This window comes from Ruegeria sp. YTSC002 (assembly GCF_059609845.1).
Genome location: NZ_JBXWML010000004.1, coordinates 168,935 through 225,270, shown reverse-complemented (window position 1 = coordinate 225,270; position 56,336 = coordinate 168,935). Strand labels below are relative to the sequence as shown.

General features: G+C 58.2%; 51 protein-coding genes and 1 pseudogene (2 of these 52 running past the window's edge). 27 read left to right on the top strand and 25 right to left on the bottom strand.

All coding sequences use genetic code 11. From position 1 onward, the window contains the following. The 3 genes from rpoH to AC2FFD_RS10645 all read left to right on the top strand — a co-directional run. A protein-coding gene (gene rpoH / locus AC2FFD_RS10655) for an RNA polymerase sigma factor RpoH (protein ID WP_170346637.1) crosses the window boundary here: on the top strand, nucleotides 1-768 show its 3' portion. It extends 129 nt beyond the left edge of the window; the window shows 768 of its 897 coding nt (coding positions 130-897); its start codon lies off the left edge, out of view; the stop codon is at nucleotides 766-768. 243 nt (nucleotides 769-1,011) lie between these two features. Next, nucleotides 1,012-1,986 carry a Gfo/Idh/MocA family protein gene (locus AC2FFD_RS10650; protein WP_496873042.1) on the top strand — a complete coding sequence of 325 codons (975 nt, stop codon included), beginning with the start codon at nucleotides 1,012-1,014 and terminating at the stop codon, nucleotides 1,984-1,986. A gap of 58 nt (nucleotides 1,987-2,044) precedes the next feature. Next, nucleotides 2,045-2,314, top strand: a complete 270-nt coding sequence (locus AC2FFD_RS10645; protein WP_170346639.1) for a DksA/TraR family C4-type zinc finger protein — start codon at nucleotides 2,045-2,047, stop codon at nucleotides 2,312-2,314. A gap of 90 nt (nucleotides 2,315-2,404) precedes the next feature. Here the strand turns inward: AC2FFD_RS10645 and AC2FFD_RS10640 are convergent, their stop codons facing one another. Further along, nucleotides 2,405-3,340 (bottom strand): LysR family transcriptional regulator, encoded by a 936-nt coding sequence (locus tag AC2FFD_RS10640; protein ID WP_496873041.1) that lies wholly within the window; start codon nucleotides 3,338-3,340, stop codon nucleotides 2,405-2,407. A 109-nt stretch (nucleotides 3,341-3,449) separates the two neighbouring features. Here AC2FFD_RS10640 and AC2FFD_RS10635 point away from each other — a divergent pair, with 109 nt between their 5' ends. Further along, nucleotides 3,450-5,876 (top strand): FAD-dependent oxidoreductase, encoded by a 2,427-nt coding sequence (locus tag AC2FFD_RS10635; RefSeq protein WP_496873040.1) that lies wholly within the window; start codon nucleotides 3,450-3,452, stop codon nucleotides 5,874-5,876. Between the two features lie 231 nt (nucleotides 5,877-6,107). Here AC2FFD_RS10635 and AC2FFD_RS10630 read toward each other — a convergent pair whose 3' ends face one another. Then, the gene (locus tag AC2FFD_RS10630) at nucleotides 6,108-6,740 is read right to left on the bottom strand and encodes a tyrosine-type recombinase/integrase (RefSeq protein ID WP_496873039.1); all 633 of its coding nucleotides are present in this window, start codon (nucleotides 6,738-6,740) and stop codon (nucleotides 6,108-6,110) included. A 321-nt stretch (nucleotides 6,741-7,061) separates the two neighbouring features. Here AC2FFD_RS10630 and AC2FFD_RS10625 point away from each other — a divergent pair, with 321 nt between their 5' ends. Further along, on the top strand, nucleotides 7,062-8,624 hold the full coding sequence (locus AC2FFD_RS10625; protein ID WP_496873038.1) for an arylsulfatase: 1,563 nt from the start codon (nucleotides 7,062-7,064) through the stop codon (nucleotides 8,622-8,624). Nucleotides 8,625-8,910: 286 nt separating this feature from the next. On the opposite strand, the gene AC2FFD_RS10620 is transcribed toward AC2FFD_RS10625, so the two are convergent. The 12 genes and pseudogenes from AC2FFD_RS10620 to AC2FFD_RS10565 all read right to left on the bottom strand — a co-directional run bounded on the left by AC2FFD_RS10620 (nucleotide 8,911) and on the right by AC2FFD_RS10565 (nucleotide 23,183). Then, nucleotides 8,911-9,822: a homocysteine S-methyltransferase family protein gene (locus tag AC2FFD_RS10620; protein ID WP_496873037.1), complete on the bottom strand. Its 912-nt coding sequence runs from the start codon at nucleotides 9,820-9,822 to the stop codon at nucleotides 8,911-8,913. A 384-nt stretch (nucleotides 9,823-10,206) separates the two neighbouring features. After that, a pseudogene (locus AC2FFD_RS10615) lies at nucleotides 10,207-10,891 on the bottom strand (SDR family oxidoreductase). A 19-nt stretch (nucleotides 10,892-10,910) separates the two neighbouring features. Then, a complete protein-coding gene (locus tag AC2FFD_RS10610) occupies nucleotides 10,911-11,750 on the bottom strand; it encodes an NAD-dependent epimerase/dehydratase family protein (RefSeq protein WP_496873036.1) in 840 nt (279 codons plus the stop codon). Then, nucleotides 11,747-12,961: a pyridoxal phosphate-dependent aminotransferase gene (locus AC2FFD_RS10605; RefSeq protein WP_496873035.1), complete on the bottom strand. Its 1,215-nt coding sequence runs from the start codon at nucleotides 12,959-12,961 to the stop codon at nucleotides 11,747-11,749. The genes AC2FFD_RS10610 and AC2FFD_RS10605 overlap by 4 nt, the downstream gene beginning before the upstream one ends. Next, complete coding sequence (locus tag AC2FFD_RS10600; protein WP_496873034.1) at nucleotides 12,958-13,731, bottom strand: HpcH/HpaI aldolase family protein; 774 nt, start codon at nucleotides 13,729-13,731, stop codon at nucleotides 12,958-12,960. Before AC2FFD_RS10600 ends, AC2FFD_RS10605 begins: the two co-directional genes overlap by 4 nt. Continuing rightward, a complete protein-coding gene (locus tag AC2FFD_RS10595) occupies nucleotides 13,731-14,942 on the bottom strand; it encodes an NAD(P)/FAD-dependent oxidoreductase (protein WP_496873033.1) in 1,212 nt (403 codons plus the stop codon). Before AC2FFD_RS10595 ends, AC2FFD_RS10600 begins: the two co-directional genes overlap by 1 nt. Beyond that, nucleotides 14,939-16,648 (bottom strand): hydantoinase B/oxoprolinase family protein, encoded by a 1,710-nt coding sequence (locus AC2FFD_RS10590; protein ID WP_480684552.1) that lies wholly within the window; start codon nucleotides 16,646-16,648, stop codon nucleotides 14,939-14,941. Before AC2FFD_RS10590 ends, AC2FFD_RS10595 begins: the two co-directional genes overlap by 4 nt. After that, the gene (locus AC2FFD_RS10585) at nucleotides 16,645-18,759 is read right to left on the bottom strand and encodes a hydantoinase/oxoprolinase family protein (protein WP_496873032.1); all 2,115 of its coding nucleotides are present in this window, start codon (nucleotides 18,757-18,759) and stop codon (nucleotides 16,645-16,647) included. Before AC2FFD_RS10585 ends, AC2FFD_RS10590 begins: the two co-directional genes overlap by 4 nt. Before the next feature lie 84 nt (nucleotides 18,760-18,843). Continuing rightward, nucleotides 18,844-19,764: a LysR family transcriptional regulator gene (locus tag AC2FFD_RS10580; protein ID WP_496873031.1), complete on the bottom strand. Its 921-nt coding sequence runs from the start codon at nucleotides 19,762-19,764 to the stop codon at nucleotides 18,844-18,846. Nucleotides 19,765-20,012: 248 nt separating this feature from the next. Then, nucleotides 20,013-21,833, bottom strand: coding sequence for a M3 family oligoendopeptidase (locus AC2FFD_RS10575; protein WP_496873030.1), 1,821 nt, complete (start codon nucleotides 21,831-21,833; stop codon nucleotides 20,013-20,015). Between the two features lie 85 nt (nucleotides 21,834-21,918). Next, nucleotides 21,919-22,893 carry an alpha/beta fold hydrolase gene (locus tag AC2FFD_RS10570; RefSeq protein WP_480487273.1) on the bottom strand — a complete coding sequence of 325 codons (975 nt, stop codon included), beginning with the start codon at nucleotides 22,891-22,893 and terminating at the stop codon, nucleotides 21,919-21,921. After that, nucleotides 22,893-23,183: an SCP2 sterol-binding domain-containing protein gene (locus tag AC2FFD_RS10565; RefSeq protein ID WP_170344693.1), complete on the bottom strand. Its 291-nt coding sequence runs from the start codon at nucleotides 23,181-23,183 to the stop codon at nucleotides 22,893-22,895. Before AC2FFD_RS10565 ends, AC2FFD_RS10570 begins: the two co-directional genes overlap by 1 nt. A gap of 30 nt (nucleotides 23,184-23,213) precedes the next feature. Here AC2FFD_RS10565 and AC2FFD_RS10560 point away from each other — a divergent pair, with 30 nt between their 5' ends. From AC2FFD_RS10560 to AC2FFD_RS10535, 6 genes are all read left to right on the top strand, one after another. Next, the gene (locus tag AC2FFD_RS10560; RefSeq protein WP_496873029.1) at nucleotides 23,214-23,822 is read left to right on the top strand and encodes a tetratricopeptide repeat protein; all 609 of its coding nucleotides are present in this window, start codon (nucleotides 23,214-23,216) and stop codon (nucleotides 23,820-23,822) included. Nucleotides 23,823-23,843: 21 nt separating this feature from the next. After that, a complete protein-coding gene (locus tag AC2FFD_RS10555; protein WP_496873028.1) occupies nucleotides 23,844-26,669 on the top strand; it encodes a helicase-related protein in 2,826 nt (941 codons plus the stop codon). A 6-nt stretch (nucleotides 26,670-26,675) separates the two neighbouring features. Beyond that, nucleotides 26,676-27,041 carry an RNA-binding S4 domain-containing protein gene (locus AC2FFD_RS10550; protein WP_496873027.1) on the top strand — a complete coding sequence of 122 codons (366 nt, stop codon included), beginning with the start codon at nucleotides 26,676-26,678 and terminating at the stop codon, nucleotides 27,039-27,041. Nucleotides 27,042-27,107: 66 nt separating this feature from the next. Further along, nucleotides 27,108-27,446 carry a ferredoxin FdxA gene (gene fdxA, locus AC2FFD_RS10545; RefSeq protein ID WP_152457680.1) on the top strand — a complete coding sequence of 113 codons (339 nt, stop codon included), beginning with the start codon at nucleotides 27,108-27,110 and terminating at the stop codon, nucleotides 27,444-27,446. A gap of 282 nt (nucleotides 27,447-27,728) precedes the next feature. After that, nucleotides 27,729-28,238 carry a CarD family transcriptional regulator gene (locus AC2FFD_RS10540; RefSeq protein WP_152457681.1) on the top strand — a complete coding sequence of 170 codons (510 nt, stop codon included), beginning with the start codon at nucleotides 27,729-27,731 and terminating at the stop codon, nucleotides 28,236-28,238. A gap of 118 nt (nucleotides 28,239-28,356) precedes the next feature. Continuing rightward, nucleotides 28,357-29,118: an ion channel gene (locus AC2FFD_RS10535; protein ID WP_496873026.1), complete on the top strand. Its 762-nt coding sequence runs from the start codon at nucleotides 28,357-28,359 to the stop codon at nucleotides 29,116-29,118. Here the strand turns inward: AC2FFD_RS10535 and cobS are convergent. After that, a complete protein-coding gene (gene cobS, locus AC2FFD_RS10530; protein ID WP_496873025.1) occupies nucleotides 29,115-29,879 on the bottom strand; it encodes an adenosylcobinamide-GDP ribazoletransferase in 765 nt (254 codons plus the stop codon). The genes AC2FFD_RS10535 and cobS overlap by 4 nt on opposite strands. A 78-nt stretch (nucleotides 29,880-29,957) precedes the next feature. On the opposite strand from cobS, the gene cobT reads away from it, so the two are divergent. Beyond that, nucleotides 29,958-30,968: a nicotinate-nucleotide--dimethylbenzimidazole phosphoribosyltransferase gene (gene cobT, locus AC2FFD_RS10525; RefSeq protein ID WP_496873024.1), complete on the top strand. Its 1,011-nt coding sequence runs from the start codon at nucleotides 29,958-29,960 to the stop codon at nucleotides 30,966-30,968. A 30-nt stretch (nucleotides 30,969-30,998) separates the two neighbouring features. Here cobT and AC2FFD_RS10520 read toward each other — a convergent pair whose 3' ends face one another. Beyond that, a complete protein-coding gene (locus tag AC2FFD_RS10520) occupies nucleotides 30,999-32,879 on the bottom strand; it encodes a monovalent cation:proton antiporter-2 (CPA2) family protein (protein WP_170344686.1) in 1,881 nt (626 codons plus the stop codon). A 20-nt stretch (nucleotides 32,880-32,899) separates the two neighbouring features. After that, a complete protein-coding gene (locus tag AC2FFD_RS10515) occupies nucleotides 32,900-33,355 on the bottom strand; it encodes an Lrp/AsnC family transcriptional regulator (protein ID WP_171633115.1) in 456 nt (151 codons plus the stop codon). Nucleotides 33,356-33,502: 147 nt separating this feature from the next. Here AC2FFD_RS10515 and hppD point away from each other — a divergent pair, with 147 nt between their 5' ends. Continuing rightward, nucleotides 33,503-34,600, top strand: a complete 1,098-nt coding sequence (gene hppD / locus AC2FFD_RS10510) for a 4-hydroxyphenylpyruvate dioxygenase (protein WP_480444841.1) — start codon at nucleotides 33,503-33,505, stop codon at nucleotides 34,598-34,600. A gap of 88 nt (nucleotides 34,601-34,688) precedes the next feature. Here hppD and AC2FFD_RS10505 read toward each other — a convergent pair whose 3' ends face one another. Beyond that, nucleotides 34,689-36,638, bottom strand: a complete 1,950-nt coding sequence (locus AC2FFD_RS10505) for a hypothetical protein (protein WP_496873023.1) — start codon at nucleotides 36,636-36,638, stop codon at nucleotides 34,689-34,691. 164 nt (nucleotides 36,639-36,802) lie between these two features. Here AC2FFD_RS10505 and AC2FFD_RS10500 point away from each other — a divergent pair, with 164 nt between their 5' ends. Next, nucleotides 36,803-37,498 (top strand): SIMPL domain-containing protein, encoded by a 696-nt coding sequence (locus AC2FFD_RS10500; RefSeq protein ID WP_170344682.1) that lies wholly within the window; start codon nucleotides 36,803-36,805, stop codon nucleotides 37,496-37,498. Nucleotides 37,499-37,500: 2 nt separating this feature from the next. Here AC2FFD_RS10500 and AC2FFD_RS10495 read toward each other — a convergent pair whose 3' ends face one another. The 3 genes from AC2FFD_RS10495 to AC2FFD_RS10485 form a co-directional block, all read right to left on the bottom strand. Further along, nucleotides 37,501-38,211: a GNAT family N-acetyltransferase gene (locus tag AC2FFD_RS10495; protein ID WP_496873022.1), complete on the bottom strand. Its 711-nt coding sequence runs from the start codon at nucleotides 38,209-38,211 to the stop codon at nucleotides 37,501-37,503. 2 nt (nucleotides 38,212-38,213) lie between these two features. Continuing rightward, nucleotides 38,214-39,506 carry an O-acetylhomoserine aminocarboxypropyltransferase/cysteine synthase family protein gene (locus AC2FFD_RS10490; protein ID WP_496873021.1) on the bottom strand — a complete coding sequence of 431 codons (1,293 nt, stop codon included), beginning with the start codon at nucleotides 39,504-39,506 and terminating at the stop codon, nucleotides 38,214-38,216. Between the two features lie 72 nt (nucleotides 39,507-39,578). Beyond that, complete coding sequence (locus AC2FFD_RS10485) at nucleotides 39,579-40,574, bottom strand: GT-B fold glycosyltransferase domain-containing protein (protein ID WP_425078093.1); 996 nt, start codon at nucleotides 40,572-40,574, stop codon at nucleotides 39,579-39,581. Between the two features lie 442 nt (nucleotides 40,575-41,016). Here AC2FFD_RS10485 and AC2FFD_RS10480 point away from each other — a divergent pair, with 442 nt between their 5' ends. The 3 genes from AC2FFD_RS10480 to preA are packed head-to-tail and all read left to right on the top strand — an operon-like array spanning nucleotide 41,017 to nucleotide 44,557. After that, the gene (locus tag AC2FFD_RS10480) at nucleotides 41,017-42,351 is read left to right on the top strand and encodes an NAD(P)-dependent oxidoreductase (RefSeq protein ID WP_496873020.1); all 1,335 of its coding nucleotides are present in this window, start codon (nucleotides 41,017-41,019) and stop codon (nucleotides 42,349-42,351) included. A 46-nt stretch (nucleotides 42,352-42,397) separates the two neighbouring features. Continuing rightward, entirely contained in the window at nucleotides 42,398-43,234 is an 837-nt protein-coding gene (locus AC2FFD_RS10475; RefSeq protein ID WP_496873019.1) for a methyltransferase domain-containing protein, read from the top strand. Between the two features lie 18 nt (nucleotides 43,235-43,252). Continuing rightward, nucleotides 43,253-44,557: an NAD-dependent dihydropyrimidine dehydrogenase subunit PreA gene (gene preA, locus AC2FFD_RS10470; protein ID WP_496873018.1), complete on the top strand. Its 1,305-nt coding sequence runs from the start codon at nucleotides 43,253-43,255 to the stop codon at nucleotides 44,555-44,557. A gap of 47 nt (nucleotides 44,558-44,604) precedes the next feature. On the opposite strand, the gene AC2FFD_RS10465 is transcribed toward preA, so the two are convergent. Beyond that, a complete protein-coding gene (locus AC2FFD_RS10465) occupies nucleotides 44,605-45,213 on the bottom strand; it encodes a TetR family transcriptional regulator C-terminal domain-containing protein (RefSeq protein WP_496873017.1) in 609 nt (202 codons plus the stop codon). 172 nt (nucleotides 45,214-45,385) lie between these two features. Between AC2FFD_RS10465 and AC2FFD_RS10460 the strand changes: the two genes are divergently transcribed. The 10 genes from AC2FFD_RS10460 to AC2FFD_RS10415 all read left to right on the top strand — a co-directional run bounded on the left by AC2FFD_RS10460 (nucleotide 45,386) and on the right by AC2FFD_RS10415 (nucleotide 54,711). Next, on the top strand, nucleotides 45,386-46,636 hold the full coding sequence (locus AC2FFD_RS10460) for a Zn-dependent hydrolase (protein WP_170344675.1): 1,251 nt from the start codon (nucleotides 45,386-45,388) through the stop codon (nucleotides 46,634-46,636). A gap of 92 nt (nucleotides 46,637-46,728) precedes the next feature. Beyond that, complete coding sequence (gene hydA / locus AC2FFD_RS10455; protein ID WP_496873016.1) at nucleotides 46,729-48,183, top strand: dihydropyrimidinase; 1,455 nt, start codon at nucleotides 46,729-46,731, stop codon at nucleotides 48,181-48,183. Between the two features lie 55 nt (nucleotides 48,184-48,238). After that, nucleotides 48,239-49,036, top strand: a complete 798-nt coding sequence (locus AC2FFD_RS10450; protein WP_496873015.1) for an ABC transporter ATP-binding protein — start codon at nucleotides 48,239-48,241, stop codon at nucleotides 49,034-49,036. Continuing rightward, on the top strand, nucleotides 49,026-49,469 hold the full coding sequence (locus AC2FFD_RS10445; RefSeq protein WP_496873014.1) for a GNAT family N-acetyltransferase: 444 nt from the start codon (nucleotides 49,026-49,028) through the stop codon (nucleotides 49,467-49,469). The genes AC2FFD_RS10450 and AC2FFD_RS10445 overlap by 11 nt, the downstream gene beginning before the upstream one ends. Next, nucleotides 49,466-50,383 (top strand): ABC transporter permease, encoded by a 918-nt coding sequence (locus tag AC2FFD_RS10440; protein ID WP_425078099.1) that lies wholly within the window; start codon nucleotides 49,466-49,468, stop codon nucleotides 50,381-50,383. The genes AC2FFD_RS10445 and AC2FFD_RS10440 overlap by 4 nt, the downstream gene beginning before the upstream one ends. After that, a complete protein-coding gene (locus AC2FFD_RS10435) occupies nucleotides 50,380-51,225 on the top strand; it encodes an ABC transporter permease (RefSeq protein ID WP_171168553.1) in 846 nt (281 codons plus the stop codon). The genes AC2FFD_RS10440 and AC2FFD_RS10435 overlap by 4 nt, the downstream gene beginning before the upstream one ends. 59 nt (nucleotides 51,226-51,284) lie before the next feature. After that, complete coding sequence (locus AC2FFD_RS10430) at nucleotides 51,285-52,274, top strand: ABC transporter substrate-binding protein (protein WP_170344669.1); 990 nt, start codon at nucleotides 51,285-51,287, stop codon at nucleotides 52,272-52,274. Nucleotides 52,275-52,432: 158 nt separating this feature from the next. Continuing rightward, nucleotides 52,433-53,146, top strand: a complete 714-nt coding sequence (locus tag AC2FFD_RS10425) for an ABC transporter permease (RefSeq protein ID WP_257600543.1) — start codon at nucleotides 52,433-52,435, stop codon at nucleotides 53,144-53,146. Beyond that, complete coding sequence (locus AC2FFD_RS10420) at nucleotides 53,139-53,873, top strand: ATP-binding cassette domain-containing protein (protein WP_496873013.1); 735 nt, start codon at nucleotides 53,139-53,141, stop codon at nucleotides 53,871-53,873. The genes AC2FFD_RS10425 and AC2FFD_RS10420 overlap by 8 nt, the downstream gene beginning before the upstream one ends. Nucleotides 53,874-53,895: 22 nt before the next feature. Beyond that, nucleotides 53,896-54,711 carry an ABC transporter substrate-binding protein gene (locus AC2FFD_RS10415; protein ID WP_496873012.1) on the top strand — a complete coding sequence of 272 codons (816 nt, stop codon included), beginning with the start codon at nucleotides 53,896-53,898 and terminating at the stop codon, nucleotides 54,709-54,711. A 49-nt stretch (nucleotides 54,712-54,760) separates the two neighbouring features. Here the strand turns inward: AC2FFD_RS10415 and AC2FFD_RS10410 are convergent, their stop codons facing one another. The 3 genes in view from AC2FFD_RS10410 to AC2FFD_RS10400 are tightly spaced (at most 13 nt apart) and all read right to left on the bottom strand, a layout consistent with a single transcriptional unit that may run on beyond the window. After that, nucleotides 54,761-55,633, bottom strand: coding sequence for a substrate-binding domain-containing protein (locus tag AC2FFD_RS10410; RefSeq protein ID WP_171725235.1), 873 nt, complete (start codon nucleotides 55,631-55,633; stop codon nucleotides 54,761-54,763). Continuing rightward, on the bottom strand, nucleotides 55,634-55,759 hold the full coding sequence (locus AC2FFD_RS10405; protein ID WP_256367494.1) for a hypothetical protein: 126 nt from the start codon (nucleotides 55,757-55,759) through the stop codon (nucleotides 55,634-55,636). A gap of 13 nt (nucleotides 55,760-55,772) precedes the next feature. Then, a protein-coding gene (locus tag AC2FFD_RS10400; RefSeq protein WP_496873011.1) for a c-type cytochrome crosses the window boundary here: on the bottom strand, nucleotides 55,773-56,336 show its end. It continues 699 nt past the right edge of the window; only the last 564 of its 1,263 coding nucleotides appear in the window; its start codon lies beyond the right edge, outside the window; the stop codon is at nucleotides 55,773-55,775.

Below are 56,336 nucleotides of genomic sequence, written 5' to 3'. Positions count from 1 at the left end.
GAGCAGGACACTGAAGCCGCGCACAAGATGGTGACATCTCACCTGCGTCTGGCGGCCAAGATCGCCATGGGCTATCGCGGCTATGGTCTGCCGCAGGCCGAAGTGATTTCCGAGGCCAATGTGGGCCTGATGCAGGCGGTCAAACGGTTTGACCCTGAAAAAGGCTTTCGTCTGGCGACCTATGCCATGTGGTGGATACGTGCCTCGATTCAGGAATACATCCTGCGGTCCTGGTCTCTGGTGAAACTGGGCACGACCTCGGCGCAGAAGAAACTGTTCTTCAATCTGCGCAAGGCCAAGGCCCGTATCGGCGCATTGGAAGAGGGCGACCTGCGCCCGGAAAACGTCAAGCGGATCGCCACTGATCTGGGCGTGACCGAAGAGGAAGTGATCAGCATGAACCGCCGGATGTCCGGTGGCGATGCGTCCCTGAACGCCACGGTCGGGTCCGAAGGCGAAGGCACAATGCAATGGCAGGACTGGCTGGAGGATGAGGATGCCGATCAGGCCGGTGATTACGAAGCGCGCGATGAACTGGAAGCGCGACGGGAGCTGTTGGCGGCGGCTTTGGATGTGCTGAATGATCGGGAAAAGGATATCCTGACCCAGCGCCGTTTGATGGATCAGCCTGTCACGCTCGAGGAATTGAGCACACAGTATAACGTAAGCCGCGAGCGCATTCGCCAGATCGAAGTGCGCGCATTCGAGAAACTGCAAAAGAAAATGCGGGATCTGGCGCGGGAAAAAGGCATGCTGGGCACCGCCTGACAGACTGGCCCTCGGGCCGACCCTGTCGCGTTTACGCGAAGACAGAAAACGCTCTCTGAAGATCAGGGGGCGTTTTTTTGCAAATGTTGGCAGCCACTGACGCTGAGGCGCGAAAAAGTGGTTGAAGACCGGAAGCTGTGCTACGAGAAAGTACAGTTTTCTTCTTTGATATTGTGGCAGGTCAAGCCTTCGGGGACCCTTTGGATGCGCACAATCTGAAACAAGCCGAGTACGGAGGGCGCAATGCAGAAACCGGTTCAATTTGGTGTGTTGGGTGCCGCGAAATTTGCCCGTGAGTACATGGCCCCAGCGATACATGCCGCCAACGGGGCGCGTTTGGCCGGGCTGGCAACGTCCGATGCCGCAAAGGCCGAACCGTTCCAGTCTTTTTGCCCGGATTTACACGTGTATGACAGCTATGATGCGCTGTTGGCAGACACCGGAATCGACGCAATCTACATCCCGTTGCCCAACCATATGCATGCGGAATGGAGCCTTAAGGCTTTGAAGGCTGGCAAGCATGTTCTGTGCGAAAAGCCCATGACCATGAAGGCGGATGAATTCGACGCGTTGATTCAAAAGCGGGATGAAAGCGGCCTGCTGGCCGCCGAGGCATACATGATCGTCCATCACCCTCAATGGCAGCTTGCAAGGAAACTGATCGCTGATGGTGCCATCGGCAATTTGGTACATGTGACCGGTGCATTCAGTTTCGACAATCGCTCTGACACTCGGAACATTCGAAACCGTGCGGAAACGGGCGGCGGAGGATTGCGTGACATCGGGGTCTACGTGATCGGTGGAGCGCGCTTTGCAACCGGGCAAGAGCCTGTGTCAGTGCAGTCAGCGATCCGGTGGCAGGATGACATCGACATCTTTACCGAAATACGCGCGCAGTTCCCCGATTTCACTTATTCGAGCTATGTGTCCATACGGATGCATCCCCATCAGGAGATGGTGTTTCACGGCGAAGGTGGTTTGGTCCGTCTGACGACCCCGTTCAATGCACGTGTGTTCGGAGAGGCGCGGGTCGAGTTGCACCGGCCGGGGCTTGAAGTTCAGGTCACTCGCTTCCCTGGAGCAGACCATTACAAGTTGCAGGTCGAGGCCTTTTGTCGATCAATCAGGGATGGGGCGGAATATCCTTGTCCTTTGGAATTCTCACGCGGAACGCAAAAGGTGATTGATCGTGTATTCGAAGGTGCAGTTTCGCTGTAACTTGCGTTTCGGCCAACGGCTCAGCTATCCTGCATGTCACAATTTCAGGAGATGACAGATGGCCGGAGGTTGGGCACGCGACGGCGCTGTGAGCGAACAGATCGAAGCGTCGATCTCAGATGAACTGGCGCGGATGCAGGCGCAAAAGCGGCCCCAGGGCGAAAGCCTGACCCATTGTGCCGAATGCGAAGAACCCATACCGGAAAAGCGTCGCGTCGCGTTGCCGGGAGTAAAGCTGTGTCTGGATTGCCAGCAGGAACGGGACGGCGCGTTCAAGGCACGTGGCGGTGTCAATCGGCGGGGGTCGAAAGACAGTCAGTTGAAGTGATCTCAGGTACGGCTGCTATGAGCCCAAAGCGTCTAATGCTGCGATACGTATTAACTGGCATGAAGCGACATATAGCTATCGCCGTACCAGTCATTTTTCGGCTTGTGATATGACCAGAAAGCGGTTTGCCGCGTCCTGCGAAAACAGATCCCTCAGGCTGTCGGTGAAGTATTTCACGATGCGGCGTGGATTGTCTGGCAGGTATCCAAGAACAATTTTCAACGGGTCAGTGACCGGGTACAACGGCACCTCCAGGACGTTTTCGCCCGCGTAGGTCTCATGCGTTTTGGGGCGCATGTGCAACAGTGAACAGCCTACGCCCATGCCAACCAGACTTCGAACCATTTCGAGCGTCGTTGCAGTGCAAACCACATGCGGAGTGACCTCGGCGGCCTGGAACATACGGCTGTAGTAGTCGCTGATCACAGGCTGATCGAGGAGAATCATGGGCTCGCCATCCAGCTCGGAAAGGGAGACGCTGCTTCTGGATGCAAACGCGTGCTGTTTTGGGACGAGAAGGTAGCCGGGCACTTCTATCAGGGTCTCAAAGGCCACTTCCGGGGCCAAGCTTTCGGCAACACAAAGTATGACGTCGAAGTTACCGGACAGCAAACCGGCTTGGGCGGATTGGGTGTCACATTCGATGAACTTGATATCGACACGTGGATTGTCCGCCAAAAGATTTCGCGCGATGGCAGGTAAAAAAGCTGGGGCAACAGGCGCGTAGTATCCCACCCGCAATGTGCCGATCAATTGCGTACGCATCTCGGCGCCCTGGCTCATCAGTGCCTCGTATTCATCGAGCAGATGCCGGACACGGGCCATGATGATTTTCCCCGTGGATGTCGGCGCAATCCCCTTGGACCGGTGTCTGATGGTGAGCTGCATCCCAAAGGCCTCTTCCACCTGGTTGACCGCAGCCAGCACGGCGGATGGCACCACGTGCATCTTCTTGGACGCCTCTGTCAGGCTGCCGCTTTCAGTGGCCGCCATGAAATATCGAAGGGCTTTCAGACTAATATCCATACTCGCTCATAATTCACTATTTATGATCTTTGTATTTCAAATATTCAGTTTTTCAAAAGATATAATCCGGCTGATACTATCCAGAAATCTGAATTTCTGGAGGTGGCTCATGCAAAGCCATGCGCGGGTTGTCGTTGTTGGTGGTGGCATTGGTGGATTGTCGGCGCTTTATCACCTTGGTCTGGAAGGCTGGACCGACGCAGTCCTGCTGGAACGCAACGAGTTGACCAGCGGCACCACCTGGCATTCGGCGGCGCAATGCCCCAGTGTGGCGTTCAACCAGTTGTTGCTTTTGCTGCGGGACTACACCATCAAGCTTTACAAGGAACTGGCCGATGATCCGGCCTATCCGATAAACTATCATCATGCCACGGGTGGCATGCGACTTTTGACCAACCCCACTCACGTTGACGAAGTGCATCACATCATGTCGGTCGCCAAGGGTCTGGGGATCGAGTTTGATCTGCTTGATGCCGCCGAAGCAAAACGGCGTAATCCATTGCTGAACACCGAAGGTGTTCTGGCGGCGATGTGGGATGAACAGGACGGCGACATCGACCCGGCGCAGCTGTGTCAGGCCTTGGCCGCCCGGTCTCGCAAAATGGGTGCGAAAATTCACCGCAACACACCCGTTACTGCGCTGAAACAACTGCCCAATGACGAATGGCTGGTGACGACAGAAAGCGGCACGATCACCGCTGAGCATATCGTGATCGCGGCCGGCTATCGCGCCAACGAAGTCGGCGCGCTGATGGGCATCGAATACCCCGTCATTGCGATGGAGCACATGTATTTCGTGACCGAAGACATCCCTGAACTGGTCGAGCGCGACACCCGCGTGCCCATGGTGCGCTGCCCGCGTGACACGTTCTATATGCGGCAGGAAAAGAAGGGGCTTCTGGTCGGCATCTACGAACATGACTGCAAGACCTTCGGGATGAACGGGATCGACCCCGATTTCGTCAATGCGCTCTGCCCCGATGATCTGGACCGCTTGCTGCCCAAGATGGAACCGATCTTTGACCGTCTGCCCTGTTTGCAGGAGGCCGGCATCAAATCCGTAGTGAACGGGCCGATTGCCTATGCCTCGGATGCCGGGCCGCTGGTGGGCAAGCAACCTGGCCTGCGCAATTGCTGGTCGATGAACGGGTTGCGAGTGGGCATCGGCGAAGGCGGTGGCTACGGCAAGATGCTGGCGCAGATGATGGTGCATGGTGAAACCGAGTGGGACAGCTGGCAGCTTGATCCGCGCCGCATCACCAGTTTTGCCAATACCGAGTTCACCGCGCTGAAATCAATCGAGGATTACCAGCACGAGTTCCGCTGGCACCTGCCGCATGAACACCGCCCCGCCGGTCGCCCGGCCAAGGCATCTCCGCTTTACCCTGTGCTGAAAGCCAAAGGTGCGGAGTTCGGCGTCGTCAATGGCTGGGAGCGGACAGAGTTCTACAAACCTGACGCGGATTTCCAAACCACTCACGGATACGCATTCCAGAACTGGCACGATGTTGTGGGGGCCGAGATCGAGGCGCTACGTTCGAGTGTCGGGTTGGCCGAACTGTCAGGTTTCAACCATTACCGCATCAGCGGAACCGATGCGCTCGACTGGCTCAGCAGTCTAACCTGCTCCAAGGTGTCGACCCAAACCGGCAGGGCAAGCCTGTGTTATTTCCTGACACCGAAAGGCAATATCTCGAGCGAGGCGACAATTGTGCCACTTCCGGACGGGAGCATCTTCTATGGCTCCGCCGCGTCTGCCGAGTATCATGACATGGACTGGCTGACCGAGCACCTTCCCAAAGGGTCGGATATTCGCATCGAAAGTCGCACCAACACCCATACGTTGATGGTGATTGCAGGCCCCAGAACCCGAGACCTGCTGGCCTCTGTGTCGCCGCGCACCAAATGGGGGCAGTCTGACTTCCCCTGGCTGACGGCGCGGCGTGTTTTTATCGGCCATGTCGAGGCGCTGGCTATCGCCATCAGCTTTTCCGGAGAGCAGGCGTTTGAACTGCACATACCCAACACTCAGCTTTATGCCGCCTATGACATCCTGACCAAGGCGGGCGAAGCGTTTGGGCTGTCGCATTTTGGCATGTTCGCAATTGACTCGATGCGCCTGGAAAAAGGGTATGGCCACTGGAAAGCTGATTTCATCACCGAGTTCAATCCGATCGAGGCAGGGCTGCATCGCTACGTAGACATGAACAAGGATTTCCCAGGAAAATTAGGGCTTAAGGCGCAAATCGACGCAGGTACCCGCAAAAAACGTGTTGTTCTGGAAATCCACAGCGCCAAGGGAACAGCACGTCCCGGCGAAGGAGTGTTCGCTGATGGTAATCCAATCGGATCGATAACCTCTGCCGCATGGGGCTATCGCACCGGGAAGAACCTTGCCATCGCATACATCGATCCGACTCATGCCGAAACCGGCACGGAAGTTGAGGTTCTGCTTATTGGCGAAACCATTCTAGCCACAGTCTGTCCACCCTGCCTTTTTGATGCTGAAAACGCCGTGCCCAGAGGTATCTCATGATCTGTGGCGCTCCAGATCCAGAGTGTTTTTCTACAATGGGGTCTACCGCAATGTGCCTATGGAAGGCATTAATTCGAACACAGCGAACGGCATTAAAGTCCGCTTCGCCGACCGTCATCCTCCGAAAATTCTGCGCCATGGACGAATGACCGCAATGGCGTATCGCATTGCAGCATTCTGAAGTGGTGGCCAACGGCGGCGCAGGGCCGTCCGTGAAGACGGCCCAAGCCTTCAGATTTCTACCGCCTCTGCGATCGCCAATGCATCCTCCAAATCGACGCCAAGGTACCGGACGGTGCTGTCCATCTTGGTGTGACCAAGCAGAAGTTGTACCGCTCGCAGATTTCCTGTCTTTCGGTAGATTTGCGCAACCTTGGTCCGGCGCATCGAATGTGTTCCGTACGCACTCGGCTGCAGACCGATCGGTTCCACCCAATCCCGAACCAGGCGCGCGTATTGTCGTGTGGAAATGTGAAGCCGTTCGTGGAAACGCCCAGGCCAGAGGTACTCCGATCCGGTCATCAGCGGTTGTTCCATCCAGAACAGCAGCGACTTTCGCGTGCCCTCGGTGATCTCAAAACGGACAGGCTTCTGTGTTTTGCTCTGAATGATTGAGGCGCGTTCCTTAACCTGACCAGCGGCGTAGACATCCGCGACCTTCAGTTTGACCAGATCGCACCCGCGTAGTTTGCTGTCGATCGCCAGGTTAAACAGCGCCAGATCGCGATGGTACGCGGCAATTTCCAAGCGCACTCGGATCGCCCAGACATGTTTGGGCATAAGTGGGCGTTTCTGACCTATAATGCGTCCCTTGTTCCAAGCGGGGCAGCGGGCTCGAATGGCAGGTAAGTTTGGTATTTGCATGGTGGTTCTTCCAATCCACCACGCCCTTCCACAACGCCAACCCGACGTTGACAGGGCAACCTATCATGGATTGGTGCTGACGCAGAAATTGGCGGCTCCGAGCCCAGAGCAGACGTGGCAGAATATCGAATGTGTCGGTTTGAATCGAATGCCAACGGGATGACGCAGTACAATTTTTCGATGTTCAGCTTTGCGAACCGACCCACGCCAGAGGAATTGTGTATTGGAGAGGCTGCAAAAGTATTGGAACTTCGGCACAGCGGTTTCTAAACGGATATGCGGTGAGTACATTATCGAACTATTAAAAATGGGAGAGACACAATGAATAAACTCGCGACGTTGGCGGTTGGGTTATGCCTGGCAGCAACCAGCGCATTGTCAAACGACAGTGAACGCCCGAACATCCTCGTCATCATGGCGGATGACGTGGGATGGGCGAGCCTTGGATCTTATCATGGGGGCATCAAAAGCATTCAAACGCCCAATTTGGACCAGCTTGCAACCGAAGGCGTGCGACTAACTGATTACTATGCAGAGCCTAGCTGCACCGCTGGTCGTTCGGGTTTTATGACCGGTCAAATGCCAATTCGTACTGGGATGCACACAGTTGGGCTTCCGGGCGATCCAATTGGACTACACCCCGACGACCCGACACTTCCGATGTTTTTGAAAAAGCTGGGATACACGACGGGGCAGTTTGGCAAAAACCACCTTGGCGATTTGAACGAATTCCTACCCACCACCAAAGGGTTCGATGAGTATTGGGGGTGGCTCTATCATTTGAATGCAATGGAGTACACGTCGGACCCCGACTGGCCAAATGACCCTGAGTTCGAGAATCAGTTTGGTCCGCGCAACATCATTCATGCCTATGCAACCGATGTAGACGATGAAACAATCGACCCCCGTTTCGGGAAAGTCGGCAAGCAAAGGATCGTAGACGATGGTCCAGCTCCGCCAGAACGGCAAAAGACACTCGACGACGAAGTTACTGCGCACACTAAAGACTTTATTTCCCGCGCCGTCGAAGCAGAAACACCTTTTTTTGTTTGGATGGCCCCAGCCCGAGCCCATGTCTGGACTCACTTAAGCCCAAAATACGAAGCGATGTTGGGTGATGGTCGCGGATTGCAAGACGTAATCATGAAAGAACTGGACGACAATGTCGGCAAAGTTCTCGCTCATCTGGAGGACCTTGGCGTTTCTGAGAACACAATCGTAATGTTCACAGCTGACAATGGTCCAGAAACCATGACATGGCCTGATGGTGGCACTACGCCGTTCCATGGCGAAAAGGGCACAACTTGGGAAGGTGGTTTCAGGGTTCCCGCAATTATCCGCTGGCCGGCAAGAATTCCTGAGGGACAGGTCCTGAACGGGATATTCAGCGGTATGGACTGGATGCCTACCTTGGTCGCTGCCGCCGGTGGTCCTGCCGATATCAAGGAACAACTCTTGAAGGGTTACGAGGGTTTTAGGGTGCATGTGGATGGTTATAACCAACTACCCTACCTGACAGGTGAAGCGGAAAAGAGCAGCCGGCAGGAGCTAATTTACTATCAGGGCACCGACCTCCAAGCAGTGCGCTACAACGACTGGAAAGCTCACTTCGTAGTCCAAAACCATGGTTGGTCTGGTCCAAAAGAAGAACTCGTTGCACCGCTGTTGTACAACCTCCGTCGGGACCCGTACGAAAAGGCGGCGGATGAAAGTGGCATGTACGTCCGCTGGATGGGCAACAAGATGTGGGCCTTTGGTCCTGCCGCTCGAATTGTTCAAGCACATCTTGCGACTTTTGAAGAGTTCCCACCGCGAGGAAGGCCGATTGCAAATCAGAGCCACGTCGAAGAGCAGACGGCTACTGAGGGCGGAATTTCGCAGTAATAGTACCGTTGCGGGATGGTTCACTATCAATGGAAGCGAGCAAACAGCCACGTTCCTGTTTGCTCGTTTTGGAGATTCATGCCTCCTTTGCGCGTAAAGCAATGCGAATGGATCAAGCCTCAAGCCAACAGTTTTGCCAAAATTATGAGTGACTGTTTTGTCCGCGATCTGTGAGTTCGAGCAGTGCCAAATTTTGCACATGCGGCGAATGACCGTAATGCGGGCTGCGACCGCAGAATGCCAGCTGGGTGTCGAATGTCTCTTATCGGCCGTAGAAGTAGGTTAGCTACGCAAGCTCGCTGGCCATCAATTTCAGATGGCGCATGTCTGTTCCACAGCACCCTCCGAATACTTTAACCGAAGGATTGCTCCGAGCAATCTTGGCAATCTGCTTACCAAGTTCAACGGGATCGCCTTCGTCCAGTTCATCTGCTTCGTCAAGTTCCGCATGAGAGCAAGTTGAAGCGTTCGCCACAATACCTCTCAGCCTCGGGTGGTTGCCAAGCGCTCCGGCGAAATGGGTCGGATGAGCGCAATTGACCATAAAAAACATTGCCGCCGTGTCCGATTCCCCATCGATCTGGTCAATTGCATCCACAAGTTTGGTTCCGTCCGCCAAGCACCCATCTGTCTCAACAACCAGAGACATGATGATCGGCAGACCAGCATCTCGGGCGGCGAGGATGCATCCTGTTGCCTCACTTGGACGGTTGAATGTATAAGCGGTAACCAGGTCGACAGTTGTGCCTTTCAGGCTGTGCATTTGAGCGGCATGGTATTGCCGTGCATCTTCGACGGATATCGGCGGGATGTCGGCGTAAGGATCAAAGCGTGGGCCTATACAGGCCGACAACAAAACATCTTCGCGAGCGGCGGCCCGGCGCACGTCTTCCACTAGACTGACCGCATCTTTGTTCACCTCTACAAGCCGTTCTGCATCGTACCCCAAAGGTGCCGCCCGGTCGGCATTCGCCATCCAAGTGGGCGCATCAAGAATACATCCGACATTCATTTCGCTGGCGAGATCGACAAGAGCCTGCATCTGACCGGCAAGTATCGCTCTAGTGTCAGGCTGTTCGAGCAAAGGAAACGAGGCAAATCCGGGTAGCTCAAGTCCATGATTGAATACCAGGTCGGTGCCAGTACCGGCATAAACCAGAAAGGTCTTGTCACCTTCGTTTAGGAGCTGTCGTGCCATTCTAATCTACACCCTTTTCCCTTTCTATTCACAAGAAACCTACATTTTCTCGGGTCTCCTGTGAACCTTTGGGCAGTGGAGTATTTTCTGTACGCATGCCCTAATCTGTCCGAGCAGCTCGCAAACACAGCGAATGTCTGGAAAGCGGGCTGCAGTTGCTGCAATCTAGGGGCATGTCGAGTGGCCGGTATGGGCCGTTCTTGTCGCCAACTGACGCCAAGATTGAGCAAATGCCGCGCCGCATCAGAGGTCCACAAAGAGCCCGAAACCACCGATGCTGCAAGATGCATAACTGGCAACCAAGCACGGAAAGCCGACATCGTCGATGACAAGCTCAAATCGCGCCGGCGACCAGCGGTGCTCTCAGCTTCACTATCATTGGACCTAAACCGACCGAGTAATTCCCCCATCAATCCGGGTGTTCTGACCGGAAATGTAGGCTCCGCCATCCGAAGCCAGAAAGGCCACGACACTTGCGATTTCAGCAAGCGAGTTGCCGTAGCGGCCCATCGGGATCATTTAGCGGAATTCTTCCTTTTTCTGGCAGCCTGTCTAAGAATCCTGGCAGCACGTTGTTCATGCGGATGTTTTTGGCTGCGTGTTTGTCGACAATGAGTTTTGTGAAGGCAGCAAGCCCGGCGCGCATCACGCCTGAGGTTGGAAACACCGGGTTCGGCTCAAACGCGGCAAAGGTCGAAATATTGATGATCGCCCCGCCACCCTGTTTTTGCATGATCAAAATGACGAGACGCGAGGGGCGCAAGGCGTTCAGGAAGTAGACCTCCATGCCCTCGTGCCAGTCCTCATCGTGAGCTCGAGGACCGGTGCGCGCGGTCCGTGACCGGCGGAGATTATCAAAACATCAATACGGCCCCAGTGGTACATGGCCGCATCGACCAGCTTTTGCAGGTCTGCTTCGGACTTGTTGGTGCCCGTGACGCCAGCACCGCCAAGTTCTTTGGCAAGCGCTTCGCCTTTTCCGGAAGCCAACAGAATTCCGACCTTAGAGTCATCTGCGGCCAAGGCCCGCGCTATCTGCGCCGATGCCGGATCCGCCCGCTGTGATCAATGCAACGGTATCTACGGCCCTAGTCCTTTCCGGTGTCGTTTTCGTCGAGGTTGAGATGCGCCATCCCGCTGTTGCCAAGCGGCACAGCCGCGAATGGGCCGCCATGGTGCGTGTTGGCGGGATCGTGCGGGTCGAGCGGGCCATCTGCGGCATAGATTTCTTCGGCGAATTGTTCGGCGTTGTCCTTGGGTCGGTAGCCCAAATGCTGCGCCTTGGAATTGTCGACCGGCGCGCGGTCGTTGTTCGAGACGCCATAGACCACGCTGAAGCCGGTAATGGGCGTGGTGATCGCGCGTTCCACCAGGTGGATCAGGTCGTCATAGCTGAGCCAGGTTCCCACGGCGCGCGAATTGGTCGGCTGCGCGCAAGACAGGATGCGCATGCAGACCGCTTCCAACCCGCGTTTGTCCCAGTAGAGCGAGGCGAGGTCTTCAGCAAAACACTTGGCAAGCCCGTAGAAGGTGTCGGGCTTGTGTGGGGCGTCAATGCCAATGAAATCCGTCTTCTTGTGCATGCCAACCGCGTGGATGGACGACGCATAGACAACCCGGCGCAGCTTGTTGCGATAGGCGGCCTCCCACACGGTATATGCGCCGTAGAAGTTCGGCCCCCAAAGCACATCCATGGGGGCTTCGTCGCCAATTGCACCGAAATGCACCACCATGTCCGCGCCCTCCAGAAGGGCGACCATGGCGTCCAGATCGGTGATGTCGGCTTTCACATAGGTCTCGTTGGGCGCGAGGTTCGAGACACTGTCGGCAATGTCCGACGAGACGAATTCATCGCAAAGTTTGGACAGCGGCTCGCGCAGGTACGAGCCAAGGCGGCCAGCCGCGCCGGTGAGTACAATCTTTTTCATGGGTTAAGTCCTTTCAGGTCGCCAACAGCGCGGGCGATGCGATCCATCGCGGTGCTCAACACCTCTTCCGAGGCGGCTGTTGAAATGCGGAAAAACGGTGAAAGATCATAAGCGCTGCCCGGAACGGCGGCAACGCCCGCGGCCTTCAGTAGATAGGCCGTGACATCCGTATCGGTTGCGAGCGTCTCGCCCTGAGGCGTCTTTGCCCCTATCAGACCCGCGCAGCCGATCAGGGCGTAAAACGCGCCGCCCGGCGGATCAAGCGTCAACCCCTGGATTGTTGCCACACGCGCGACCACCATATCACGGCGGGCTTCGAAAGCCCGACAGAATTTGCGGACGTCATCCTGCGGCCCGTTCAAGGCCGCCGCCGCCGCCGCCTGGGCGATGGAACACGCGCCTGACGAGATCTGGCTTTGCACCTTGGTCATCGCCGCGATCAGATCCTTATGCCCTGCGCCATAGCCAATGCGCCATCCGGTCATGGCATAAGCTTTGGACACGCCATTGACCGTCAAGGTGCGGTCTTTCAAGCCCGGGCAAAGCGCCGCAAACGATCGGAACACGCGCCCGTCAAACAGGATGTGTTCATAGATCTCGTCCGACAGCACCAGCACGCGGTCATGATCGGCCAGCACGTCGCCAAGTGCCGCAATCTGGGCATCTGAATAGACCGCGCCAGACGGGTTCGACGGCTGGTTCAAGAGGAGCCACCGGGTCCTGGGCGTGATGGCGTCGCGCAATTGCTCTGGCGTCAGCAGAAAGCCAGCTTTAGCCGGGCATTCCAAAGGCACCGGCACACCGCCGAGGATGAGCACGATGTCCTTGTACTGACCGAAATAGGGAGCGCAGAGCAACACCTCGTCACCCGGCTCCAGCGTGGCCATGAAGGCGTTGAACAGTACCTGCTTGGCTCCGTTCGACACGATCACTTCGTCGAGCGCATAGTCCAGGTCGTTCTCGCGTTTGAATTTGTCCACGACGGCCCGCCGCATCGCGAGCGTGCCATTCGTGGGCGGATACTTCGTCTCGCCCCTGAGAGCGGCTTGATGTGCCGCCTCTTTGATATGGTCGGGCGTGTCGAAATCCGGCTCTCCAAGACCAAGATCAATGACATCTTCACCACGCGCCTTGGCCTCTTTCGCAGCCTGGCTGACCCAGGCCGAGGCGGACGGCTTGACCGGTTTCAGACGCGATGCCGCGAAACTCATTGCAACCCGCCTTTTGTTTGCGCCAGTGCCGCATCTGCGGCCCCCGCCAATAGCCCCGTGTCTGTCGCAATGGCCACGAAGGTGAAGCCTTCGTTCAAAAGGTCAGCCGCAAAAGCGGGGTCCGTGACCAAGGTGCCGACCGGCATGCCTTTGGCAATCAGCTTTTGCGCAGCCGGTTTGATCAATGCCCAAACATCCGGGTCCATCGGTTTGCCCAGTTTGCCAATATCGGCCGCAATATCTGCGGGTCCAAAGAAGATGCCGCTGACACCATCGACCGCGCCGATGGCTTCGGCCTGCTCGACGGCTGCGCGGGTTTCCAGTTGCAACAGAACAGCGGTTTCTTCCTCAACCCGCGCCACATAATCAGGGATGCGCCCAAAGGCTGTTGCCCGGGTTGCCCCTGAGACACCGCGAATGCCGCGAGGCGGGTAGCGTGTTGCGGCCACCGCTTGTTCGGCCTCTTCCACCGATTGGATCATCGGAAACAACAGGCCCGGCGCACCCAGATCCAACAGCCGCTTGACGGCGACTGCGTCGTTCCATTCCACACGCACAAGGGCCGTGGTCGGGGACGCCGCAAAGGCCTGAAGCTGACCCAGCACGCTGAAATAGTCGTTGGCGCTGTGTTCCATGTCGATCAGCGCCCAGTCGTATCCGGCGGTCGAGACCACCTCTGCGGCGAAGTTGCTGCACAGGCTGATCCAAAGGCCAACCTGTTTCTCTCCGGCTGCAATGGCGCGGGTGAATGGATTGGCGGGAAGCTTCATCAGATAATGGCTTTCTCGATGATCGGCCTGTTTGCCGGGATCCGCTCGTAGTTGAACGGCGACAGATCAAGTGTGCGGTATTCGCCATAGGTCAGCAATTCGGCCGTCCCGCGCCCCATCGCAGGCGACTGCTGAAGCCCGTGGCCGGAGAAGCCATTGAGGAAGATGAAGTTCGAAAGCTCGGTGTGCGGCCCCATTATCGCGTTGTGATCAAAGGTGTTCATGGCATAGTGTCCGGCCCATTCGGCTTGCACTTTGATGGCTTCGAACTGCGGGATACGGGTCGCGAGGATGGGCCAGACGTGGTTTTCCCAGAGGGAATGGTCCATCGCATAGTCGTCATAGCCCACAGCCGGGTCATGGTCGGAATGGCCGCCGCACTGATATGTTCCGCCGCCGTTTTCGCGGACATGCACACCTGAGGGGTCGATGGTCAGCGGCAGGTCCCGATCAAGCGGCTGCTCGGCCTTGAAGATCCAGGAATAGCGTTTGCGCGGCTCGACTGGCACGTCGATGCCCGCCATCCGGGCGGTGCGCGCGGCACGCGGACCCGAGGCATTGACGACCTGACCGCAGGCGACCACCTCGCCCGAGGCAAGCGTGACGCTTTCGACCCGGGTTCCGGCGGCGTTGCGGGTGATCGCCACAACCTCGTTCTGGATCCATTCGACGCCCCGCTCGCGGCTTTGGCGGCGCCACCAGTCATTGACGGCGCCCCCGTCCCAATAGCCTTCGTCCACCAGGTTGATAGACCCCAGCACGATGTCATCAACATTGTAAAAGGGATAAGCGGCCTTGATCTCTTCGGGCGTCATAAGCTGGGTGGCAGCACCGGCAGCCAGCTGCACTTGCTGACTTTCACGCAGCACATCGGCAAAGGCGTCGTTGTCGGCAAGATACATGTAGCCGAAAGAGCGGATGCCAAGTTCCGGTACGCGTTCATCGCCGCCCATATAGCTGCGGATGTTTTTGACGAAGTCGGCGGCAAACTGGCTGATACGGACGTTCAACTCGGCTGAGAATTGTTGTCGCATGCAGGAGTTCGTGTGCGTGGTCGAGCAGTTCTCATAGGTCATGTCCCGTTCGACAACGAGGACCGAGCCATCGAAATCCTTGTTGTCCGACAGGAACCAAGCGGTCGAGGCCCCCATGATGGCGCCTCCGATGATGATCACGTCATAGCTTTGCTTTGATGGGCTTTGATTGCTCATATCTGTTCCCCCCTGGCGACGGCAGATTGCACCGCCGCGATGTCCTCAGCGGACAAGCCATAGTCCGTCCGAGCCGTTTCTTCAGAAATATATCCCCGCGCCAGATCGCGTTTGACAAGCTCTTTCGGGCGTTCGGCCGGATCGCCGTAGCCAGCGCCTCCCGGAAAGGCCATCACCACCTTACGCCCGTGTGGGACGAACTGCTTGCCCTTGACCCGCATGGCCGAGCCATCGTCCAGAGCGATGGTCGTTGGTGCACCGTTCTGGCCTCCTCGGCGGCCCCGAGCGGGGTGCTGGCTGCGGTCGAACATGGCTTGGATGTCAAACTCGTGGCCTTCCTGCGCGCCGACTTCCATGTATTGCCCCAAACCGCCGCGCGTTCTGCCCGCGCCGCCGCTGTCGGGGCGCAATTCCTTGCGCCAGATGATGACGGGACCTGCGTGTTCCGTGGCCTCGATGGGCATCGTCATCACGCCCGAAGGGAAGGCTGTCGCGTTCATGCCGTCGTGTTCGGGCCGTGCACCAGAGCCGCCCGAGTTGAAGGTCAGCACTTCAGACCGGCGCGCATCAGGCGGGGCAGGCGCGTCGGTGCGCGGGCGCAAGGAGACCTGGAAATTGCACAGACATCCGGCGCCTTCGGCGGGCACCAGGCCCGGCACGATCTTGTCAAAGGCGTCATAGACCGCGTCTGGCACGAAATGCCCCACGATATGGCGCAGGGCGACTGGCGCGGGGTGCAGCGCGTTGACGATGGAGTTTTCCGGCGCCGTGACCTCGAACGGCGCAAGTGAGGCGGCGTTGTTGGGGATTTCCGGCGCAATCGCCACCTTCAGCGCATAGCAGGCATAGGCCTTGGTATAGACCAGCGGGCAGTTGATGCCCTTCTTGTCCAGGCCGGAGGTGCCGGTGAAGTCGGTCACGATCCGGTCGCCTTCGACGCTGACCTTGACCTTGAGTGTGATCGGCACGTCGAAGCCGTCCATCGTCATCTCACCTGTCGCGGATGTCTGCGGCAGGGCGGCAATGGCTTCAATCGTGGCCCGGCGCGAGTTGTCGAGGATGAATTCGGCGATACCGTCCAGATGGTCGAGACCAAACTCCTCCATCATGTCGACCAGGCGGCGGTGGCCGATCTCGTTGCAAGTGGCGAGCGCGTAGATGTCACCGATCAACTGGTCCGGTTCACGAACGTTGCCCCGGATGATCCGCACCAACGTCTCATCCACCTCGCCCTTTTCAGCAAACTTCATGATCGGGATGTAGAGACCTTCCTCGTAAACGCTCTGTGCGTCCGCGCCAAAGCCGCGCCCGCCGATATCGACGATATGCGCCGTGCAGGCAAAGAACCCGACCAGGGTGCCGTTATGGAAAGAGGGCGTAACCATCGTGATGTCGTGCAGGTGCCCTGTGCCCTCCCACGGGTCATTGGTGATGTAGACATCACCCTCGAACATGTTTTGTCGCCCGATCCGACGGATGAAATGCGCGACGGCATCGGCCATAGCGTTCACGTGCCCCGGCGTGCCGGTCACCGCCTGTGCCAGCATGTTGCCATGCGTGTCATAGACGCCTGCCGACAGGTCCCCGGCCTCGCGGACCGAAGTCGAAAAGGCCGTTCGCACCAGTGCCTGAGCCTGTTCTTCCACGACCGAAATCAGGCGGTTCCACATGACCTGATAGGCGACTTTCGAGTGTTCTTGGGTCATTGGTGGGCTCCCTTGGCACCTTCTGATGCGCTCGGTTTGCGAGCGACGACGTCGATGCAGCCGTCAGGCTGCCGGATCGCATCCCGACTGGCGGGCACGATGATGGTCGTCTCAGCTTCGGTTACGGCGGCTGGTCCATGTGCGCGCTGGCTTGCCTCCATGCGGCGTCTGTCGATGACATGGGCCTCAAGGTATTTGCCCGCCGCCGCATCAAAAAGCTGCCGCGTGCCGTTCAGGGCAACAGGCGCGTTGCCGTCTGTCGTTTCAATGCGCGCGACGTCCTCGGGCGGCGTCGTGGCGTTCACCGACCAGACGGTGATCTCGATATCCATGCCTGCGACGGGGCGGCCAAAGAGCTTTGTGTAATCCTCCTCGAACCGCGCTTGAAAGGTCGCGGCGTCGGGGTTCATCGCCTGTTCTTCGGTCAAGGCGATCGGGATTTCCCAACCCTGACCGGTGTAGCGCATGTAGACCTTGAACTCGGACAGGATCGGGCTGACTTCATCGCAGGTGCGCACAAAGCCTGTCGCCTCGGCCTTGAGATCGGTCAGCAAGCCCTTGATCTTGTCCGCATCGAAATCGCTCAGCTTCATATAGACCGACCGATTGGCCTCAAAGCTGAACGGCGCGCGCAGGAAGCCGATGGCCGAGCCGACGCCGGCACCGGGCGGCACAAGCAACCGCTCAACCCCAAGCTTTTCGCAAAGTCGCCCGGCATGCAGCGGGGCCGCGCCGCCAAAGGCGATCATGGTGTATTCGCTCAGGTCTTCGCCATTTTCGACAGCGTGAACGCGGGCGGCATTGGCCATGTTTTCGTCAACCACCTCTGCCACGCCAAAGGCCGCCTCGACCGCGTCCATATCCAGCCTGTCGCCCACATGTGCGCGCAACGCCTGTTCCGATTTATCGGGATGAAGGGCGATCGAACCACCGGCAAAATTGTCTGGGTCCAATTTGCCCAGGACAAGATCGGCATCCGTGACAGCTGGTCGTTCACCCCCGCGCCCATAACAGGCGGGCCCGGGCTCGGACCCGGCGCTTTCAGGGCCGACGCGGATCTGCCGCATCCCGTCCACATGGGCAAGGCTTCCGCCGCCCGCACCAATTTCGACCATATCAATCACCGGGATCGAGATCGGCATGCCAGAGCCCTTTTTGAACCGGTAGGTCCGCGCGACCTCAAAAACGCGACTGGTCTTGGGTGTCTGGTTCTTGATCAGGCAGATCTTGGCTGTGGTCCCGCCCATGTCGAAGGAGAGAACCTTGTCCAGACCATAGCGGGCCGCGATATGGGCCGCGAATACCGCGCCACCCGCCGGACCGCTTTCGACAAGCCGGACAGGGAAATCCGCGGCATTCTGGATCGAGATGATCCCGCCACCCGAATGCATCAGGAAGATGCGACAGGCGACACCTTCGTCGCGCAGGCGGTCCTCCAACCGTCCAAGGTAGGAGGCCATCAGCGGTTTGATATAGGCGTTGGCCACGACCGTGTTGAACCGTTCGTATTCGCGCATCTGCGGCGATACCTCGGACGAGATCGACACCGAAACACTCGGCAGCTTTTCGACCAGAACATCACGTACCAACTGCTCATGTTTGGGGTTGAGGTAAGAGTGGATCAAACCAACCGCGACGCTTTCGAAGCCCGCTTCTGCAATGCGGTCCACAACGGCTTCGACATCCGCACGTTCAAGCTCTACCAGGATTTCTCCCTTGGCATTCACGCGTCCGGGGACGGTGAATCGCATGTGGCGCGACAACAGCGGATCAGGAAGATTGAGGTTCAGATCATACTGCTCAAACCGGCTTTCGGTCCGCATCTCGATCACATCGCGGAAGCCTTCCGTCGTTATCAACGCCGTTTTGGCCCCACGTCGCTCAATCAGCGCGTTGGTGGCCAGTGTGGTCCCATGGATGATCTGTTCGATTTCGCTGGGGTCAATGCCCGCCTTGGTGCAGACTTGGTGCATTCCGTCGATGATCGCGTTTTCGGGGGCCGCGTAGGTCGTCAGGACTTTCACCGAATACTGTTCGCCCGCCTTTTCCAGAACGACATCTGTGAATGTGCCGCCAATATCGACGCCCATTCGAATGGATTCGGCCTTCATCTGTCTCTCCACATGCACACAAGGTCAGCATGTCCACATGGCACCATGGCAGATCAGAAATCAAATCAATTGATTTTCTTCACCCTATAGTTTTTTTTTATCTTCTGCTGCGCTCGGCCGAAGAGCCGCCGCAATGTCACTCGCCCTTTCGACAAACCGTGGCGCCCGGTCCGCGTTGAAGCGCGCGAAAAAGATCAAAGGCGGCGCAGTCCAATCCGAAATGAGCGAATTCAACCGGCCTGCGTCCAACTCCCCTTGCACAAGCGACCTGGGAAGAAGCGCCACACCCATCCCCTCGCTGACCATCGGCAGACACGCAGACAGCGCGCTGGAATGGACGATCTTGCCAGCATCGTACCCACGCTCCTTCGCCAATTCATGCAAGGCATTCCCCGCTGCCGTGTGACGCGCATGGGTCAATACAGCGCGGTCAAAGAAACGCCCGACCGAGGCTCCGCCCGCAAGGCCATCGGCAACTTCTTCATTCGCCACCCAGACATATGTTTCGCTGGAAAGCATTCTTTCGCCTGACGTCCGCGACGTAAACGGGGCATTCTGCAGGGCAAGGTCAAGCTGCCCTTCTCGAAGGCGTTCTTCGATTTGGCGAGACAAGTCGACCTGAAGTTCAACCCGAAGGTTAGGATATTCCCGCCGCAGCTGGCGGAGGAAGGGTTGGAGCCAAGTACAGGCGACCAGTTCTGTCACACCAAGCCGCAAACGTTCTTCGATAAGCTCCTGTCGACCGGCCGCTTCCAGCAACGCCTCTCCCGCCCGAAGCACGTCCCGCGTCCGCTCAAGAAGCTCTTTGCCTTTGGTGGTCAGACGTACGGAACCGGCGTCGCGATAAAGAAGCGTGACATCCAAGGCAGCTTCCAATGCAGAGATCCGCGACGAGATGTTGGGTTGAGTTGTGCCAAGGGCAGCGGCTGCCGCTCTAAAGGTTCCCATGTCCACAACAAATGAAAAGGCTTCGAGCTGCTTAAGTGTGATCCGGCTTTTTATCATCTTCAATCTCATGATCAGTTTTCGTGATCATGCACGGCACCGACTTTTCAGCAACTTCAATCGTGAAGACACCACTTTTCGAACACACGACTTCGTCCGCACGGCGTGCTGAGCAGACGTTTGTTTTTGCTGAAGGCAAGGCCCGCTCCGTCCCGCGTAGCGGGCACTCAAGAGCTCCTTGGGTGCGACATCGCCGAGAACGGAGGGTTTCCGCACGGCAGATGTCGCCACCCTCTGTTAAGGGCGTCTCAGCCCTCCATCGCCTCCAACTCGTCAATGAAGCCCGAGATCATCGACAGGCCCTTGTCCCAGAATTTCGGGTCGCTGGCATCCAGCCCGAACGGGGCCAACAGTTCCTTGTGGTGCTTTGATCCACCTGCGCGCAACATTTCGAAATACTTGTCCTCGAACCCCTCGGCGCCGCTTTCATAGACCGAATAGAGCGCGTTCACCAACCCATCGCCGAAGGCATAGGCATAGACGTAGAAGGGCGAGTGAACAAAGTGCGGGATATAGGCCCAGAAGGTCTCGTACCCGTCCATGAATTCGAATGCGGGGCCAAGGCTTTCGGCCTGAACGCTCATCCACAGGGCGTTGATGTCGTCCGGGGTCAGTTCCCCCTCGCGACGGGCGGCATGCAGCTTGCATTCAAAGTCGTAGAAGGCGATCTGGCGGACCACCGTGTTGATCATGTCCTCGACCTTGCCCGCCAGCAGCACCTTGCGCTGTTCGGGGGTTTCCGCCTTGTCCAGCATCTTGCGGAACGTCAGCATTTCACCAAAAACCGAGGCCGTTTCGGCCAGGGTCAGCGGCGTTGAAGACAGCATCTCACCCTGATCGGCGGCTAGAACCTGGTGAACACCGTGGCCCAGCTCATGCGCCAGAGTCATGACGTCGCGCGGTTTGCCCAGGTAGTTGAGCATCACATAGGGGTGCACGTCGGTCACGGTGGGATGCGCGAAGGCGCCCGGGGCTTTGCCGGGTTTCACCGCAGCGTCGATCCAGCCTTTCGAGAAGAACGGGGCCGCGATGTCGCCCATGCGGGGATCAAAGGCGTTATAGGCATCCATTACCGTCTTTTCGGCTTCGTCCCAATTGACAATGCGCGTATCTTCCATGGGCAGCGGTGCATTGCGGTCCCAGACCTGCATGACGTCCAGACCCAGCCATTTGCGCTTCAGCTCATAATAACGATGGCTCAGTTTGGGATAGGCGGCCACGACCGCCTCGCGCAGGGCTTCGACCACTTCGGGCTCGACATCGTTCGACAAGTGACGTCCTGTTTGCGCGGTCGGCATCTTGCGCCAGCGATCGACGATTTCTTTCTCTTTGGCCTGCGTGTTGTGGACTCGGGCAAATGTTTTGATGTTCTCCTGAAACACGCGGGCCAGTTCGCGCGCCGCAGCCTCGCGTTTGGAGCGGTCCTGTTCGGTCAGCAGGTTCAGGGTGCCTTCGATGTTCAGTTCATTACCGTCCACATTGAACGTCAGACCGGCGATGGTTTCGTCGAACAGACGCTCCCACGCGTCGCCGACAACGCCCAGATCGTGCAGGAATTTCTCAAGCTCATCAGACAGCTGATAGGGCTTCATCGCGCGGATGCGGCGGAACACGGGTTCGTATCGTTCAAGATCCGGGTTGGCAGCAAAATGCGCCCCAAGCACATCATCTTCAATCCGGTTGATCTCGAGCGTGAAAAACACCAGAGGCGTTGTGAAAACGGTGATCTTTTCCTGCATGTCCGACAGGAACTTGGCCCGCTCTGCGTCAGTGGTCAGCTGATAATAGCGCAAACCGGCAAAGGACATGATCCGGCCTGCGATGGAGTTGATCTTTTCATTGCGCTGAACGCAGGTCAAAAGGGCCGCGGCGTCCAGTTCTGCCAGCTTGCCTTCATAGTCAGCAGCGAAAGCCGCACATTCGCCCTCCAGCCAGTCCAGGTCGCGCGCCAGTTCGGGCGCCTCTTCGGATGCGTAGAGATCCGTAAGATCCCATTCGGGCAGATTGCCCAGATTGTCGGCACCGCCCATTGCGTTTGCGTCACGGACGGGAAAGGGAAGGTCGCGCATGGATCACCTTTTGTAGACTGCTTTTGCAAACATCTAGGGCTGGCGCGCCCGGATCACAAGCGGCCAGTCCCGAAGGTGAAAAGGTTTACGAGGAAACCAGCCTGGACGCCCCATTTGATTGGTTGGCCAGGAAATGCTTGGCAAGCTGGTCCAGAACCGGCCCCCGAACGTCGGGTGCTTCCATCAGTACCTCGTGTTCTCCGTCGGGGATTTCGATCAATGTGCCGTTCGGCCAATTGGCCATACGTGCCCGTATGGCCTTGCGATCGACGATTTGTTCGTGGCTGCCCAGAAAAGTCAGACAGGGTGTCTTCGGCGCGGGCTGTTCCATCAACCATTCACATTCGTCCAGCGACTCGCGCAGCCAGCGGTTTGAGGGGGCACCAAGTGCCAGTTCGGGATGCGCATTCAGCTGATCTTGCATCATCCGGTACATGTCGGGGTCGCGGGTCAGCATATTCCCGTCGAAAGGTTGCGACAGGACATAGCTTTCAAGCGTTGTGGTCGGGGGGGTGCGTTCGCCAAGGCCAAGCGCCGTGCCCCAATAGGCCGTAACGCGGCTCAGAGGTTTCATCACCGGAGTGAAGAAAATTCCCCACATCGGGCCCGTGAACGCGCAAGCGGCAAAGCACCCTTTTTCGATGACGGCACGCAACCCGATGGCGCCGCCCATCGAATGCCCCACGACGTACCACGGTTTCGGCAAATCCAAAGCGTCTGCAAGGTCCAGGGTTGCCTGAACATCGTGCTGGTAATCGGTGAAATGATCGACATGGCCGATGCGTGGGTTTTCCAGAAGCCGATCCGCAAGACCCTGACCATGCCAGTCGACGGCCAGCACCGCGAAGCCACGATTCACGAATTCTTGGGCGGTATTGCCATACTTTTCGATGTATTCGGTGCGTCCGGGAAACACCATGACGGTGCCATGGGCGCGACCAACCGGACGCCAGTGACCCACGCGAATGCGTTTTTGGTCAGACGTCATCAACCAATGGGCCTGTCCACCGGCAGGTCCGCCGGCCACGTCTTCAAAAAAGGGGGCCGGCGACAACTCCATCAGGCCAGCACCGAGGCAAGCTTCATGGCAACACCCATGTCGCCATCAATGCTCAGCTTTCCGGACATGAACGCGCCGGTCGGATTCAGTTCACCGCTGAGGATCTGTTCGAACGTTTCTACGTCAGCGCTCATGGTGACATTGGCCTCTTCATCGCTGACCCGCGCACCGTTTTCGTCCAGAACGATCGAACCCAGATCGGTGATGGCAAACTTGGCCGTGTCATCAAACGCGCCGCCATCCAGTTTTTCGTTCAGCGCGGCAGCTGCCTTTTCAAGAGTCTCGCTCATGCTTTTCCTCATATTGTTAGTGCGCCGTGAATGGACATCCCCGGTCGCAACGCTACACTGACTATTGTTATGAGCATTGCAATTCACAATCTCAAAGGTACCGTTGCGGCACTTTTTGTCCTAGTCACGTTTTCCACCAGTTGTTTCGCGCAACAGGCGGATTCACGGGACGAGGATGAACTGCTGCAAAAGCTGGCGCAGTCGACTCCCGACCAGGCAATTGCACTGGATCGGCAGTTGCAGGCGTTGTGGTCGCAATCCGGCTCGCCGTCGGCTGATCTGTTGCTGGAGCGGGGACGCGAGGCCTTGGACGAGGGCGATGTCGACGCTGCTCTGGATCACCTGACGGCGCTGACGGATCACGCGCCTGATTTTGCCGAAGGCTGGCATCTGCGCGCATCTGCCTTTTTCGGGGTCGAGCGGTTTGGTATGGCGGCCGCCGATCTGGAACATGTGCTGACGCTGAATCCAAATCACTATGAGGCGATTTACGGTCTGGGGCTGATCTTCGAAGTTGTCGGGGAACCTCGGAAAGCCTACGAAGCATATTCTCGGGCCTTGGCTATACATCCCCATCACGAAGAAGTAACCAATGCCGTGAATCGGCTGAAGCCTCAGGTTGAAGGCAAGGCGCTGTAAGGCTCGGGGCAGGGGGCGAATGTGAGCGGGTCATCCCGAATCGTGGCCGTACTTGGCCCGACCAACACCGGCAAAACCCATTACGCTATCGAGCGCATGCTGGGCTATCGGACAGGCGTGATCGGTCTGCCGCTGCGCCTGCTGGCGCGCGAGGTCTATGACAAGATCGTTGCGATCCGTGGTCCGTCGGTGGTGGCGCTGGTTACCGGCGAGGAACGGATCGTACCACCCCGCGCCCAGTATTGGGTGTGCACGGTTGAGGCGATGCCGGAAGGCATGGGCGCTGATTTTGTTGCCATCGATGAGATCCAGCTCTGCGCCGATCCGGAACGGGGTCACGTCTTCACCGACCGTCTGCTCAGGTCACGCGGTACGAACGAGACATTGTTCCTGGGCTCGGACACAATGCGTGGCCCCATTGCGGCGCTGGTCCCCCAGGCACAGTTTGTGCGGCGAGAGCGGATGTCGCAACTGGTCTACTCTGGCTCCAAGAAGATCAGCCGGATGCCCCCGCGCAGCGCCATCGTCGGGTTCTCGGTCGAAAACGTCTATGCCATCGCCGAATTGTTGCGCCGCCAGAAAGGTGGTGCTGCGGTGGTTATGGGCGCGCTCAGCCCGCGGACCCGGAATGCACAGGTAGACCTGTACCAAAACGGCGAGGTTGACTACCTGGTTGCTACGGACGCTATCGGGATGGGGTTGAACCTGGATGTGAACCACGTTGCGTTTTCATCCCTGTCCAAGTTCGACGGGCGCCGGATGCGTCCACTTGCGCCGAACGAGCTGGCGCAGATCGCTGGCCGGGCAGGTCGCGGGATGTCGGATGGCACCTTCGGCGTAACCGGAGAGGCCCCGCCGCTGGACGAGGGCGTGGCGCAGGCGATCATGGACAGCCGGTTTACGCCGATGAAAAAGCTGAACTGGCGGAATGCCGCCCTTCGGTTCGGATCGATTGAAGCGCTGATCGACTCGCTTGAGGTCAGCCCGGATGATGAACACCTGATCAAGGCCCGCCCTGCCGACGACCTGAACGCGTTGAAATCGCTGTCGCAAGTGACCGAGGTTGTCGCCCGTGCAGGCGACGGCCCGTCCATCCGGTTGCTGTGGGATGTGTGCAGAATCCCTGATTTTCGCGGTATCAGCCATGCGGAACACGCCAGTTTGCTGGAGGTGATCTATGGCCACCTGCATGAACGGGGAACTATTCCCGACGAGTTCATGGCACGGCAGATCAGACGGATCGATCAGACCCACGGCGATATCGACGCGTTATCTAAAAGATTGGCATATATTCGCACGTGGACATATGTTGCGCAGCGAAAAGGGTGGGTTCGTGACGAATCACATTGGCGTGACGAAACCCGCACTGTAGAAGACAGACTGTCCGACGCTCTGCATGAGCGTCTCACGCAAAGATTTGTGGATCGGCGCACATCCGTTTTGTTGCGCCGGCTCAAGCAGAAGGAGGCCCTTTTGGCCGAAGTAAATGACAAGGGTGAAGTGACCGTCGAAGGCGAATTCGTCGGTCGTCTGGAAGGGTTCCGGTTCATCCCGGACAAAAGCGCGCAGGGAACCGAGGCGAAAGCTCTGAAATCGGCGTCTCTGCAAGCACTCGCGCCGCAATTCCATCTGCGCGCCGATCGCTTCTACAACGCGCCCGATACTGAAATTGATTTCACTGATCAGGGTGGCCTGATGTGGGGTGAATACGCCGTCGGCAAGCTGGTTGCCGGGGCGGAACCTCTCAAACCTATGGTCGAAGTTTTCGTTGATGAAGCCGCGGGGCCGGATGTCGAGCAGAAAGTGCAGCGCCGTTTGCAGCACTTCATTGACCGCAAGGTGGCCGCTCTGTTCGAGCCGCTGCTGAACCTGTCCCGCGATGAGGAACTCAGCGGCCTTGCCAAGGGTTTTGCTTTCCGCATGGTCGAAGCGCTGGGTATCCTGCCCCGCGCACAGGTCGCACAAGAGGTCAAGGATCTTGATCAGGACGCCCGTGGCGCCTTGCGCAAGCATGGTATCCGGTTCGGCCAGTTCACCATTTTCATGCCGCTGCTGCTGAAACCGGCCCCCACGCGTCTGCGTCTCGTGCTTTGGGCGCTGTCCAGCGGTTTGCAGGAATTCCCCGAAGCACCGCCTCCGGGATTGGTGACAGTGCCGGTCGCCAAGGATGCACCGCAGGGCTATGACACCATGTGTGGCTACCGCGATGCGGGCGAGCGTTCGATCCGTATCGACATGCTGGAACGATTGGCGGACATGCTGCGCGCTGAAGACAGCCGCGGCGGGTTCGAAGCCAAACCCGATATGCTGTCGATCACCGGGATGACGCTGGATCAGTTCGCTGATCTGATGCAGGGGCTGGGATACAAGGCAGAACGCGGCGAGCGGCCGAAAGTCAAACCTGCACCGGTCGAACGACCGGCGGCAGATGAGGCTGACAAACCGACCGCCGAAGAAGCCCCGGCAAGTGAAGTCGCGGCAGAAGAGGTCGCAGCACCCGCCGAGGCAGCAGCCGAGGCCACCGAAAGCACCGAGGCGGCAGCCGAGGCTGGCGCGGAAAGCCATCCCGCAGAACCAGTTTCTGACGAACCCGAGGTTGAAGTGTTCTATACCTTCACTTGGGCCCGTCAGCGACAGCCCAACCGGGCCCCGCGTCGCGAACAGGGACAGGGCAAGGGCAAATCGCGTGGCAAACCGCAGGATGGCCGTGGCAAACCTCACGGCAAGAAGGGCGGCAAACCTCAGGGCGCCAAGACCTTCTCGTCACGGCCTCCGAAAAAGGAAAAGGCGATTGATCCCGACAACCCGTTTGCTGCTGCGCTGATGGGTTTGAAGGACGGTAACTGATCCGAAATGGCCGAGGCCAGGCTGCGGGTTGACAAATGGTTGTGGCAGGCGCGGTTCTTCAAGACCCGCAGCCTGGCCGCCAAACAGGTCAGCGCTGGCCATGTCAGGTTGAACGGAAACCGGGTGCTGAAACCGGCGCAGGTCGTGGCTCCGGGCGACGTTCTGACCTTTCCTCAGGGCCGTATCGTCCGCGTCGTGCGCATCGAAAGAATCGGGGATCGCCGTGGTCCGGCCCCCGAAGCGCAAACGCTGTATTTCGATATGACCGAAAAACAGAACGTCCCGCCCAAAAATCCGGGGTTTGAGGGAAAAGGTCGCCCGACCAAGAAAGATCGCCGCTCACTTGATCTTTCTCGCACCAAAGATCGCTGATCATATCTTGAAGAGTAGGCCAGACTGAATTAGCTAAACTCTCAAACCGCAAGCGGGAATCCGATCATGACCTATGTTGTCACCGAAAACTGTATCGCCTGCAAATACACCGACTGTGTCGAAGTATGTCCGGTGGACTGTTTCTATGAAGGTGAGAACACGTTGGTCATCCATCCCGATGAATGCATCGACTGCGGTGTTTGCGAACCGGAATGCCCGGCCGACGCGATCCGCCCCGATACTGAACCGGGCATGGATCAATGGGTCGAATTCAATCGCAAGTACTCGGAAATGTGGCCTGTGATCGTCACCAAGAAAGATCCGCTGCCCGATGCGGAAGAACGCGACGGTGAAGAAGGCAAGATGGAGAAGTATTTCTCGGAAGCACCGGGCGAGGGTGGTTGAACGATTCGCGCTCAAACCCCTGTTTGATGTGCAAAGAACACGGCGCAACCTGTTGAAAACAGGTTGAATATGAAAATTTACCGCAGGGTAAACTTTCGGGTGTCGTATTTTTGTGATATACTCGGTTCTTGTATGATGACCGAGATTGGGATGCGCTCCACAAGTATGCTCGCTTTGGAGATTTGAATTTGTGACAATATCGCCGCCTGTCGGGGCTGAAACAGTCCCCGCATGTGGTGTTTTTGTTGTCCGTGTCCCGTCCGTAAGCAAGGAAAAAACTGAATGACAAAGTCGAAAAAGCTCGAGTTCCGCCCGAACGACTATGTTGTCTACCCCGCCCACGGCGTAGGCCAGATCATCTCGATCGAAGAACAGGAAGTCGCGGGATTCTCTCTGGAGCTGTTTGTCATCTCATTTGAGAAAGACAAGATGACTCTGCGCGTGCCGACCAACAAGGTTACCGAATCCGGTCTGCGGTCGCTCAGCTCGCCCGACGTGATCAGTCAGGCGATGAAAACGCTGAAGGGAAAGGCAAAGGTCAAACGCGCCATGTGGTCGCGCCGTGCTCAGGAATATGAGCAGAAAATCAACTCGGGCGATCTGATCTCGATTGCGGAAGTGGTCCGCGATCTGCACCGCACGGACGATCAGCGCGAGCAGAGCTATTCCGAGCGTCAGCTATACGAAGCCGCCCTGGAACGTCTGACCCGCGAGGTCGCGGCCGTTTCTGGTGCAGGCGAGGTATCCGCCGCCAAACAGGTAGACGAAGTTCTGACCTCTCGCGCTGCCTGATAGCGAACTCTGTGATTAAACGGGCCGCTCCAAGTTTGGGGCGGCCTTTTTTCGTGGCTTGGTGAATTCCGCGAGTGCCGCTAATTTCACTGTAGATGCAGCAAGCTACAGGGCGGACATGAAGCAGACAGTTAGATATCTGTATATCGGGCATGACCCGATTTCGGTCTGGTTTCGGTACGCGCTGATCCTGTTCGATGTTGCGACAATCGTTTTCTTTGTCGCGACGGCTCACGTCCCTCACGGTGCCGGGTTGGTTCTTGCAAGCCAGTTGATCGGTTTCTTGATATTGTTGGACTTCTCTGCGCGGCTTTGGATTTCAAAAGACCGCTGGAAGCTGCTGCGCCAGATTTATACGCTGGCGGACATTGTCGTTATCATGTCGTTGGTTCTGGATCCGTTCCTGACGGGCAACCTGGCTTTCCTGAGGATTCTGCGGGCCTTGCGTCTGATCCACTCATACCATCTGCTCAGGGACTTGCGACGCGACAGTAGCTTTTTTCGCACCCATGAAGACGCGGTGATTGCAGCAATCAATCTGATGGTTTTTGTCTTTGCCACCTCTACGGCGGTTTTGGTGTTCTTCATTCCGGAAGACGTACAGACGCCTTACATAGATGCGCTGTATTTCACCATGGCGACCCTGACGACGACCGGCTTCGGTGACATCACGCTGGACACCCCTGGCGGGAAGCTGTTCTCGGTCTTCATAATGGTCGTGGGTGTCGCGTTGTTTGTCCGTTTGGCGCAGGCGATTTTCATGCCGCAGAAGGTACGTCACAAATGCCCAAGCTGCGGGTTGTATCGGCATGATCCGGATGCAGTGCATTGCAAGCATTGCGGTGGGACACTGCGGATCGAAACAGGCGGCGTGTCCTAAATCCGGGCGCTGATGGCAAGCAGAAACGCGATCTCGGCCAGTTGTTGCGATGCCCCAAGTATGTCCCCGGTCTGGCCGCCGATTTTCTTGCGCGCTGTCAGCGCCAAGATGGCTGCAACCAAGGCAGCAGATAAGATGGCGGTGATCGCCGCACCCCCGCACAGGAAAACGGCGATTGGAACGGCAAGGCCCAAGGACATGCTGACCGAAATCGCGCCGGGGGTTCCCACCGAATGGCTCAGCCCGGATTTTCTGGCGTTTGGCAGGGATGACATCAAAACCGGCATCAGGGCGCGTGAGAACACGCAGGCTGCCAGAATCGCCCAAATCGTCCCGGTTGCCAAAATCGCGGCAACGGCCGAAACCCGAGCAAGCTGAGAAAAAACCAAAGCGAGAACACCATAGGTTCCGATCTGGCTGTCTTTCATGATTTCAAGTCGACGTTCAGGGGTGAATCCGCCCCAGAGCCCGTCGAACGTATCGGCAAGACCGTCCTCGTGCATCGCGCCCGTCATCATGATCAACGTCGCAACCAACAAGGTCGCGGCAACAAAAGGGGACAGATGAAAGACCATTGCCAGCCATCCAACCAGACAGGCCATCCCCCCGACGACCAGCCCGGCGATGGGGAAGGCCCATGCCGCCTGTGCCTGCCGCTTGAACACAGGTTCGGGCAATCGGGGCAGGGGCAGGCGGGTCAGCAGCACCAGCGCCAGCGGAATATCCCACAGGGAAAAGGGTTTGGTGTCGTTTTTTTGCACGCCCGTGCCTTTCGGGGTCTTGTTGGATTCATTGCTTCGGTTAAACACACAGGACCACTCTGATGCAATGAGGCTTTCATGTTGCCTGAACTGAATGATTTGAACGCGTTCCGCGCTGCGCTCGCAGCGGCTCCGGGGCCGGATGCCACCGCGGCGCAGGGCGCGGCAGAGCGAAACGGACAACTGACGAAACCCCCGGGTGCGCTGGGGCGACTTGAAGATTTGGCAATCTGGTACGCAGGATGGCGAGGAGATGCCCGGCCACAGATCACGGCGCCACAGGTCATCGTCTTCGCCGGAAACCACGGAGTCACTGCACAGGGGGTCTCGGCTTTTCCGTCGGAAGTGACCGTGCAAATGGTGATGAACTTCGAACATGGTGGTGCGGCGATCAACCAGATGGCGCGGGCGGCCGGTGCGGCGATGAATGTTCACGCGCTGGATCTGGACAACCCGACCGCAGATTTCACCCAGGCACCGGCCATGACGGAAGCCGAACTGCTGGATGCGCTGCGCACCGGCTGGCAGGCCGTGGACCCGCAGGCAGATCTTTTGGTCGTGGGCGAGATGGGCATTGGCAACACCACCCCGGCAGCCGCCATTGCCTGCGCGCTGTTCGGTGGTGACGCGGCCGATTGGACAGGTCGCGGGACGGGCGTCGATGATGCAGGGCTGACCAACAAGACCCGCGTTGTGGCCGAAGGTGTAGCGTTGCACAGGTCAGAGGATGGCCTTGAGATCCTGCGCTGCCTGGGAGGGCGTGAGATCGCAGCGATGGCCGGCGCGATTGCCGCCGCGCGGATATTGCGCATTCCTGTGATCCTTGATGGGTTCATCTGCTCGGCCGCCGCTGCCTGCCTGTTGAGGCTGTCGGATACCGCGCTGGATCACGCCGTGGCGGGCCACCAAAGCGCCGAGGCCGCGCACGGTGCCGTATTGGCGAAGCTGGGCAAGGAACCGCTGTTGAGCCTTGGTCTTCGGCTGGGCGAAGGCTCGGGCGGGGCGCTGGCGATCAATATTCTCAAAAGCGCCGTGGCCTGCCATTCCGGTATGGCAACCTTTGCCGAGGCAGGAGTGTCTGACGGTTGACTCCTTGCCTGACCCGGGCACAGGCTTGGGTCAGGCGGATTTCTTGGCGTGCTTTTCAGCCAGTTCCAGCAGCGCGGTTTCCAAATCCTTTTCCAGCTGCTGTGCACGCTCGATGTATTTCTGGTTTTCGGCTGTCGGCAGACCCGGGACCCATAGTTCGGCGAGATCGCGAACAGACATCCGGTCATGGTGGTAAAAGGTCTGTTCCGCCTGTGCGGCCTCATACTCACTCAGCCCGATATTCTCCAGAACATAGCGGCCTGCGCGCAAGGAGCTGTCGAACAGTTCCCGCACGATGTCGTTGGCGCCAGCCTGATAAAGCTCGTATACATGGGTCCGGTCGCGGGCGCGGGCGATGATGTGCAGGTCAGGGCGCTGCCGTCTGGCATAACTGACGAGCCGTGTGACTTGCTTGTGGTCATCCATGGCGGCGACAAGGACCGACGCTTTTTCCAACCCCGCAGCGCGCAGCAGCTCGGGGCGAGTGGGATCGCCCAGAAAGCCTTTGACGCCGAAACGGCGCATCAACTGAATGGTTTCGATGTTGTGGTCCAGCACGACCGTCTTGAACCCGCTGGCCCGTACCAGCCGGTTTACAATCTGCCCGAACCGACCAATCCCGGCGATGATGACGGGGCCTTTTTCGTCAATTTCGTCCGGCACAGGTTCTTTGGAAGTGTCGCCGATCTTTCGCGACAGAAGATCGTAGATGATGAACAGAAGCGGTGTGATCAGCATCGTCAAAGCGATGATCATCAGCAGTTTTTGGGACAGGTCGGGGGGGATGACATTCTGTTGCGTGGAAAATGCCAGCAGCACAAAGCCAAACTCACCCGCTTGCGCCAGCCCCAGGGTGAACAGCCAGTGATCGCGCCCACGCAACTTGAAGGCCTTGCCTACAAGATACAGGATGATCCCTTTTGCAAGGATCAAAAGAAGCGCCAGACCGATCAGGTCAAGGGGGTCATCAAAGAAATAGGCAACATCGATGCCAGCACCGACCGTGATGAAGAATAGCCCGAGCAGTAGCCCTTTGAATGGCTCAAGGTCACTTTCCATTTCATGTCTGAACTCGGAACTGGCCAGAACCACGCCCGCCAGAAAAGCGCCCAGGGCAGGGGAAAGCCCGACGAGGGTCATCAGGAAGGAAATCCCGACCACGATCATAAGCGCCAGGGCGGTATACATCTCGCGCAGGCGGGTCGCGTGGATGAAGCGAAACAGCGGGCGGGTCAGGTAGACACCGGCCAGAATGACAAACACAACTGCGCCGATCGTGACCAGCGTGACGGCCCAACCCGGCAAACCTTCGACCAGAGAAAGGCTGTGATGGTCCGCACCGTGAAGGTCTCCGGCCCCGCGGTCGATCGAACCATCCGACTCGATATGAGGCATGGCAGGTAAGGCCAGAAGTGGCAGCAGGGCCAAGATCGGAATGACCGCAATGTCCTGTGTCAACAGCACCGAAAACGTAGCTCGACCGCCATTTGTCTGCATCAGGCCCTTTTCAGACAGGGTCTGAAGAACGATTGCCGTCGATGAAAGCGACAAGGTCAGCCCGACGGCCAGAGCGACCGACCAGGGGTGGTTGGCGTACATTGCCACGGCGGCGATTGCAGCCGTTGACAACGCAACCTGCAACCCGCCCAATCCCAGCAATTTGTCACGCATATCCCACAGGGCGCGCGGTTCCAGTTCCAGACCGATCAGGAACAGCATCATCACCACACCGAATTCGGCAACGTGCTGAAGGTTTTCCGTTTCCGCGCCGACAAGCCCGAGAACAGGGCCAATGATGATCCCGGCGGCCAGGTATCCCAGCACCGATCCCAACCCCAGCCGTGCAGACAGGGGAACGGCGATCACCGCTGCCGCCAGATAGATCGAAGCCTGATATAGGAAAACGTCCATAAATGTCCTCTCGGGCCCGTTCAGGTGGGCAGGGGCGCGTCGCGTTTCAGTTGGTCCATTACGATCTGGCTCTGAACCCTTGCAACGGCAGGATGCGGCAGGATGACCGAATGTAGCAAGCTGTTGAGCGCGGAAAGATCGTCACAATAGATGTGCAGCAGGTAATCTGCCTCTCCGGTCATCGTCCATGCGCTGGTAATTTCGGGGCGGGTGTCGACCATGCGGGCAAAGCTTGCGGATTGTTCAGGGCCATGAGTCCCCAGATGGACTTGAACAAAACCTTGCACTTGCAGACCAAGTTTCAACGGGTCCAGCCGGGCGGCATACCCGGTGATGTACCCTTCGGCCTCAAGCCGCTGGCGGCGGCGTCCTGCCTGACTGGGCGACAGGTTCAGCATTTCGCCCAGCTGGTGCGCGGTCAGGTGTGCGTCCTTTTGCAGGGCGGAAAGCAATCGCTTGTCGGTCGCGTCCAGCATGTGCGGAAAAATCCTGCCTTTATTGACTTTTATGCGCGTTTTGCGCGCCTGTTGGCAGTTTACACGAAAACAATGCGCAGAAACAGCGTCATAAAAGTCATATTTTTGAATCAGCAAAGAAATTCCTGTTTTTGAAGGAGACGCGCCATGGGTCCTTTCCCACACAACGCCCCGAAATCTGTTATCAGCGAGGAAAACCCAGCCGGAACCGATGGGTTTGAATTCGTCGAGTTTGCCCATCCTGAGCCGCAGGAACTGCGGGACCTGTTCGCAAAGATGGGGTTCGACCTGGTGGCCCGCCACAAGGAAAAACCCGCCGTCGAGCTGTGGCAGCAAGGGGATGTCACCTATATCCTGAACGCGGATCCCGACAGCTTTGCCGCGAGGTTCGTGGACGAGCACGGCCCTTGCGCGCCATCCATGGGCTGGCGCGTTGTGGACGCGCAAAAGGCCTATGACCATGCCGTGTCGAAAGGTGCGGAGCCTTACGACGGCGCTGACAAGACCATGAATGTGCCTGCGATCAAGGGCATCGGCGGATCGTTGATCTATTTCATCGATCAATATTACGACACATCGCCCTACAATCAGGAATTCGAATGGATCAAAGAATCCAAACCACGGGGTGTGGGTTTCTTCTATCTCGATCACCTGACGCACAACGTCTACAAGGGCAACATGGACAAGTGGTTCAAGTTCTACGGCGACCTGTTCAACTTTCGCGAAATCCGCTTCTTTGACATTCAGGGCAAGTTCACCGGGCTTTTCAGCCGCGCGCTGACATCTCCTTGTGGCCGCATCCGTATTCCGATCAACGAAGATCGTGGTGAAACGGGTCAGATCGTGTCTTACCTGAAGAAATACAAAGGTGAAGGCATTCAGCATATCGCCGTCGGCAGTGACGACATTTACGCCTCGACCGATGCAATTGCGGAAAACGGCCTGAAATTCATGCCGGGCCCGAACAAGGCGTACTACGAGATGTCCAAAACCCGCGTGGCCGGCCACGAGGAGCCGCTGGACCGGATGATGAAACACGGCATCCTGATCGATGGTGAAGGCGTTGTCGACGGTGGTGAGACCCGGATTCTGCTACAGATTTTCTCGAAAACCGTCATCGGACCGATCTTCTTCGAGTTCATTCAGCGCAAAGGCGACGACGGTTTCGGCGAGGGAAATTTCCAGGCGCTATTCGAATCCATCGAACGTGAACAGATCGAAAGCGGCGAGATTTCCGCAGCCTGATTGCAACGCACTGACACGCCGGGGGCAGTTCATCTGCCTTCGGCGCTTTTATGTGACAGTTGTTGCGTCAGAAGATCGGATGCCGGTTTCAGCTGCGCGGCATCGCCAGGGTCACGTTGCGGCCCTTTTTCTGATATCGAAGCTCACTGTCGCTGATCGCGATGACTTTGCCGCCATCAAGGCGGTCTCCGACTTTCAGTTTTTTGTAACGCCCGCTGGGAAGTCGCACCAATGCGCGTCTGTTGGCTGGCGTGCCGTAGACCCCGATCAGGTTCAGCCTGCGCAGGTTGATTGCGTTGTCGATCGTGGCTTGTCGTGCGACCGACGCGGTCGAAGGGATTTTGGGTGCAACGGTCTTTGGTTGGAACGATCCTGCGTCATCGGATTTCTGATCCAATGCTGCGGTAGACCCCAGATTCGAGCGGTTCGAAGCAGATGCTTTGGCAGGGGTCAATCCGGCTGGGCGGGACTTGGGGCGCGGGACCCTTACGACAGCCAGGGCCGTAGGTGCCTCATCGACCTTTGGCTTGACCTGAAGGCTTTCCGGGCGCGCTTTCGGTCGCTTGGATGCCAATTCCTCCAATGACCGGCCACCCAGCTGACCGCGCTCGAAATCCTCGACCAGGTCAGCCGGGCGCGGCTTTGGCCGAATACCTGCCAATCTGTCGTCGGCCTCGTCAACCACCGGTTCTTCTTCGAAACGAACCGGAGTTTCAGGCGGAACCTTGGAGGGGCGTCCCAGATAAACAACAACCCCATCCGGATTCACGCTGCCTTCCGGTGTTGGCACGACCAGGCCGTTCGCACCCAGATCAAACCGTGTGCCCGCAATGTTCAGGGATACGTCGGGTTCAAAAGGAGCGTCGGTGTCAAAACTGGGGTCGGGCGGCAGGGCAACCGCATCCTTGAACAGATCGGCGTTGTCGAGCGATGCCAGATACAATTCCTGCGGTTCTACTGTCTCGGGTGTTTCCGGCGCTGCGGGCGCTGACGTGCTGACGCCCGTAACGGCCTGGACGTCCTTCAGTGTCTCGGGATCCCGAGCGACGGAGTCCACCGCGGTGGGGGCAACCTTGAGGGCCTCCAGAATGGCTGCATCTGTTGCAGTCAGATTCGGCTGCGTGCCGGTCTCGGTTTCTGAGGCCGCTTTCGCAGGCTCTTCGGCGTCATCGGTCGCAAGCTCTGGAGCGACTTGTTGCGGGGCTTCCAGCGCAGCCGTGTCCAGCTCTGGTTCAGGCAGGGGCTCTGCGGCTGGTTCAGAGGCCGGAACCGCAATCTGCGCCGGGCTCTGTTCCGCCTGATCCTGTTCAGGGGCGGACCCCGATGCCAGCCATACGCCAACAAGCCCACCAACAAGAAGCACAGCGGCAAAGACAGGAATGGCAGACCGGTTTACCCCTGAAGATGTATCAAGATTGTTCGCTGTTTCCCGGGGTGCACGGAAAGCCTCGGGCGCGGCGGTGCCGGCAATCGGATGGGTGGGCAGGCCGGAATCATCGGCCTGTTCACCTGCGCCTGTTTCCACCGGCGATGGCTGGTTTTCCGGTTGTGACAGATCGGAAGCGTCCGAGGTTTCGCGAAACAAGGCCTCACGCGGGAACGCGCCCTTGCTGTCTTGGGCGGTGAACACCACCACCACAAAGCCATGTTCCGAGGCAAAGGTCCGCGCTTCGGCCAGCGTTTCAACCGCCACGGCAGCAACACAGGTCGTGTCGCCTTCGGTCTGGCTGTCATAACTCAGTTCCGACAAGGTATAAGGCGTGGCTTCGACCAGAGCACTTTCGATACGTTCCGTCCGGTCTTGCGATGGCAACCCATCAGTCGAAACCTGTAGAAACCGAACCTGATCTTCTGGCAGCACGAGCTTGCAGCTCAGATCATTTTCCAGCGCAAATGCTTTTTCCCGCAACGCCTGCATCTGCCCGGACAAGTCCGGAACATCCAGCGGAATCGTACCGATGACAAACCAGTCGTCATCGGAACGGTGGTGCAGTGTTATTCCGGTCGCAGAAAAAGACAGCGCAAAGGCGGGTTTCATAATCCGGAGGAACCATAATTATCAACGTCAATGCAAACGACGTTGCGTTTGCAGGCCGACATTAAAGCAGGAACCCGCCGAGGGAAAGAAAAAGGCGGTATCTCCTCTTGTATGGCCAAGCCCTGCCAACCCATCTTAGTACAGAACAAATTGGAGTGATAACCTTGAAGACATTCGCTTTTCTGGCCGCGATGATGGCGGCTACGGCTGCCGGGGCCGCTCATGCGGAAGAACGTCGCATCAACGTTGATGCAACCGGAACAGTGCAGATTGCGCCTGATATGGCGACGATAACCCTGGGCGTGACCCACGAAAACGCCGAAGCCTCGGCTGCGATGCAGGCGACGTCGGATGCCGTTTCCAAAGTTCTTGCGCGCCTGACCGAGATGGGTATCGAAGATCGTGACGTCCAGACACGGGACCTGTCATTGTCGCCCGTCTGGTCGGGTCGTCATGGACAGAATGGCGAGAAGCCTGAAATCACCGGCTTTACAGCGTCCAACCGCGTGTTTGTGCGTGTGCGCGACCTGACCCAACTGGGGAAGGTCATGGACGCGGTCATTCAGGACGGCGCCAATGATTTCGGGGGCCTGAGCTTTGGCGTGCAGGATCCCAAACCGATCGAGGCGCAGGCGCGCGCCAAGGCCGTCGGCGAAGCCACTGCCAAGGCACAGCAGTTGGCACAGGCCGCGGGCGTGACGCTCGGCCCGGTTCAGTCGATCTCGGAACAATCGGCAGGTATCCGTCCGATGGCAGAAATGCGCGCGCTGAGCATGGCGGATGCGGGTGGTGTTCCCGTCGCGGGCGGCGAGGTTTCGGTTTCCGTCAGCGTCTCGATGGAATTTGAGATTTCAGAATAGGGTCAATCCTTTGCACGGGCCATCAGCGGTTTGCGCTGCTGGTCCTTGCTGTCAAAATTGTCGGGCGACAGCCAGGCTTCGAATGCATCGCGAATGCGCGGCCATTCAGTGTCGATGATCGCGTACCATGCCGTGTCCCTGTTGCGGCCTTTGTAGTGGGTCGCCTGCCGAAACACCCCTTCGAAAGCAAACCCCAGCCGTTCAGCGGCATTGCGTGACGGTGCATTCAGTGCGTCGCATTTCCACTCGTACCGGCGATAGCCAAGCTCGTCGAAAACCCGTTTCATCATGAGGTACATGACCTCGGTCGATTGCGGCTTGCGTTGCAGCAGCGGCGAAAAGTGGATGTGGCCGACTTCGATGGCACCCGCCGCGGGTTCGATCCGAAGATAAGAGGCCATGCCCACCGGCACTTCGTCCGCATCCAATACGGTATGAAACATCGGGTCCGCATCCATGCAGTTGGCGCGGGCCCAGTCTTCAAATTCCGGTTCGCTGTCAAACGGGCCATAGGGCAGGTATGTCCAGTTGCGGCCATCCCTGTCATTTGCAAACGCCCGGAAAAGTCCGGGCGCATGGCGATTCACATCCAGCGGCACGACAGTACAGTACCGGCCTTCCATCGGTGTATAAGGCGGTGTCGGGCGCGGAAAGTCACCCGTCACCGGCAAACCGATGGGCTGGCCCAGTGCGTTTGTGGCGTGCCCGGCCATTGTCAGGCGCTGGCCTTGGCGAGGGCCTGATCAAGATCCGCGATCAGGTCGTTCACGTCTTCGATGCCGATAGACACCCGCACGACACCCGGACCTGCACCGGCAGCCTCTTGCTGTTCCGGCGTCAGCTGGCGGTGGGTGGTCGAGGCCGAATGGATGATCAACGAGCGGGCATCGCCCAGATTGGCCACATGGCTGAAAATCTCAAGAGCGTTGACCAGTTTGATACAGGCGTCATAACCGCCCTTCACCGCAAAGGTGAACAGTGCACCGGCGCCACGTGGATACTGCGATTTGACCCGGTCTTTGTAAGGTGATGACGGCAATCCCGCATAGGTGACGTATTCCACGCGGTCATCCGCTTCCAGCCACGCTGCGATTTTCTGGGCGTTTTCGACGTGACGCTCCATCCGCAGCGACAGTGTTTCGATCCCCATCAGCGTGTAATGCGCCGCCTGCGGGTTCATGGTCATACCCAGATCACGCAGGCCAATGGCAATGCCGTGGAAGGTGAAGGCCAGCGGGCCAAAGGTTTCGTGGAACTTCAGGCCGTGATAGGCCGGCTCGGGTTCGCTCAGTGACGGGAATTTGTCATTCGCGGACCAATCGAACTTGCCAGAATCCACGATGCACCCGCCGGTGACGGTGCCGTTGCCGGTCAGGTACTTGGTGGTTGAATGCACTACCAGCGTCGCGCCGTGCTCGATCGGGCGGCACAGGTAGGGCGTGGCCGAGGTGTTGTCGACGATCAGCGGGATGCCCGCAGCATCAGAAACGTCTGCCAACGCACGGATATCAGTCACATAACCGCCAGGGTTGGCGATGGACTCGCAGAAAACCGCGCGGGTGTTTTCGTCGATGGCAGCTTTCACGGCATCCAGATCATCGGTGTCCACGAATTTTGCCGACCAGCCAAAGCGTTTGATCGTCTGGCTGAACTGCGTGACCGTGCCGCCATACAAACGGGTCGAGGCGACCACGTTGCAGCCGGGCCCCATCAGCGGGAACAGCGCCATGATCTGTGCCGCATGCCCGGACGAGCAGCACACCGCCCCGACGCCGCCTTCAAGCGTCGCCACGCGTTCCTGAAGAACGGCGACGGTTGGGTTGGTCAGGCGGGAATAGATAAAGCCCACCTCTTGCAGGTTGAACAGGGCCGCTGCGTGGTCTGCATCACGGAACACATAGGCAGTTGTCTGATAAATCGGTGTCTGGCGTGCTCCGGTCGCCGGGTCGGGGCGGGCGCCCGCATGAATTTGCAATGTGTCGAAACCGTAGGTCGGGCCGTCAGACATCGTGAAAAACTCCTGTTGGTATCTGTCTTGCGGAATCTGTAGGCCATTGCCCGCCTGCGCACAACGATCCTGTCAGCGCAACCAGAGGCCTTTGCTTTTGATCGCATTGCGCAGCGCCTGTTCCCGCCGCGGCAGATTGTCCTGATCAAACAGGGCGCGGATTTTTGCGCCTTTGCCCTGAAGAACCAGCTTTTTCAGCGGGTCATATTGCTTGAGCACTTTTTTGACCTTGTTGGGGGCCACGACGGTTTCCAGCACATCGATAACATGGTCGCTTTCGCGGGCATAAAGCAGAGGGAACAGGCGATAGTGGCAGCTGACGGACCCATCCAGAAGCCCGTCAGGCAAAGCATCCCGCCCGCCGCCGAAAGAATGAATGACCAGCGGCAGGGCCGCCTGATCCAGCCATGGGTCAAGGTTCTGGCCCGTCAGTTCGGGAATGTTCTCATCCCGGATCGTTCTTGCGTAGTCCAGGTAACGTTCACCGAACATCCTGGGGCATTTGTAAAAGAAGTAACCCGCGTTGAAGTAAAGGTAGCGCCGCCAGTAACCATCGGGTTGGTCCGGATCCACCGAGCTTTCGAAATCCAATCCGAAGCGCGCATAAAGCGCCCGCCAGATACCGTCAAAGCCGGGGCCGTACAGCGTCGGCTTTGGCCACGTGCCCTCGACCTTCAATGACGCTCCGGGGCGGTCGAAATCGAACGGGACGCTTGTGATGTCGCCGGTGATCAGCGTGTCCGTATCAAAGAACACAAAGGGTTCACCTTCTGGCAGGGCCAACAAAGCCTCGATCTTGTTGCCATAAGGGTAGCTTTCGCCAAAAACATGCGAGTCGAATGGCAGGATTTCGGCATCCAACTGTTTCAGGGCCTTCAGAACGTCTTCGTCCTGGATGCTGGGGTTGTGGGTCCAGCGCGGGCCCGGGTTGGGTGTGGCGACAAACAGCCTGCCTTTGAACCCGGGCGAACAATGGCGAAGCGAGGCCGCGAACAACAGGGCCTCATATTGCAAACGGTTGTTTTGCCCGACAACCGCGATGTTGAATTTCCGAGAATTTGCCTGCATCTATGCCCATTCCTGAAAGCCGCCGGAACCGGCACCCTTTGATCCGGATTACAGCAAGCGGGGTGGGGCGTCAAAAGCCGAAAGCTTGATTTCTTGTTATCTATGGCATTCCTCTCATCGCGCCGAGGAAGCGGCGAGCAAGGTCATTTTGCAGGTTTTCCGAGGTTGGCCCGGTTCCTGTCGAAAGGTGAAATCGGCGGTGAGCCATGCTCACAGAACCTTGTTTGCCAATCCCCGCACATCCCTTTCTTGGCCAAATCCTGCCTTTGGACCCAATGTTTCAACGCTTTTCATGCTTAATCCGCGGGCGAAGTGCCCAAAAACACAGTTGTTTTTGCAAGGCTTTTCATTTTTTGACCATTTGGCAAATTTTACCAATTGATAAAAAATTTATTTGTGGCAAGCTGAGAGCATAACAAACATATCTACAGGGAGTAGAGTGATGGCACAGGGCCAGATGGCACCCGGTATCGTAGCCGGGCGGCTTTCAAGCGATGAGCTGACCTCGAATTTCACCGATCTGCATCCGCCACTTGCCCAGCATGAGGCCGCAGTTGCCGCAGATCGCTGTTATTTCTGCTACGACGCACCATGCGTAACGGCCTGTCCAACGGAAATCGATATCCCGTTGTTCATTCGCCAGATTCAGGCCGGTCAGCCGCAATCAGCAGGGCGCACGATCCTGGAACAGAATATTCTGGGCGGAATGTGCGCTCGGGTCTGTCCAACCGAAACATTGTGCGAAGAGGCCTGCGTTCGCGAGGCGGCCGAAGGCAAGCCGGTTGAAATCGGGCGCCTGCAACGTTTTGCCACCGATGAAATCATGGCCTCGGGTGTACATCCGTTCGAACGTGCGCCTTCGACCGGTAAGACAGTTGCGGTTGTGGGGGCCGGGCCTGCGGGTCTGGCCTGCGCCCACCGGCTGGCCATGCTGGGCCATGATGTGGTGATCCATGAAAGCAAGCCCAAGCCCGGCGGCCTGAATGAATACGGTATTGCGGCCTATAAATCGACCAACGATTTCGCACAGGCCGAGGTGGACTGGCTGCTGAAAATCGGAGGGATTTCAATCGAGACCGGATCGGTTTTGGGCGAAAGCATCTCATTGGATGGGCTGGTCGAAAACTACGACGCGGTGTTTCTGTCCATTGGTCTTGCTGGCGTCAACGCCCTGCGTGCGGACGGGGTGGACAAGGACGGTGTGCGGGACGCGGTCGATTTCATCTCGGACGTGCGGCAGGCCAGTGACCTTGCCGATCTGCCCGTTGGACGGAATGTGGTCGTCATCGGCGGAGGCATGACAGCTGTGGATGCCGCTGTGGAATCCAAGCTTCTGGGGGCCGAAAACGTCACGATTGCCTATCGCCGTAACCGCGACGCCATGGGGGCCAGCCGGTACGAGCAGGACCTGGCAGCGTCGCATGGCGTTCGGATCATGACAAATGTTCAGCCAGTGGCCATCCACGGCAATGGTGCAGCGGCCGAAATCGAGCTGGAATATACATCCAGCCAGAACGGTCAGCTCATCGGGACCGGAGAAACGATCCGCTTGCCGGCAGATCAGGTGCTCAAGGCCATTGGTCAGACGCTGGAGGGCGCACCCGAAGGCCTGACGCTGGATGGCGGCAAGATCGTCGTCAGCGGGGCTGGCCGAACCTCCTTGGCTGGTGTCTGGGCCGGTGGTGACTGTGCTGCGGGTGGCGAAGACCTGACCGTAACGGCCGTTGCCGAAGGTCGGGACGCGGCAATGGACATCCACGCGACGCTCGTTTCGTGATAGGGTGGGGTATTCACCCCATTCCTTTCGCTGCTGAGGTATTCCCATGTCCCAGATCGAACAAGCCGTTGCTCAACACTATACCACCGGTGCACTGACCGAACGCGTCCGCGCGGCGCTGGAGGCCAGCGGCATCGATCCGGATGCGGCCACCGTTGCGGATCTGAAGGCTGGGGATGAATTCCATACAGGCGGCGTTCTAGCAACCGACAACCTGTTTGCGCAGCTTTCGCCGACCCATGCGACACGCGTTCTGGATATCGGATGCGGCATTGGAGGCACATCCCGGTACATAGTGGACAAATACGATTCAACGGTGACAGGGGTCGACCTGACGCCCGAGTTCGTGGAAACCGCAACTGCGCTCAGCGATCTGGTCGGGCATTCCGAAAAGACCAGCTTTCACGTTGGCAGTGCGCTGGACATGCCTGTGTCGGATGCCGGGTTCGACCTTGCCGTCATGATGCATGTGGGCATGAATATCGAAGACAAAGCGGGGCTGTTCGCGGAAGTGTCACGGGTTCTGGCCACCGGTGGCACCTTTGCCCTGTTCGATGTCATGGGCGGAGAGGTGGATGAGCCGCTGGCTTTTCCGCTTCCCTGGTCCACATCGCCGGAAACCTCCTTTGTTCACGCGCCGGATGTATACAAGGACGCCGCGGCCGCGGCTGGTCTTGAGCTGGTTGCTGAAACTGACCGCACCGCGTTTGCGATCCAGTTCTTCGAAGATGTGTTTGCCAAGATAGCCAAGACCGGACCAGCGCCGCTGGGTATCCACCTGATGATGGGCGAAACGGCGCCCGAAAAGTTCCAAAACTACGTCAAAAACCTCAAGGCCGGGCGTATTCGCCCGACCGAAATGATATTCAAAAAAACCGGCTGAGCCGGGAAGGGAGAAGCCATGGCCGATCTGACGACAAACTTTCTGGGTATTTCCAGCCCCAACCCGTACTGGCTGGCCTCTGCGCCGCCGACGGACAAGGAATACAATGTGCGCCGCGCCTTCGAAGCCGGTTGGGGCGGCGTTGTCTGGAAAACGCTGGGATCCGAGGGACCTCCGGTCGTGAACGTGAATGGCCCGCGTTATGGCGCTATCTACGGGGCCGACCGCCGTTTGCTGGGCCTGAACAATATCGAACTGATCACGGATCGTCCGCTCGAGGTGAACCTCGAGGAAATGGCGCGGGTCAAATCCGATTACCCGGATCGCGCTTTGATCGCGTCGATCATGGTTCCGTGCGAGGAAGAAGCATGGAAGGCCATTCTGCCGCGTGTGGCCGAAACCGGTGCGGACGGGATCGAGCTGAACTTCGGCTGTCCGCATGGGATGAGCGAACGCGGCATGGGCTCGGCCGTGGGGCAGGTTCCGGAATATATCGAGATGGTCACGCGCTGGTGCAAACAGTATTACGACCGTCCGGTCATCGTTAAGCTTACGCCGAACATCACTGACATCCGTAAACCGGCTGCGGCAGCCAGAAACGGTGGTGCGGATGCGGTGTCACTGATCAACACCATCAATTCGATCACCAGCGTCAATCTGGACACGTTCAGCCCAGAACCGTCCATTGACGGCAAAGGCAGCCATGGTGGGTATTGCGGCCCCGCAGTCAAGCCCATTGCATTGTCGATGGTGTCCGAGATCGCACGGGCCGAGGCGACCCGAGGCCTGCCGATTTCCGGCATCGGCGGCGTCACCACATGGCGCGATGCGGCCGAGTTCATCTCGCTGGGCTGCGGCAACGTTCAGGTGTGCACCGCTGCAATGACCTATGGCTTCAAGATCATCGACGAACTGACGGCAGGGCTGAAGGAATGGATGGATGAGAAGGGATATTCCAGCATTGATGAGGTGATCGGACGTGCGGTGCCCAATGTCACTGACTGGCAGTATCTGAACCTCAACTACGTCGCCAAGGCCAAGATCGATCAGGATCAGTGCATCAAATGTGGCCGGTGTTACGCAGCTTGTGAGGACACCAGCCATCAGGCGATTTCCATGTCCGAGGACCGCGTCTTCGAGGTAATGGATGACGAATGCGTCGCCTGCAACCTCTGCGTCGATGTTTGTCCGATCGAAGGCTGCATCGATATGGTGCCGATGGCAGCGGGCGAGGTTGACCCCCGTACCGGAAAAGAAGTTCAGCCAACCTATGCGAACTGGACGACGCATCCGAACAACCCGATGGCCAAGGCGGCCGAATGAGGGGATTGCGACAGATCATCAAGGGGCCGTTTTTTCGGCCCCTTTTTTCAAGGGCTCAGAAGTTTGCGGTACATGGTATCAACAAAGGTTTCCGCGCCCTCGAACGGATCTTCGTTGCCCAGAATTGCACGAACCTGAACATCGAAATCGGCATAGTGCTGCGTCAAGGCCCAGATCGAAAACACCAGGTGGTAGGGATGCACCCGCGCGATTTTTCCCTGATCCATCCAACCGGTAAGGATCGTGATTTTTTCGTCGACCAGTGCCTTGAGATCATTGGACAATGCATCATGAATGCGCGGCGCGCCCTGCACAAGCTCGTTGGCAAAAAGGCGGCTTTCCCGTGGTAGCTCCTGACTCATCTGCAACTTGCGCCGAATGTATGCCAGGATTTCCTCCAACGGATCGCCGTTTGCGTCCAGGTCGTGCAGCGGGGCCAGCCAGGTATCCAGCAGGCCGGACAGCAATTCAGTGTGGATCGCTTCTTTTGATGGGAAATAGTACAACAGGTTCGGCTTGCTCAGACCTGCTTCTGCCGCGATCTGATCAACGGTTGCACCGCGAAACCCGTGGGCCGAAAACACGTTCAGGGCAGCCTCTAGAATCGCGGCGCGGTTCTTTTTCTGAATACGGGTCGGTGCGCGGTCTTTTGGCATGTTTTCAACGTGTCTCTTTTTTCGTCGAACAGGTGCGGAATACACTGAAAATTTCAGCCGTGCCGCGCAAATTCTTGACTGATACCGAACCCGTGATAGCGTGAGTTTGACCATATGGTCAAATCAAGACACCAAAAGCGAGCCAAATCGCAAGCAAACAGGGAAGATGAACATGGCAGCTCCGGCGCAGAATCTCAGGATCAATGGCGACAGGTTGTGGGACAGCCTGATGGAGATGGCCAAGATCGGCCCGGGTGTTGCCGGTGGCAACAATCGCCAGACTCTGACGGATGAAGACGCGGAAGGCCGCGCCCTGTTCCAGAAGTGGTGCGAGGAAGCGGGGTGCACCATGGGGCTTGACCAGATGGGCAACATGTTCGCCCGCCGCGAAGGCACCGACCCGGACGCGCTGCCGGTTTACGTGGGATCGCATCTGGATACGCAGCCGACCGGCGGCAAATACGATGGTGTGCTGGGTGTTCTGGCAGGGCTGGAACTGATCCGGACGCTGAACGACCTGGGAATCAAGACGAAACATCCGATCGTCGCCACCAACTGGACGAATGAAGAAGGCACACGTTACGCACCGGCGATGCTGTCCTCGGGCGTGTTTGCAGGGATGCACACGCAAGACTGGGCATATAACCGCGAAGACGCTGAAGGCAAAAAGTTCGGGGACGAGTTGAACCGGATCGGCTGGCGAGGTGATGAAGAAGTTGGCGCCCGCAAGATGCATGCGTTCTTTGAACTGCATATCGAACAGGGGCCGATCCTTGAAGCCGAAGGCAAAGATATCGGCGTCGTCACTCATGGTCAGGGGCTGAGTTGGACGCAGATCACGGTAACGGGCAAGGATGCGCATACCGGATCGACACCGATGCCGATGCGCAAGAATGCCGGGCTGGCCATGGCGCGGATCCTGGAGAAGGTCGACGAGATCGCATGGTCTCATGCTCCGCATGCGGTGGGTGCGGCGGGGCATATCGATGTCTACCCGAACTCACGCAATGTGATCCCGGGCAAGGTGGTGTTTACGGTCGATTTCCGCTCGCCCGAGCTGGAGGTGATCACCGACATGGAAAACCGCCTGCGGGTGGCTGCCGAGGATATCGTTGACGAGATGGGCCTTCAGATCGAATTCGAGAAAGTCGGCGGGTTCGATCCGGTGAAATTTGACGATGCTTGCGTGTCGGCCGTGCGAAACGCAGCTGAACGGCTGGGCTATTCGCATACCGATATCATTTCGGGTGCGGGGCATGACGCCTGTTGGATCAACCGGGTTGCTCCGACCGCGATGGTCATGTGCCCTTGTGTTGACGGGCTGAGCCACAATGAGGCCGAGGAAATCAGCAAGGAATGGGCGGCAGCCGGTGCGGATGTTCTGCTGCATGCCGTGGTCGAGACCGCCGAAATCGTGGAATAGGGGGCGCTGCCCCCGTCGCCCCGAGGGCGACTCCCCCGGGATATTTTTGGCCAGATGAAGCAAGCGGCGCAGACCGCATCAGGGAGTTCAAAATGAGTACTGTCATCAAAAACGGAACCGTTGTCACCGCGGATTTGACTTACAAGGTGGACGTATTGGTCGAGGGTGGCGTGATCACCGAAATCGGTATGAACCTGACGGGGGACAAGGAACTGGACGCCACCGGCTGTTTTGTCATGCCGGGCGGGATTGACCCTCATACCCATCTCGAAATGCCGTTCATGGGCACCTATTCCAGCGATGACTTTGAAAGCGGGACGCGGGCGGCGCTGGCTGGTGGCACGACCATGGTTGTCGATTTTGCACTGCCCAACCCGGGTGAAAGCCTGCTGGATGCGCTGAAACGTTGGGACAACAAGTCGACACGGGCGAATTGTGACTATTCGTTCCATATGGCGGTGACCTGGTGGGGGGAACAGGTGTTCGACGACATCAAAACCGTGATCGAGACGCGCGGTATCAACACCTTCAAGCATTTCATGGCCTACAAGGGCGCGCTGATGGTGAATGATGATGAGCTGTTCGCCTCGTTCAAGCGACTTGCCGAGCTTGGCGGTACCGCTCTGGTACATGCAGAGAACGGGGATGTGGTGGCAGAGCTGAGCGCCAAGCTGCTTGCCGAAGGGAACACCGGCCCCGAAGCACATGCGTATTCCCGCCCGCCGCAGGTGGAAGGCGAAGCCACCAACCGGGCAATCATGATCGCGGACATGGCGGGTGTGCCACTGTATGTTGTACACACCTCGTGTGAAGAGGCGCATGAAGCCATCCGCCGGGCAAAAATGCAGGGTAAGCGAGTATGGGGAGAGCCCCTGATCCAGCACCTGACATTGGACGAAAGTGAATATTTCAATCAGGATTGGGACCACGCGGCGCGACGGGTCATGAGCCCTCCGTTCCGCAATAAACAGCATCAGGACAGCCTGTGGAATGGCCTGCAATCGGGAACGCTGAGTGTGGTCGCCACCGATCACTGCGCCTTCACAACCGAACAGAAACGTTTTGGTGTTGGGGATTTCACCAAGATCCCGAACGGCACCGGCGGGCTGGAAGACCGGATGCCGATGCTGTGGACCCATGGGGTCAACACTGGACGCCTGACACCGAATGAATTCGTGGCCGTCACTTCAACAAACATTGCCAAGATATTGAATTGCTATCCTAAAAAGGGTGCAATTCTGGTCGGGGCGGATGCTGATCTTGTCGTTTGGGATCCTGAGAAGACCAAAACGATAAGTGCCGGTTCCCAGCAGTCCTCGATTGATTACAATGTGTTCGAAGGCAAAGAGGTCAAAGGTCTGCCACGCTTTACCCTGACACGGGGACAGGTGGCAGTGCATGACGGTGAAATCCGGACGCAGGAAGGTCATGGGGACTTTGTCGCGCGCGAGGCGAACACTACCGTCAACAAGGCGCTGAGCACCTGGAAAGAGCTGACGGCCCCAAGGCCCGTCGAGCGGACGGGAATTCCGGCGACCGGTGTTTGATCAGTCGGGGCGGCCTTGCAGGCGGCCCTGGCACCACTCTTCTCAAGGCAATAAAATGAACACTGAAAGCACGACCCAGCCCGTCATCGAGGCAAGGCAGCTGGACTTGACATTCCAGACCAATGATGGGCCAGTACAGGCGCTCAAGGACGTGAACCTGACAATTGAAAAGGGCGATTTTGTCAGTTTCATCGGGCCGTCCGGTTGTGGCAAAACCACCTTTCTACGCTGTATCGCAGCCCTTGAGACACCTACGGGCGGGACGCTGACCGTCAATGGCATGACGCCTGATGAGGCGCGTCGAAACCGGGCGTATGGGTATGTTTTCCAGGCGGCGGGCCTTTATCCTTGGCGCACAATTGCCAAGAATATAAAACTGCCTCTTGAGATAATGGGATTCACCGCTGTCGAACAGGATGAGCAGGTGAAGAGGGTGTTGGAACTCGTTGATCTGGAAGGGTTTGGCGGAAAGTTTCCCTGGCAGTTGTCGGGCGGGATGCAGCAGAGGGCCAGTATCGCGCGGGCCCTTGCGTTTGACGCGGATATCCTGCTGATGGACGAGCCGTTCGGGGCGCTGGATGAGATCGTGCGGGACCACCTGAACGAGCAGCTTCTTGAGCTCTGGGCGCGGACGGAAAAGACGATCGGATTCGTGACACACTCCATTCCCGAGGCGGTTTACCTGAGCACCAAGATCGTGGTGATGAGCCCGCGGCCCGGGCGGATTGCAGATGTGATTGACAGCCCGCTGCCCAAGGAACGGCCGCTGGATATCCGTGATACTCCGGAATTCATTGAGGTCGCGCATCGCGTCCGAGAAGGTTTGCGGGGTGGGCATTCCAATGACGACTAACCTGAATGCGGATAAAATCCGGCGCGCGGCACCAGGCGATGTGCCAGCCTGTGCCTGGGTTGTTCATGACTGGGTCACGCAAACAGACTGGATGCCCGACGAACTGCCGGTCGATGAACTGGCAAAACTGATCAGCGACGCATTCGACGACCGTGAAATGTGGGTCGCAGGTGATCCGGTCGATTGCTACATGTCAGTGGACCCGACACAGAACAAAATCGGCGCGCTGTATTGCAGCCGGACGGGACAGGGTATCGGCAAGCGCCTTGTCGACAAGGCAAAAGAGGGCCGGGATTTTCTCTGGCTGACGACGCATCGGCCCAATACGGCGGCGCAACGCTTTTATCGCCGTGAAGGGTTTGAAGTGACGGCCGAGGAACCTCCTGTGCCACCGGATACCGTTCCGGTCTTCAGAATGGAGTGGCGTGCATGAAGCAGGTCATCGCCGTATTCACAGTCATCGCCGCAATTGTTCTGTTCTGGTACGTGGCCTGTATTCCGATGAACATAAAGGGCGTGTTGACCGAACAGGAACGTGCTGGGGCCGTCGTACAGCCGCCATCCGCAAAGGACCGGCGTGACATGTCCGAGGTTGGTCTTGTTTTGAACAACACATTCGCCATCCCGGCCACATGGGAACAGGACCGGCCTCGACTGCCGGCCCCGCATCAGGTCGCCATCGAGATGTGGGAAACGACGTTCCAGAAAAAGATCACCTCGAAACGGTCACTGATCTATCACGGCTGGGTCACGCTGAGTGCAACGATGCTTGGGTTTGCGATTGGCACCGGGCTGGGGATCCTTCTGGCCGTGGGTATCGTGCATAGCCGTGTGATGGACCTGTCGGTCATGCCATGGGCCATTGTCAGTCAAACCATTCCGATCATCGCGCTGGCGCCGATGATCATTGTGGTGCTGTATTCCGTTGGTATTCAAGGGATCATTCCCAAGGCGATCATATCGGCCTATCTGAGTTTCTTTCCGGTTGTCGTCGGCATGGTCAAAGGATTGCGCAGTCCTGATGCGATGCAGCTGGATTTGTTGCGGACGTATAACGCCAGCCGGTCTCAGGGTTTCTGGAAACTGCGCCTGCCGGCATCCATGCCGTATCTGTTCACCTCGCTGAAAATCGGGATCGCTGCGTCGCTGGTCGGTGCCATTGTTGGTGAGCTTCCGACAGGGGCTGTTGCCGGTCTGGGCGCGCGGTTGCTTGCTGGCAGCTATTACGGTCAGACGGTACAGATCTGGTCGGCCCTGTTCGCGGCTGCCATTCTGGCGGCGTGCCTGGTCGGGCTGCTGGGGCTGATTGAACGGGCCGTACTGAAACGAATGGGGATGGCGCAATGATACTGGTTTTCTGTGCTGTCCTGCTTTGGCTCTTTGGCTGGTGGTTGAACAGCCGGTTGGCCAGCGGGCCTTACGCCGACACCCGAATGGTGCGGCTTCTGGCCCCGCTGATCTTTGGCCTGACGGTCATCGGGATCTGGGAACTTCTGGTGCGCGGGCTTGAGGTTCCACTGGTCATCCTGCCTGCGCCATCGGTGATTGCGGTGCGGTTTGCGGACAGCCTTCCGATCCTGTGGGCTGACTTTGTGCAGACCATCATCAAGGGCGCGCTCAGCGGCTATGTCATCGGGTGCATTGCCGCCTTTCTGATGGCGATTGCCGTGGACCGCTGGGATTTCCTGCGCCTGGGCCTGTTGCCGGTCGGCAATTTCGTGGCCGCCCTGCCGATTGTCGGAACCGCCCCCATCCTGGTGATGTGGTTCGGGTTCGACTGGCACTCCAAGGCGGCGGTGGTGGTTGTGATGGTATTCTTTCCGATGCTCGTGAACACCGTGGCCGGGCTACGTGAAGCGACCTCGATGCAACGCGATCTGATGGAGACCTATGCCGCAACCTATTGGCAGAGCTTTTTGAAGCTGCGACTGCCTGCGGCGATGCCCTTCATTTTCAACGGACTGAAGATTTCCACCACTTTGGCGCTGATCGGCGCTATCGTGGCCGAGTTCTTCGGCTCGCCGACACTTGGTATGGGGTTCCGGATCTCTACCAGTGTCGGGCAACTGTCGTTGGACATGGTCTGGGCCGAAATCGTTGTTGCGGCACTCGCAGGTACAGCCTTTTATGGGCTGGTGGCGGGGATCGAAAAAGTGGTGACCTTCTGGCACCCGTCACAGCGCGGATAAAACAAAGAAATCAACAGACCCCGAAATTGGGGCACAACAAGCAACGAGGAGAAATGAAGATGAACAAGCTACTCAGCGGGGCGGTTGCCGCCTTTGGTCTGGCAGCCAGTGCGGCGCTGGCGGCGGATGAGGTGACATTGCAACTGAAATGGGTCACGCAAGCACAATTCGCGGGCTATTACGTTGCCAAAGACAAGGGCTTTTATGAAGAAGAGGGGCTGGACGTCACCATTCTGCCCGGCGGGCCTGACATCGCGCCGACGCAGGTGATTGCAGGCGGTGGCGCCGATGTCACCGTCGAATGGATGCCCGCCGCGCTTGCTGCCCGTGAAAAAGGGCTGCCGCTGGTGAACATCGCGCAACCTTTCAAAAGTTCTGGCATGATGCTGACCTGCTGGAAAGACGCCGGGATATCGTCGCCCGAGGACCTCAAGAACCGCACGCTGGGTGTCTGGTTCTTTGGCAACGAGTTTCCCTTCATGAGCTGGATGAGCCAGTTGGGCATCAGCACCGATGGCAAAAGCGAAAACGGCGTGGAAGTTCTGAAACAGGGCTTCAACGTCGACCCGTTGCTTCAGCGTCAGGCGGATTGCATCAGCACCATGACCTACAATGAATACTGGCAGGTCATCGATGCCGGTGTCAGCCCGGATGAGCTGGTGACCTTCAAATACGAAGACCAGGGCGTGGCGACGCTGGAAGACGGTCTTTACGTTCTGGAAGAGAACCTAAGCGATGCGGCTTTCGTCGACAAGATGGAGCGGTTCGTTCGCGCGTCGATGAAGGGTTGGAAATATGCCGAGGAGAACCCGGACGAAGCGGCGGAAATCGTTCTGGAAAACGATGCAACCGGTGCTCAGACGGAAGAGCACCAAAAGCGTATGATGGGTGAGATCGCCAAGTTGACCGCAGGGTCGAACGGCGCGCTGGACCCGGCTGATTTCGACCGCACCGTCAACACATTGCTGGCAGGCGGGTCTGATCCGGTTATCACCAAAACGCCTGAAGGGGCCTGGACGCATCAGATCACTGATGCAGCATTGAACTGACGCACGCCGTCAATTCGAAAAATTCCAGCGCGGTCCCAATCGGGGCCGCGTTTTTCATTTTGAATGCCGGATTTGTGTCTGTACTCGATTTGAAAACAGAGTAGTATTTACCTGTAAATGAGCGCATTTCGCACGGAATGCCGAAAAAGTGGAAAAAAATGCAGGGATTTGCATCAGAATTCAGCTCTGCAATCGCGCTGATCTTTGAGGGAGACTCAGAGCTGTGGGCGATTGTGCTGTTGTCCCTGAAAGTATCCGTGTTTGCGGTTCTGATTTCCGCCCTGATCGGCATGCCCGTCGGTGCCGCTCTGGCTGTGGCGAGGTTTCCGGGGCGGCGGATGCTGATCGTTCTGATGAATGCCTTGATGGGGTTCCCGCCCGTGGTCGTGGGGCTGCTGGTCTATCTGATGCTGTCCCGCTCCGGCCCGTTGGGTGTGCTCGAACTTTTGTATACCCCGACGGCCATGATCATTGCTCAGGTCGTGTTGGTCACTCCCATTATCGCGGCATTGACCCGGCAGGTGGTCGAAATGCTGGCCGAGGAATACTCCGAGCAGCTGCGATCACTGGGCGTGTCACGGCTGGCATCGGTCCCTGTGCTGCTGTGGGATGCACGGCTGGCATTGGTCACGGCCTTGCTTGCGGGGTTCGGGCGCGCCATTGCCGAGGTGGGCGCGGTGATCATCGTGGGCGGCAACATCAACCATGTGACGCGCGTGATGACCACGACGATCGCGTTGGAAACCTCGAAAGGAAATCTGGCGCTGGCACTGGCCTTGGGGGCAATCCTGATCGGGATCGCGGTGGCCGTGAACGCGATGGTCAGCGCGGTCAGCCTGCGGGCCGAACAGGAGGGGGTGCGTCATGCGTGACCTGCTCTGCGACATGGTGAATTGCCTGAAGGTCGAGAACCTGCAAATCCGCAGTAATGGCAAGGCGTTGTTGGAGGTCTCGTCATTGGATCTGGATGGGCCGGGACCAACCTTGATTCTTGGCCCCAACGGTGCAGGCAAAAGCCTGTTGCTGCGCTGTCTGCACGGGCTGATCACGCCGGATCGGGGGCGGGTCGTCCAGGATGGAAAACCGCTTGGCGCGGCACAGAAAGCCCGCCAGGCCATGGTATTTCAGAAACCGGTTCTGCTGCGTCGATCGGTTGCGGCAAACCTTGACTTCGTTCTCAAGCGTCAAGGCATGGGGCGAAGGGCCCGAAAGGTCCGTATCGCCGAATTGCTGACCGAAGGAGGGCTGGACGGCAAGGCCAGACAACCCGCCCGGTCATTGTCCGGAGGGGAGGCGCAGCGATTGGCGATTCTACGGGCGCTGGCGCTGGACCCCGAGACTTTGTTTCTGGACGAGCCCACCAGCGCACTGGATCCAAGCGCGACCCAGATGATTGAACGAATGATATTGCGGGCGTCGGCTCGGGCTGTGCGGATCGTGATGGTGACGCATGATATCGGTCAGGCACGCCGTTTGGCCTCGGACGTGGTCATGATGCAGGGCGGACATGTCGTGGAACACGGTACGGCAAAACAGGTTTTGGATTCTCCCGAAAGTGATGCGTCGCGCCGCTATTTGGCAGGCGGATTGGTTACCTGAAACAGAGAAATCGGAGAGTGTGATGTTCCGGAAACCAATTCGGGCAGCGGCGGTGGCTTTGGGCCTGTTGACCAGCGCGGTTTCGGCGGAAGAGCCGTTTATTGTGGTGCAGTCGACAACGTCAACGCAGAACTCGGGACTGTTGGAATACATCCTGCCGTGGTTCGAAGCCGAATCAGGTATCGATGTCCGTGTCGTGGCGGTTGGAACCGGTCAGGCCATTCGCAACGCCATCAACGGGGACGGGGATGTTCTTTTGGTTCACTCCAAACCGGCCGAGGAGAAATTCGTTGCTGACGGTTGGGGCGTGGAGCGGAAGGATCTGATGTACAATGATTTCGTTCTGGTCGGCCCCAAGTCTGACCCTGCCGGAATTCGCGGCGGCGCCGATGTTTTGGCCGCGCTCTCAAAAATCGCCGAGGCGGAAGCGCCGTTTGCATCACGCGGTGACGACAGCGGAACGCACAAGGCCGAACTGGGCTATTGGTCCGCGGCCGGGCTGGACCCTGCCGACGCCTCGGGTACGTGGTATCGAGAAACCGGATCTGGCATGGGGGCGACCCTCAATGTGGCCGGTGGAATGGATGCCTATACGCTGACGGATCGGGCCACGTGGTTGTCTTTTGGAAACCGGGGAAACCTTGACGTTCTGGTCGAAGGGGATCCGCGCCTGTTCAATCAATACGGCGTGATCCTCGTGAATCCCGACAAGCACGCGCATGTGCGGGCGGCAGCCGGCCAACGTTTCATCGACTGGCTGACGGGGCCGGACGGGCAGGAGGCGATCGCGTCGTTCAGGCTGGACGGGCAGCAGGTGTTCTTTCCGAACGCCGACTAAGCCGGCCTGTGACGGGCGTATCCTGACAAGGTAAAAGGCGGGCGAGGGGTCATCCGCTGGCACCGTTGTGGTGTATCGTGCCCAGGCCCGACAGGTCGTAGCCACCGAATTCACGGGCCCTTTGGGCAAATTGATCCGAGCGCAGCAGAGTTATCAGTTTTTGCATTGGCGGATCAAAATATGACCTGCGCCAAACCGCCAGATCCAGCCTTTCGGAATGGGTGGGGACGAAACCCAGGTTGTAAAGCCCTGCCAAAGCACCCAGCCCGAAGCCGGCCTCGGCCTTTTCGCCGTGAAGGGCGATGGCCAGTTCTTCCTCGGTGCGCGCGCAGCCGGGGGTTACGTCCAGATCGTCTCGGCTCATGCCATGGGCTTCCAGCTGGCTATCGAAGAGGTGTTGGCTGGCCGCACTGTCCTGACGCATGATCACGCGGCGCGATTTGAGATCCTTGAACGTTTTGATATCCGATATGCCCGGGGCAAGAAGCAGCCCGCGCTTGCGCCGGGCGACTTCGTACAGCACCACCGGCCCTTCGCCCAAGGCGTCCCGCAGGGATTTTTCGTTGAACCCTCCGTCTTCGTGGATGTGCAACACAGCCGCCTGTGCGCTGCGTTCGCTCAGCCGTGTCAGCCCGTCAAAGGAGCCGTCGTAATAGGTGGCAAGCCCCGATCCGCTTTCACGCAGCGCCCAATCCAGCAGGGGATCGTGGCTGCCGGCAACAATCTGTGGCAGGGGCGGTTCGGCGACCTGCGGACCGGATCGCGACGCGTTGAGCCAGGCAATGATTTCGGCCCGCGGGAACAGCAGCTTGCCCATGGCGCGTACACAGGGCACCTCGCCCGAGGCGGCAAGATCATAGGCTTTGCGCTCGCCGATGCGCAGCAGATCGGCCAGTTCGCGGGTGGTTAGGTAGTGCGACATTCAGTCGAGGCGCACGGCAGAGCCGGACGTGGCATCGGCGGCGGTGAACCCGATCCGATCCAGCACGGCAGGGGCTGCCACGGCAATGACGACCATTGCGGCGACCGCGGCAAGAAAGGCTTTCATGGTCTCCTCCAGTTCAGTTCCGGGCGCTTGTTGCGCGGCGCAGAAAAGCAATAAGATCCTGACGATCCTGAGCTTGTGTAATTCGCTGCATCGGCATCTTGGACCCTGGAATGTAATGGTCAGGCCCTTCGTCGAAAAGAGCATTTATTGTTACGTCATTCCAAATGATATCAGAGCCTTGCAGCGTATCCGAGTACAAATATCCCGGTAACGTGCCCGCGCGTCTGCCGAAAACCCCGTGCAAGGAGGGACCTGCGCGGCGTTGGCTGTCGGGTGTCAGGCTGTGACAGATCGAGCATTTCCGCGCGAACTGACGCTCACCATTGTCCATCTCGTCGGGGTTTTGCAGAAAACTCGGCTCGGCAGAAGCCATCTGTTGCCGGTCGGACAAGGTGGTGACTGGCCAACTGTACATGGCCTCGTCAATTCCGCCCGCATGGATGTTTTCACCATCGACCGAAAAGGCCAGGGCCCAGACTGGCCCCCGCAACGTTGCGCGAAAGTCCTGCGCGATGCGCCAGTCCGAGGTATCGATGACCATGATATAGCCTTCACCGTCGCCCACGGCCAGAAACCG

Bases quoted from the DNA above. Each gene is read 5' to 3' on its own strand.
- AC2FFD_RS10515 (WP_171633115.1), bottom strand. From the start codon at position 33,355: ATGCTGGACGCGACCGACAAGCGATTGCTTTCCGCCCTGCAAAAGGAC.
- AC2FFD_RS10490 (WP_496873021.1), bottom strand. From the start codon at position 39,506: ATGTCTGACGGCCCGACCTACGGTTTCGACACATTGCAAATTCATGCG.
- AC2FFD_RS10440 (WP_425078099.1), top strand. From the start codon at position 49,466: ATGAAGCAGGTCATCGCCGTATTCACAGTCATCGCCGCAATTGTTCTG.
- AC2FFD_RS10635 (WP_496873040.1), top strand. From the start codon at position 3,450: ATGCAAAGCCATGCGCGGGTTGTCGTTGTTGGTGGTGGCATTGGTGGA.
- AC2FFD_RS10550 (WP_496873027.1), top strand. From the start codon at position 26,676: ATGGCCGAGGCCAGGCTGCGGGTTGACAAATGGTTGTGGCAGGCGCGG.
- AC2FFD_RS10495 (WP_496873022.1), bottom strand. From the start codon at position 38,211: ATGGCCGGGCACGCCACAAACGCACTGGGCCAGCCCATCGGTTTGCCG.
- AC2FFD_RS10480 (WP_496873020.1), top strand. From the start codon at position 41,017: ATGGCACAGGGCCAGATGGCACCCGGTATCGTAGCCGGGCGGCTTTCA.
- AC2FFD_RS10450 (WP_496873015.1), top strand. From the start codon at position 48,239: ATGAACACTGAAAGCACGACCCAGCCCGTCATCGAGGCAAGGCAGCTG.
- AC2FFD_RS10650 (WP_496873042.1), top strand. From the start codon at position 1,012: ATGCAGAAACCGGTTCAATTTGGTGTGTTGGGTGCCGCGAAATTTGCC.
- AC2FFD_RS10575 (WP_496873030.1), bottom strand. From the start codon at position 21,833: ATGCGCGACCTTCCCTTTCCCGTCCGTGACGCAAACGCAATGGGCGGT.
- AC2FFD_RS10405 (WP_256367494.1), bottom strand. From the start codon at position 55,759: ATGAAAGCCTTTCTTGCCGCGGTCGCCGCAATGGTCGTCATTGCCGTG.
- AC2FFD_RS10505 (WP_496873023.1), bottom strand. From the start codon at position 36,638: ATGAAACCCGCCTTTGCGCTGTCTTTTTCTGCGACCGGAATAACACTG.
- AC2FFD_RS10640 (WP_496873041.1), bottom strand. From the start codon at position 3,340: ATGGATATTAGTCTGAAAGCCCTTCGATATTTCATGGCGGCCACTGAA.
- fdxA (WP_152457680.1), top strand. From the start codon at position 27,108: ATGACCTATGTTGTCACCGAAAACTGTATCGCCTGCAAATACACCGAC.
- AC2FFD_RS10630 (WP_496873039.1), bottom strand. From the start codon at position 6,740: ATGCAAATACCAAACTTACCTGCCATTCGAGCCCGCTGCCCCGCTTGG.
- AC2FFD_RS10485 (WP_425078093.1), bottom strand. From the start codon at position 40,574: ATGCAGGCAAATTCTCGGAAATTCAACATCGCGGTTGTCGGGCAAAAC.
- AC2FFD_RS10535 (WP_496873026.1), top strand. From the start codon at position 28,357: ATGAAGCAGACAGTTAGATATCTGTATATCGGGCATGACCCGATTTCG.
- AC2FFD_RS10645 (WP_170346639.1), top strand. From the start codon at position 2,045: ATGGCCGGAGGTTGGGCACGCGACGGCGCTGTGAGCGAACAGATCGAA.
- AC2FFD_RS10410 (WP_171725235.1), bottom strand. From the start codon at position 55,633: ATGTCGCACTACCTAACCACCCGCGAACTGGCCGATCTGCTGCGCATC.
- AC2FFD_RS10625 (WP_496873038.1), top strand. From the start codon at position 7,062: ATGAATAAACTCGCGACGTTGGCGGTTGGGTTATGCCTGGCAGCAACC.
- AC2FFD_RS10595 (WP_496873033.1), bottom strand. From the start codon at position 14,942: ATGAGCAATCAAAGCCCATCAAAGCAAAGCTATGACGTGATCATCATC.
- AC2FFD_RS10590 (WP_480684552.1), bottom strand. From the start codon at position 16,648: ATGACCCAAGAACACTCGAAAGTCGCCTATCAGGTCATGTGGAACCGC.
- AC2FFD_RS10600 (WP_496873034.1), bottom strand. From the start codon at position 13,731: ATGAAGCTTCCCGCCAATCCATTCACCCGCGCCATTGCAGCCGGAGAG.
- AC2FFD_RS10520 (WP_170344686.1), bottom strand. From the start codon at position 32,879: ATGGACGTTTTCCTATATCAGGCTTCGATCTATCTGGCGGCAGCGGTG.
- AC2FFD_RS10585 (WP_496873032.1), bottom strand. From the start codon at position 18,759: ATGAAGGCCGAATCCATTCGAATGGGCGTCGATATTGGCGGCACATTC.
- AC2FFD_RS10565 (WP_170344693.1), bottom strand. From the start codon at position 23,183: ATGAGCGAGACTCTTGAAAAGGCAGCTGCCGCGCTGAACGAAAAACTG.
- AC2FFD_RS10605 (WP_496873035.1), bottom strand. From the start codon at position 12,961: ATGAGTTTCGCGGCATCGCGTCTGAAACCGGTCAAGCCGTCCGCCTCG.
- AC2FFD_RS10580 (WP_496873031.1), bottom strand. From the start codon at position 19,764: ATGATAAAAAGCCGGATCACACTTAAGCAGCTCGAAGCCTTTTCATTT.
- AC2FFD_RS10425 (WP_257600543.1), top strand. From the start codon at position 52,433: ATGCAGGGATTTGCATCAGAATTCAGCTCTGCAATCGCGCTGATCTTT.
- hppD (WP_480444841.1), top strand. From the start codon at position 33,503: ATGGGTCCTTTCCCACACAACGCCCCGAAATCTGTTATCAGCGAGGAA.
- AC2FFD_RS10415 (WP_496873012.1), top strand. From the start codon at position 53,896: ATGTTCCGGAAACCAATTCGGGCAGCGGCGGTGGCTTTGGGCCTGTTG.
- AC2FFD_RS10460 (WP_170344675.1), top strand. From the start codon at position 45,386: ATGGCAGCTCCGGCGCAGAATCTCAGGATCAATGGCGACAGGTTGTGG.
- AC2FFD_RS10560 (WP_496873029.1), top strand. From the start codon at position 23,214: ATGGACATCCCCGGTCGCAACGCTACACTGACTATTGTTATGAGCATT.
- AC2FFD_RS10445 (WP_496873014.1), top strand. From the start codon at position 49,026: ATGACGACTAACCTGAATGCGGATAAAATCCGGCGCGCGGCACCAGGC.
- preA (WP_496873018.1), top strand. From the start codon at position 43,253: ATGGCCGATCTGACGACAAACTTTCTGGGTATTTCCAGCCCCAACCCG.
- AC2FFD_RS10430 (WP_170344669.1), top strand. From the start codon at position 51,285: ATGAACAAGCTACTCAGCGGGGCGGTTGCCGCCTTTGGTCTGGCAGCC.
- AC2FFD_RS10570 (WP_480487273.1), bottom strand. From the start codon at position 22,893: ATGGAGTTGTCGCCGGCCCCCTTTTTTGAAGACGTGGCCGGCGGACCT.
- hydA (WP_496873016.1), top strand. From the start codon at position 46,729: ATGAGTACTGTCATCAAAAACGGAACCGTTGTCACCGCGGATTTGACT.
- AC2FFD_RS10620 (WP_496873037.1), bottom strand. From the start codon at position 9,822: ATGGCACGACAGCTCCTAAACGAAGGTGACAAGACCTTTCTGGTTTAT.
- AC2FFD_RS10540 (WP_152457681.1), top strand. From the start codon at position 27,729: ATGACAAAGTCGAAAAAGCTCGAGTTCCGCCCGAACGACTATGTTGTC.
- cobT (WP_496873024.1), top strand. From the start codon at position 29,958: ATGTTGCCTGAACTGAATGATTTGAACGCGTTCCGCGCTGCGCTCGCA.
- AC2FFD_RS10435 (WP_171168553.1), top strand. From the start codon at position 50,380: ATGATACTGGTTTTCTGTGCTGTCCTGCTTTGGCTCTTTGGCTGGTGG.
- AC2FFD_RS10610 (WP_496873036.1), bottom strand. From the start codon at position 11,750: ATGAAAAAGATTGTACTCACCGGCGCGGCTGGCCGCCTTGGCTCGTAC.
- AC2FFD_RS10475 (WP_496873019.1), top strand. From the start codon at position 42,398: ATGTCCCAGATCGAACAAGCCGTTGCTCAACACTATACCACCGGTGCA.
- AC2FFD_RS10465 (WP_496873017.1), bottom strand. From the start codon at position 45,213: ATGCCAAAAGACCGCGCACCGACCCGTATTCAGAAAAAGAACCGCGCC.
- AC2FFD_RS10420 (WP_496873013.1), top strand. From the start codon at position 53,139: ATGCGTGACCTGCTCTGCGACATGGTGAATTGCCTGAAGGTCGAGAAC.